General features: G+C 57.3%; 58 protein-coding genes and 2 pseudogenes (1 of these 60 cut by a window edge). 25 read left to right on the top strand and 35 right to left on the bottom strand.

What is annotated here, in order from left to right; genetic code table 11:
• From hpaR to WH50_RS17420, 3 genes are all read right to left on the bottom strand, one after another.
• Positions 1-193, bottom strand: the 5' end (the start) of a protein-coding gene (gene hpaR, locus WH50_RS17430; RefSeq protein ID WP_110188535.1) for a homoprotocatechuate degradation operon regulator HpaR. It extends 236 nt beyond the left edge of the window; only the first 193 of its 429 coding nucleotides appear in the window; the start codon lies at positions 191-193; its stop codon lies off the left edge, out of view.
• A 170-nt stretch (positions 194-363) separates the two neighbouring features.
• Entirely contained in the window at positions 364-1452 is a 1089-nt protein-coding gene (locus tag WH50_RS17425) for a TFIIB-type zinc ribbon-containing protein (RefSeq protein WP_110188533.1), read from the bottom strand.
• Between the two features lie 6 nt (positions 1453-1458).
• Positions 1459-2583, bottom strand: coding sequence for an SPFH domain-containing protein (locus WH50_RS17420; RefSeq protein WP_110188531.1), 1125 nt, complete (start codon positions 2581-2583; stop codon positions 1459-1461).
• Positions 2584-2769: 186 nt separating this feature from the next.
• On the opposite strand from WH50_RS17420, the gene WH50_RS17415 reads away from it, so the two are divergent.
• A complete protein-coding gene (locus WH50_RS17415) occupies positions 2770-3342 on the top strand; it encodes a hypothetical protein (protein ID WP_110188530.1) in 573 nt (190 codons plus the stop codon).
• 141 nt (positions 3343-3483) lie between these two features.
• Here the strand turns inward: WH50_RS17415 and WH50_RS17410 are convergent, their stop codons facing one another.
• A complete protein-coding gene (locus tag WH50_RS17410) occupies positions 3484-4392 on the bottom strand; it encodes a LysR family transcriptional regulator (protein WP_110188528.1) in 909 nt (302 codons plus the stop codon).
• Between the two features lie 119 nt (positions 4393-4511).
• On the opposite strand from WH50_RS17410, the gene WH50_RS17405 reads away from it, so the two are divergent.
• Complete coding sequence (locus WH50_RS17405) at positions 4512-5684, top strand: MFS transporter (RefSeq protein WP_110188526.1); 1173 nt, start codon at positions 4512-4514, stop codon at positions 5682-5684.
• A 126-nt stretch (positions 5685-5810) separates the two neighbouring features.
• Here the strand turns inward: WH50_RS17405 and WH50_RS17400 are convergent, their stop codons facing one another.
• Positions 5811-6479, bottom strand: coding sequence for a DsbA family protein (locus tag WH50_RS17400; protein ID WP_110188525.1), 669 nt, complete (start codon positions 6477-6479; stop codon positions 5811-5813).
• Positions 6480-6746: 267 nt separating this feature from the next.
• Between WH50_RS17400 and WH50_RS17395 the strand changes: the two genes are divergently transcribed.
• The 4 genes from WH50_RS17395 (at position 6747) to WH50_RS17380 (ending at position 11008) form a co-directional block, all read left to right on the top strand.
• A complete protein-coding gene (locus WH50_RS17395; protein WP_110188523.1) occupies positions 6747-7673 on the top strand; it encodes a cyclase family protein in 927 nt (308 codons plus the stop codon).
• A 353-nt stretch (positions 7674-8026) separates the two neighbouring features.
• Positions 8027-9157 (top strand): ABC transporter substrate-binding protein, encoded by a 1131-nt coding sequence (locus WH50_RS17390; RefSeq protein WP_110188522.1) that lies wholly within the window; start codon positions 8027-8029, stop codon positions 9155-9157.
• Positions 9147-10238: a FecCD family ABC transporter permease gene (locus WH50_RS17385; protein ID WP_110188520.1), complete on the top strand. Its 1092-nt coding sequence runs from the start codon at positions 9147-9149 to the stop codon at positions 10236-10238. Before WH50_RS17390 ends, WH50_RS17385 begins: the two co-directional genes overlap by 11 nt.
• A complete protein-coding gene (locus tag WH50_RS17380) occupies positions 10232-11008 on the top strand; it encodes an ABC transporter ATP-binding protein (RefSeq protein WP_104157156.1) in 777 nt (258 codons plus the stop codon). Before WH50_RS17385 ends, WH50_RS17380 begins: the two co-directional genes overlap by 7 nt.
• 84 nt (positions 11009-11092) lie before the next feature.
• On the opposite strand, the gene WH50_RS17375 is transcribed toward WH50_RS17380, so the two are convergent.
• Positions 11093-12298, bottom strand: a complete 1206-nt coding sequence (locus WH50_RS17375) for a PrpF domain-containing protein (RefSeq protein ID WP_207780368.1) — start codon at positions 12296-12298, stop codon at positions 11093-11095.
• 93 nt (positions 12299-12391) lie between these two features.
• Here WH50_RS17375 and WH50_RS17370 point away from each other — a divergent pair.
• Positions 12392-12508 (top strand): annotated as a pseudogene (locus WH50_RS17370) (IS5/IS1182 family transposase); the annotation flags it as partial.
• Here WH50_RS17370 and WH50_RS26380 read toward each other — a convergent pair.
• The gene (locus WH50_RS26380) at positions 12502-13023 is read right to left on the bottom strand and encodes a hypothetical protein (protein WP_165838458.1); all 522 of its coding nucleotides are present in this window, start codon (positions 13021-13023) and stop codon (positions 12502-12504) included. The pseudogene WH50_RS17370 and the gene WH50_RS26380 sit on opposite strands and share 7 nt — an antisense overlap.
• A 158-nt stretch (positions 13024-13181) precedes the next feature.
• On the opposite strand from WH50_RS26380, the gene WH50_RS17365 reads away from it, so the two are divergent.
• The 3 genes from WH50_RS17365 (at position 13182) to WH50_RS17355 (ending at position 14783) form a co-directional block, all read left to right on the top strand.
• A complete protein-coding gene (locus WH50_RS17365; RefSeq protein ID WP_110188519.1) occupies positions 13182-13520 on the top strand; it encodes a hypothetical protein in 339 nt (112 codons plus the stop codon).
• A gap of 148 nt (positions 13521-13668) precedes the next feature.
• A complete protein-coding gene (locus tag WH50_RS17360; protein ID WP_243410152.1) occupies positions 13669-14502 on the top strand; it encodes an alpha/beta fold hydrolase in 834 nt (277 codons plus the stop codon).
• A gap of 53 nt (positions 14503-14555) precedes the next feature.
• Positions 14556-14783, top strand: a complete 228-nt coding sequence (locus WH50_RS17355; RefSeq protein WP_133251359.1) for a hypothetical protein — start codon at positions 14556-14558, stop codon at positions 14781-14783.
• 39 nt (positions 14784-14822) lie between these two features.
• Here WH50_RS17355 and WH50_RS17350 read toward each other — a convergent pair whose 3' ends face one another.
• From WH50_RS17350 to WH50_RS17330, 5 genes are all read right to left on the bottom strand, one after another.
• Positions 14823-15524, bottom strand: a complete 702-nt coding sequence (locus tag WH50_RS17350; RefSeq protein WP_110188516.1) for an LrgB family protein — start codon at positions 15522-15524, stop codon at positions 14823-14825.
• Entirely contained in the window at positions 15521-15877 is a 357-nt protein-coding gene (locus tag WH50_RS17345) for a CidA/LrgA family protein (protein ID WP_110188514.1), read from the bottom strand. The genes WH50_RS17350 and WH50_RS17345 overlap by 4 nt, the downstream gene beginning before the upstream one ends.
• On the bottom strand, positions 15864-16436 hold the full coding sequence (locus tag WH50_RS17340) for a DUF934 domain-containing protein (protein ID WP_110188512.1): 573 nt from the start codon (positions 16434-16436) through the stop codon (positions 15864-15866). The genes WH50_RS17345 and WH50_RS17340 overlap by 14 nt, the downstream gene beginning before the upstream one ends.
• Positions 16433-18139, bottom strand: a complete 1707-nt coding sequence (locus WH50_RS17335) for a nitrite/sulfite reductase (RefSeq protein WP_110188511.1) — start codon at positions 18137-18139, stop codon at positions 16433-16435. The genes WH50_RS17340 and WH50_RS17335 overlap by 4 nt, the downstream gene beginning before the upstream one ends.
• A 90-nt stretch (positions 18140-18229) precedes the next feature.
• Positions 18230-19651 carry an aminotransferase-like domain-containing protein gene (locus tag WH50_RS17330; RefSeq protein ID WP_110188510.1) on the bottom strand — a complete coding sequence of 474 codons (1422 nt, stop codon included), beginning with the start codon at positions 19649-19651 and terminating at the stop codon, positions 18230-18232.
• A gap of 284 nt (positions 19652-19935) precedes the next feature.
• Here WH50_RS17330 and WH50_RS17325 point away from each other — a divergent pair, with 284 nt between their 5' ends.
• The 8 genes and pseudogenes from WH50_RS17325 to WH50_RS17290 form a co-directional block, all read left to right on the top strand.
• The gene (locus WH50_RS17325) at positions 19936-21384 is read left to right on the top strand and encodes a cytochrome ubiquinol oxidase subunit I (protein ID WP_104157188.1); all 1449 of its coding nucleotides are present in this window, start codon (positions 19936-19938) and stop codon (positions 21382-21384) included.
• Positions 21384-22391: a cytochrome d ubiquinol oxidase subunit II gene (gene cydB / locus WH50_RS17320; RefSeq protein WP_110188508.1), complete on the top strand. Its 1008-nt coding sequence runs from the start codon at positions 21384-21386 to the stop codon at positions 22389-22391. The genes WH50_RS17325 and cydB overlap by 1 nt, the downstream gene beginning before the upstream one ends.
• Before the next feature lie 350 nt (positions 22392-22741).
• Complete coding sequence (locus WH50_RS17315; protein WP_110188506.1) at positions 22742-23167, top strand: helix-turn-helix domain-containing protein; 426 nt, start codon at positions 22742-22744, stop codon at positions 23165-23167.
• A gap of 23 nt (positions 23168-23190) precedes the next feature.
• Positions 23191-24513 carry a type II toxin-antitoxin system HipA family toxin gene (locus WH50_RS17310; RefSeq protein WP_110188504.1) on the top strand — a complete coding sequence of 441 codons (1323 nt, stop codon included), beginning with the start codon at positions 23191-23193 and terminating at the stop codon, positions 24511-24513.
• Between the two features lie 46 nt (positions 24514-24559).
• Entirely contained in the window at positions 24560-24895 is a 336-nt protein-coding gene (locus tag WH50_RS17305) for a cupin domain-containing protein (protein ID WP_110188503.1), read from the top strand.
• A gap of 331 nt (positions 24896-25226) precedes the next feature.
• On the top strand, positions 25227-25856 hold the full coding sequence (locus tag WH50_RS17300) for an NAD(P)H-dependent oxidoreductase (protein WP_110188501.1): 630 nt from the start codon (positions 25227-25229) through the stop codon (positions 25854-25856).
• A gap of 2 nt (positions 25857-25858) precedes the next feature.
• On the top strand, positions 25859-27754 hold the full coding sequence (locus WH50_RS17295; RefSeq protein WP_110188541.1) for a monovalent cation:proton antiporter-2 (CPA2) family protein: 1896 nt from the start codon (positions 25859-25861) through the stop codon (positions 27752-27754).
• 415 nt (positions 27755-28169) lie between these two features.
• Positions 28170-28410 (top strand): annotated as a pseudogene (locus tag WH50_RS17290) (transposase); the annotation flags it as partial.
• 39 nt (positions 28411-28449) lie between these two features.
• Here the strand turns inward: WH50_RS17290 and WH50_RS17285 are convergent.
• Together WH50_RS17285 and WH50_RS26130 are read right to left on the bottom strand one after the other, a co-directional pair.
• Entirely contained in the window at positions 28450-29184 is a 735-nt protein-coding gene (locus WH50_RS17285; RefSeq protein ID WP_110188499.1) for a sulfotransferase family protein, read from the bottom strand.
• Positions 29185-29195: 11 nt separating this feature from the next.
• Complete coding sequence (locus WH50_RS26130; protein ID WP_133251358.1) at positions 29196-29495, bottom strand: DUF6916 family protein; 300 nt, start codon at positions 29493-29495, stop codon at positions 29196-29198.
• A gap of 226 nt (positions 29496-29721) precedes the next feature.
• Between WH50_RS26130 and WH50_RS17280 the strand changes: the two genes are divergently transcribed.
• The gene (locus WH50_RS17280; RefSeq protein WP_165838460.1) at positions 29722-30219 is read left to right on the top strand and encodes a GNAT family N-acetyltransferase; all 498 of its coding nucleotides are present in this window, start codon (positions 29722-29724) and stop codon (positions 30217-30219) included.
• Positions 30220-30418: 199 nt separating this feature from the next.
• Here WH50_RS17280 and WH50_RS17275 read toward each other — a convergent pair whose 3' ends face one another.
• The 3 genes from WH50_RS17275 to WH50_RS17265 are packed head-to-tail and all read right to left on the bottom strand — an operon-like array spanning position 30419 to position 32134.
• Entirely contained in the window at positions 30419-30994 is a 576-nt protein-coding gene (locus tag WH50_RS17275) for a phage tail protein (RefSeq protein ID WP_110188495.1), read from the bottom strand.
• A 40-nt stretch (positions 30995-31034) separates the two neighbouring features.
• Positions 31035-31574 (bottom strand): phage tail protein, encoded by a 540-nt coding sequence (locus WH50_RS17270; protein ID WP_110188493.1) that lies wholly within the window; start codon positions 31572-31574, stop codon positions 31035-31037.
• A gap of 38 nt (positions 31575-31612) precedes the next feature.
• A complete protein-coding gene (locus WH50_RS17265) occupies positions 31613-32134 on the bottom strand; it encodes a phage tail protein (RefSeq protein ID WP_110188491.1) in 522 nt (173 codons plus the stop codon).
• Positions 32135-32566: 432 nt separating this feature from the next.
• On the opposite strand from WH50_RS17265, the gene WH50_RS26670 reads away from it, so the two are divergent.
• On the top strand, positions 32567-32728 hold the full coding sequence (locus tag WH50_RS26670; protein ID WP_207780367.1) for a hypothetical protein: 162 nt from the start codon (positions 32567-32569) through the stop codon (positions 32726-32728).
• A 128-nt stretch (positions 32729-32856) separates the two neighbouring features.
• Positions 32857-33558, top strand: coding sequence for a transporter substrate-binding domain-containing protein (locus tag WH50_RS17255; protein ID WP_207780366.1), 702 nt, complete (start codon positions 32857-32859; stop codon positions 33556-33558).
• Between the two features lie 92 nt (positions 33559-33650).
• Here the strand turns inward: WH50_RS17255 and WH50_RS17250 are convergent, their stop codons facing one another.
• Positions 33651-34640, bottom strand: a complete 990-nt coding sequence (locus tag WH50_RS17250) for a TauD/TfdA family dioxygenase (protein ID WP_110188488.1) — start codon at positions 34638-34640, stop codon at positions 33651-33653.
• A 23-nt stretch (positions 34641-34663) separates the two neighbouring features.
• Positions 34664-35629 carry an aldo/keto reductase gene (locus WH50_RS17245; RefSeq protein ID WP_110188486.1) on the bottom strand — a complete coding sequence of 322 codons (966 nt, stop codon included), beginning with the start codon at positions 35627-35629 and terminating at the stop codon, positions 34664-34666.
• 44 nt (positions 35630-35673) lie between these two features.
• On the opposite strand from WH50_RS17245, the gene WH50_RS26665 reads away from it, so the two are divergent.
• On the top strand, positions 35674-35892 hold the full coding sequence (locus tag WH50_RS26665) for a hypothetical protein (RefSeq protein WP_207780365.1): 219 nt from the start codon (positions 35674-35676) through the stop codon (positions 35890-35892).
• Between the two features lie 17 nt (positions 35893-35909).
• Here WH50_RS26665 and mobA read toward each other — a convergent pair whose 3' ends face one another.
• On the bottom strand, positions 35910-36485 hold the full coding sequence (gene mobA / locus WH50_RS17235) for a molybdenum cofactor guanylyltransferase MobA (protein ID WP_110188485.1): 576 nt from the start codon (positions 36483-36485) through the stop codon (positions 35910-35912).
• Between the two features lie 125 nt (positions 36486-36610).
• Here mobA and WH50_RS17230 point away from each other — a divergent pair, with 125 nt between their 5' ends.
• Together WH50_RS17230 and WH50_RS17225 are read left to right on the top strand one after the other, a co-directional pair.
• A complete protein-coding gene (locus tag WH50_RS17230) occupies positions 36611-36904 on the top strand; it encodes an AbrB family transcriptional regulator (protein WP_133251357.1) in 294 nt (97 codons plus the stop codon).
• 180 nt (positions 36905-37084) lie between these two features.
• The gene (locus WH50_RS17225) at positions 37085-37900 is read left to right on the top strand and encodes an HpcH/HpaI aldolase/citrate lyase family protein (protein WP_110188481.1); all 816 of its coding nucleotides are present in this window, start codon (positions 37085-37087) and stop codon (positions 37898-37900) included.
• A 170-nt stretch (positions 37901-38070) separates the two neighbouring features.
• Here the strand turns inward: WH50_RS17225 and WH50_RS17220 are convergent, their stop codons facing one another.
• Together WH50_RS17220 and WH50_RS17215 are read right to left on the bottom strand one after the other, a co-directional pair.
• A complete protein-coding gene (locus tag WH50_RS17220) occupies positions 38071-39504 on the bottom strand; it encodes a CoA transferase (protein WP_110188479.1) in 1434 nt (477 codons plus the stop codon).
• A 266-nt stretch (positions 39505-39770) separates the two neighbouring features.
• Positions 39771-40436 (bottom strand): TetR/AcrR family transcriptional regulator, encoded by a 666-nt coding sequence (locus tag WH50_RS17215; RefSeq protein WP_110188477.1) that lies wholly within the window; start codon positions 40434-40436, stop codon positions 39771-39773.
• A 96-nt stretch (positions 40437-40532) separates the two neighbouring features.
• On the opposite strand from WH50_RS17215, the gene WH50_RS17210 reads away from it, so the two are divergent.
• Positions 40533-41198: an O-methyltransferase gene (locus tag WH50_RS17210; protein ID WP_110188475.1), complete on the top strand. Its 666-nt coding sequence runs from the start codon at positions 40533-40535 to the stop codon at positions 41196-41198.
• Positions 41199-41267: 69 nt separating this feature from the next.
• On the opposite strand, the gene WH50_RS17205 is transcribed toward WH50_RS17210, so the two are convergent.
• From WH50_RS17205 to WH50_RS17145, 13 genes are all read right to left on the bottom strand, one after another.
• Positions 41268-42869, bottom strand: coding sequence for an aldehyde dehydrogenase (NADP(+)) (locus tag WH50_RS17205; protein ID WP_110188474.1), 1602 nt, complete (start codon positions 42867-42869; stop codon positions 41268-41270).
• Positions 42870-42989: 120 nt separating this feature from the next.
• Positions 42990-43940 (bottom strand): amidohydrolase family protein, encoded by a 951-nt coding sequence (locus tag WH50_RS17200; protein ID WP_110188473.1) that lies wholly within the window; start codon positions 43938-43940, stop codon positions 42990-42992.
• A gap of 35 nt (positions 43941-43975) precedes the next feature.
• Positions 43976-44908 carry a YncE family protein gene (locus tag WH50_RS17195; protein WP_104155705.1) on the bottom strand — a complete coding sequence of 311 codons (933 nt, stop codon included), beginning with the start codon at positions 44906-44908 and terminating at the stop codon, positions 43976-43978.
• Between the two features lie 97 nt (positions 44909-45005).
• Complete coding sequence (locus WH50_RS17190) at positions 45006-46007, bottom strand: TRAP transporter substrate-binding protein (protein ID WP_110188471.1); 1002 nt, start codon at positions 46005-46007, stop codon at positions 45006-45008.
• Between the two features lie 114 nt (positions 46008-46121).
• Positions 46122-47402 carry a TRAP transporter large permease subunit gene (locus WH50_RS17185; protein WP_110188469.1) on the bottom strand — a complete coding sequence of 427 codons (1281 nt, stop codon included), beginning with the start codon at positions 47400-47402 and terminating at the stop codon, positions 46122-46124.
• Positions 47399-47911 (bottom strand): TRAP transporter small permease, encoded by a 513-nt coding sequence (locus WH50_RS17180; RefSeq protein WP_110188467.1) that lies wholly within the window; start codon positions 47909-47911, stop codon positions 47399-47401. Before WH50_RS17180 ends, WH50_RS17185 begins: the two co-directional genes overlap by 4 nt.
• A 60-nt stretch (positions 47912-47971) precedes the next feature.
• The gene (locus WH50_RS17175; protein WP_165838459.1) at positions 47972-48400 is read right to left on the bottom strand and encodes a type 2 periplasmic-binding domain-containing protein; all 429 of its coding nucleotides are present in this window, start codon (positions 48398-48400) and stop codon (positions 47972-47974) included.
• Between the two features lie 147 nt (positions 48401-48547).
• Entirely contained in the window at positions 48548-49543 is a 996-nt protein-coding gene (araD1, locus tag WH50_RS17170) for an AraD1 family protein (RefSeq protein ID WP_110188463.1), read from the bottom strand.
• A 10-nt stretch (positions 49544-49553) separates the two neighbouring features.
• Complete coding sequence (locus tag WH50_RS17165; protein ID WP_110188461.1) at positions 49554-50726, bottom strand: L-rhamnonate dehydratase; 1173 nt, start codon at positions 50724-50726, stop codon at positions 49554-49556.
• A gap of 83 nt (positions 50727-50809) precedes the next feature.
• On the bottom strand, positions 50810-51832 hold the full coding sequence (locus tag WH50_RS17160; protein WP_110188459.1) for a 4-hydroxythreonine-4-phosphate dehydrogenase PdxA: 1023 nt from the start codon (positions 51830-51832) through the stop codon (positions 50810-50812).
• Positions 51829-53130, bottom strand: a complete 1302-nt coding sequence (locus WH50_RS17155) for a TRAP transporter large permease (protein ID WP_110188457.1) — start codon at positions 53128-53130, stop codon at positions 51829-51831. The genes WH50_RS17160 and WH50_RS17155 overlap by 4 nt, the downstream gene beginning before the upstream one ends.
• Positions 53127-53744, bottom strand: coding sequence for a TRAP transporter small permease (locus WH50_RS17150; RefSeq protein ID WP_207780364.1), 618 nt, complete (start codon positions 53742-53744; stop codon positions 53127-53129). The genes WH50_RS17155 and WH50_RS17150 overlap by 4 nt, the downstream gene beginning before the upstream one ends.
• Before the next feature lie 2 nt (positions 53745-53746).
• On the bottom strand, positions 53747-54364 hold the full coding sequence (locus tag WH50_RS17145; protein WP_110188455.1) for a TRAP transporter substrate-binding protein: 618 nt from the start codon (positions 54362-54364) through the stop codon (positions 53747-53749).
• Between the last annotated feature and the right edge of the window lie 258 nt (positions 54365-54622).

Here is a 54622-nt window from a genome sequence, read left to right as displayed (position 1 = left end):
GGCTGGGGCTGAGAATGCAGCAGGTGCGCGCCAGTTGTTTGGCTTCCAGTTCCTCATGTTCAAACAGGGCGCGCAGGATGCGCCATTGCTGTTCGGTGATGTTGTTCTCCTGCAGAAACGGGCGGAAAAAAGACATGGCCGCTTCACGGGCTTTCAGCAACTTGAGAGGCAGGGAGTCATCAAACTTGCGCATAGAACTTGGCTCACAATTCGGTTTAGTTCACATCTTAATGAAACTGTAAGGATGTGGCGAGGCAAAATATCGACGCATCAGCCACAGACAGTACGGGCAGCCCCGGAAGACGGGAGCATACTGCTGTGGCTTGTCATGATCAGGAATGAATGCCGCTAATGTCATTAACATCACTGCGGCACAGCGTTGCTGTTCACCAGATAGGCAATAGCACCTGCAACAGCAAGGCCAGCGATAACCGTCAGGCCGATCTTGACCCAGCTCCACGGCCGCTCACCCTGAACCTCACCGGTCTGGGCGTTGACCAGCACCCGATAGACCTCATTACCAAAGCGATAGGCCGAGACCCAGACGGGCAACAGCAGATGTTTAAAGGTGCGGTCGTAGTAGCGACTGTCAACGTTATCGATACGCTGATGATCGCCCCCAATATCCCGACGAATGGTCTGACGGATGGCGTCGTCCATGATGTCTTTGGCATCGTCATAGGCCCGGCGCGCACTGATCTGATAGGTTTCTGTGCGATATCCCACCAGAAACTCATCGCGATAGTCGACCACTTCACTCAGCTCCCAGGGTTGCAGCGCATCCAGTTTGTCACGGGGTAAGCTGCGGCTGCCGGGTACCAGAATGTCATCGAAACTGTTGCTGACTTCACCGCGCACCGAATGCCAGCGGGTGCGGGTTTCTGAGCGCGTGACGGTGTTGCCTTTGCTGTCGGTGCTCTGCACCTGCACGGTGTAATCATCTCCGCGCTGGCCGGTATAACGGCTGTCGGTTTCACAGTCATAGGTCCAGAACGGCAGATAGACGCCCTCGAAACGATCATGACGGGTGGTCTGCCGCTTGAGCTTGTTCGGGGCAAACCACAGCCCTTTCAGCCAGCGGTTGAAGGCGGCCTGCGCCTCCTTGCGCGGGAGGCGAAACGGCAGCACCCCCTGCGGTTTGATCAGCTTGCGGGTTTGCTTTTGTTCCATCACCAGTGCGGTATCGCAGAACGGGCAGCGGCTGGATTGCTGGTCAGGTGCCAGCTGCGTCTCTGCGCCGCAGCCCTGACACTGCAGCACATACTGCTCAAGGGTATCGGTCTGCTGCTCCCGCGATTGCAGGTACAGGTCAAAGTCCTGTTCAGTCTGCGCCTGTTGCTGTGCCGTGGCATCGGCGATGGCCATGGTGTGATCACAGTAGGCGCAGGTCAGGGAGGTGGTGCCGGGCTGGTAGGTCAGCTTGGCACCACAGCCTTCACACTTGATATCCATGCCTCATCACACTCCCGGCAGAGGAGGTGGCATGCTGGCGAACAGCGGGGCCAGTTCAGCCACACTGCCTGCCTCGGCCCAGCTGGCCATGCCCTGACACCAGACCAGTGACGAGCGGGTCATTTCACCGCTGGTGATCTTGCCCTGCAGGGCTGATAGCGGGAAGGGGCCGGTTTGCTGGCCGTTGACGGCAACAAAATAAGGGTGTGCTTGTGGCAGGGGAGGCGGTGTTACCGGGGCCGACGGCTGCGCTGCGCCCTGCTGGGCAGAAGAGGGTTGCGCCATGGCCTGTCCAAGCTGGTTGGCCATGGCAAAGCCCATGCCCATACCGATACCTGCACTGGCGTCACCGCCCGGATTCCTGGCAGCCTGCTCCATGGCATTGGCGGCCTGAAACTGGGTGTACTGCTGCAGATTGCCGATGATGCCCATGGAAGAACGCTTATCCAGCGCGGTTTCCACCTCAGGGGGCAGGGAGATGTTCTCCACCAGAAACTGCTGCAGTTGCAGGCCATACTGCTCGAAGTCCGGGTTCATCCGTTCACGCATCAGCGCCGACAGCTCATCGTAGTTGGCCGCAAGATCAAGCACGGGGATGCGACTCTCTGCCACTGCGTCAGAGAAACGGGTGACCGCCAGCGTTTTCAGCTGTGAGTGAATATTGTCGAGGGTGAAATGGCCGTTGGTGCCGACGATTTCCATCAGCAGTTTTTCTGGCTCAGTCACCTTGATACTGAAGTTACCGAAAGCACGCAGGCGCAGCGGACCGAATTCAGGGTCACGCAGCATGATGGGGTTCTGGGTGCCCCATTTGTTGTCGGTAAAGGTGCGCAGGTTGATAAAGTAGACTTCGGCCTTGAACGGAGAATGGAAACCGTATTTCCAGCCACGCAGGGTACTGAGAATCGGCATGTTCTCCGCCTGCAGCTCATACATGCCCTGCTGGAAAATGTCCGCGATCTTGCCCTGATCAACGAAAATCGCCACCTGCTGCTGGCGGACGATCAGTTTGGCACCGTATTTGATCTCGTTTTCGTAACGCTCGAAGCGCCACACCAGAGTGTCATCGCTGTCGTCAGTCCACTCGACGATGTCGATAAACTCGCCAGTGATCTTATCCCAAAATCCCATGGTAAGACTCCTGCTCAGGCTGCCCGTATTGGTAGCAGGAAAGTGTATAGGAATTGGCAGGGATGTCAGCTGATGAGCAAGGTACGAAAAGCAATAGACGTGCGGTGGTGGTAAAGTCTCCTGCGCCGGGCCTATCTGTTTTACGGGCCCGAGTGAAGGGCATCTGATAGTTGACAAGGAGCGTGTATGCCGACCCCATCAGCACAGGAAACCGCCGCACAGCAGCTGACAGAGCCAGAACCTTTAGCGAAGCTGCTGCCCCATTTTCGCTTTGAGGAAGTGCACAGCCTTGTGATTGATGCGCCTGCCGCCGAGGTCATGCAGGCAGTGGTGGGGCAGAGTATGGACGATGACCGTCTGACGCAGACGCTGCTGAAAGTCAGAACGGCACTGGTGCGCAGATTGCCTCGTTATCGTCATGTCAGAGCCTTTGGCCTGCACAGTTTCACGCCCTTGCATCGGTCTGCCGACTGGTATTGCCTCGGGTTGGCGGGGCGGTTCTGGCGGCTGGATTTTGGCCTCGATACCATTACCACGCCTCAGGATTTCATGCTTTATCAGCGCAATGCCAGGCTGGTGCTGGCATTTCATGCTGAAGCAATCAATGACACCTCTACCTGTCTTACCACTGTCACGCGGATTCAAACCTTCGATGCCATGGCCACGCTGATGATGAGGCTCTACTGGCTGGCGATTCGCCCGGCCAGTGGTCTGATCAGAATGCGCATGTTGCGGCGGATCAAGCGTCAGGTTGAGTAGTTAAACGGGTAATTCTGCGCACAGCTCCAGGTGCGGTGGTGCAGATTCTTGGGGTTGGAGTGAATAGGCACAAGCAATGCTGGCCACCATTCACTCGCCTGCTTGAATTAACCGGGCCAGAAAGGGATTGTAGGGCACTGCTCAGTCAGCCGTACCGGCCATTTTCTCTACCAGATAATCAACGAATACCCGCACCCGGGCGGGCATGTTCTTGCCGCCGATAAAGACCGCGTGAATCACTTCGCGATCCTGCGGATTGAAGCCTTCCAGCAGCGGCACCAGTCGGCCACTGGCCAGCGCTTCCTTGATGTGGAAGTTGCCGACCCGGGTAATACCCATGCCTTGCAGCGCCAGTTCAACCAGCGTTTCGCCGTTATTGGCGGTGAGATTGCCTTTGACGGGCAACATGAACTCTTCGCCATCCTGCCGAAAGGGCCAGCCCGGCTCAAGGCGGCGGAAGCTGAAATCCAGACAGTTGAAATGTTGCAGATCGGCCGGGGTCTGCGGTATGCCGGCGTGGGCCAGATACTCCGGGGAGGCCACCACTGTGCGGCCCGTATCGCCCAGACGGCGGGCATTCAGGGTGCTGTCAGGGAGCTGTCCAAAGCGGATGGCGACGTCGGCCTCGCCTCCCTGCACATCGCTGATCAGATCACTGACTTCCACTTCGATGCGGATATCGGGATAGCGAGCAAGAAACTCGCCCAGCAACGGCACAATGGTCAGGCGGCTATGGGCCGTTGCCGTGCTGACTTTGATCAGCCCGCTGGGGCGGGCACGGTTGGCGATGGCCTCTTCGGTATTTTCCAGATCTGTGAGAATCCGGCGTGCTGCCAGCGCATAGGATTCGCCTTCACTGGTCAGGCGCAGTGCACGTGTAGTGCGAATAATCAGTTGTACGCCCAGCCGCTTCTCGATGCGGCTGACTATCCGGCTGACTGCCGACGGCGTCAGATCAAGCGCGCGGGCCGCGCCGCTCAGGCTGCCAGCGCAGGCAATGGCGAGAAAGGTTTCCAGCTCAGCCGTCTTGTCGGTTCTTCCTGTTTTCATTTTTGATTTATTCGCAAAAGTGAATGACCGCAATCATGGCTACTCAGGCTTTTGCCCGTCAACTATATTCCGTCCAAGCAAAAATATTGCGCACATGCACAAATTCAACGAGGTTCATCATGAAGATAAATCCGCCCTTACTGGCACTGGCCGTCGGTGCCTTCGGCATAGGGGTGACGGAGTTTTCCCCCATGGGTATGTTGCCGGTGATCGCCAACGATCTCGGTGTATCCATTCCGGTTGCTGGTCTGCTGATCAGCGCATACGCCTTCGGTGTGCTGGTCGGCGCGCCGATCATGACGCTGCTGTTTGCCAATATGTCCCGTCGCCGCCTGCTGTTGCTGTCTATGGCTATCTTTACGGTTGGTAATTTTATCTCGGCGCTGGCTGACAGTTACGCCGCGCTGATGGTCGGCCGTATCATCACGTCCTTCAACCATGGTGCGTTCTTCGGTGTCGGTGCCGTGGTTGCCACCAATATCGTGCCGCCGGACAAGCGCGCCGGTGCTGTGGCTGCCATGTTCTCCGGGCTGACCATCGCGACGGTGGGTGGTGTCCCTCTGGCGACCCTTATTGGTGAAACCATTGGTTGGCGTATTGCCTTCTTCGGTATCGCCGTGATTGGTGTCATTACCATGGTGGCGCTGCGGGTGTCCTTGCCACCGCTGGCCAACGAAGGCAAAGCCGATATGCGGGCCGAGCTTAAAGTGCTGGGCAAAGGCCCGGTGCTGGCGGCACTGCTGCTGACGGTGGTCAGCTCCAGCGCCATGTTTACCGTGTTTACCTATATCGCGCCGATTCTGCGAGAAGAGACGCAGGCATCTACCTTCTTTGTCACCTCCATGCTGGTGCTGTACGGGCTGGGTCTGACCGTGGGCAACATTCTGGGCGGTCGCTTCGCTGACAAGTCGCTGGACGGCACGCTGATCGCGTCCTTGCTGGCTGTTACTGTGCTGCTGGTGATCTTTGCCAGCACCATGCAGTCAGAGTGGATGGTCGCGCCGTTGATTTTCTTCTGGGGTGTGGCGAGCTTTGCGCTGGTGCCACCGTTGCAGTCGATGGTCGTACAGGAAGCCGCAGAGGCGCCCAATCTGGCCTCTGCCATGAATATCGGTGCCTTTAACCTGGGTAATGCCATTGGTGCGGCACTGGGTGGCGGGGTGATCAGTATGGGTCTTGGTTTGCCTGCTGTGTCACTGGCAGGTGCAGCAACGGCAGTGGTCGGGCTGATCATGCTGCTGTTGATTCGCCGTGGGCGCGGCAGTGCCACTGTCGTTGCCGAAGCCTGTTAACGGGACGCGATGACGGAATCCGTTCGTCAGCAACGGGTTCTGCAAACAAAAACGGCGCGATGGTAAAACATCGCGCCGTTTTTTCAGCTGTGCGGCCAGATCGCCGTTTTGACCGGCAGTGGATGTTTATGCCCTGAAGGCACTGGCAATCATCTCCAGCAACGCTTCTTTGTCCTGATACAGGGCGCCACCACTGATCACGCCGTACTGATCGCCTTTATTCACTACCAGCTGCGGTACGCCCTGAATACCCAGCTGCTGCATAAATTGCTGGGCTTGCCCGATACGGGCATCACGCTGAGCGACTACGGTGCTGTCCTGTAGTTTTTCCAGCCATTCCTGCCGGGACAGGCTGATGCCCTGTGTCTCTGCCACCTGCTGGCATATCGCGGCGACATTTTCCGCCTTGCTGGTATCCACTCCCTCTACATAGCGCGCCAGCTGCAGGGCATGTAGCACCTGTGCTTCCAGCGCCGGAGCCATAGCCGCAGCGGCGGTCATGGCCAGACTGGCGTAACCCGAATCAAAGCGAACATCTTTACCGTGCAGCACCTGCTGCAAATAGGCCTCGGTAAAACGCTGGCCAGTCATCTTCTCGATGCGCTGGTCGTTCTGCCAGGCATAGTCAGCAAAGTCGCGGCTCATGGGGCGTGCACCCTGACCAGAGAACAGGCCGGAAGGCATCAGCTGCAGTTGTTGCGGGTAGTGTTCAGCCAGAGCGGCGAGGGCAGGGGCACTGGCATAGCACCAGCCACAGAGAGGATCGAAGAAGTACAGCAGGCGCAGTTCGCTCACGTTGTGGTCCTATTTGAACAGCCAGACAGAGTGAAGAGGGTAGTGCCCAGTGTAAAGCAGCATTGCACAGGCAAATAGCGCAGATCAGTTAAGGGATTGTTGCGTATCCAGAGCGAATAAAATGGGAACTGGCCCGGTTGAGCGTAGCCTGTGCTTATAACCTCTCTCTTTTGGCTGATACTCGGGCGGTACGCTTTTGTGTAACGTGACTGAGCACGTATTCACGAGCTGTGTGTTGACACCAAGTAATCGCAAGAGGGAATTGCAATGAAGAAAGCCACACTGGCATTTGCTGTACTGTCTGCCGTCGGGCTGATCGGGACGGCTCAGGCAGAGCAGGAGCCCGGTCTCTGGGCGGTATATAACTCCGCGTTGAAGAATGCCCGCTATGTCGATCTCACCCATACCATCACGCCACACATTCCGGTGTGGGCCGGTTTCAGTGACTCCAGCTTTGCCCCGGCTAAAGCCGGCGTGGATATGGAGGGCTTTGCCAGCAAAGGGGAAGCCTACACCTATGCCAAACATGGTTTTGAGGCGACCGAATATGTCCTTAAAACCGATCAGCTCGGCACTCAACTCGACCCTCCCGCACACTGGGCACCTGAATACGCTGCCATTGATGAAATTCCGGCGTCTTATGCCGTGCGGCCGCTGGTGGTGATTTCCATTGTGGATCAGGTCAGCAAAGACCCCAATTACGCGCTGCAGGTGGCTGATATTGAAGCCTGGGAAAAACAGCATGGCACCATTCCTGCCGGGTCCGTGGTGTTTGTGCGTTCTGACTGGTCCAAACGCTGGCCTGACCCTGAGCTGGCCAAACTGACACAGTTCCCCGGTGTCTCACTGGCAGCGCTTAAGTTTCTGCACGAGCAGCGTCATATTCTGTTCCATGGCCACGAGCCACTGGATACCGACTCTACCCCCAACCTCGAAGGAGAGCACTGGCTGATGCATAACGGCTATGCGCAGGCTGAAGGCATCGCCAATCTGGATAAGGTGCCGGAGACGGGCGCACTGGTGGCTATTGGCTACCCGAAATTCGGTGGCGGGCTGGGTGGCTATGCACGGTATATCGCCATCTGCCCGGCGGACTGGCAATACGGCGTCAAAGCAGGGGAAGGGGACGTGCCTTTACCCAAATTTGATAAGCCGCTGCATTACGACGAGCAGCAGGGGATGCGTATCCGTTAACCTGCCTCTTTGACGTTACTTTTTCCGGGCCGGAGCAGCGATCTGCTCCGGCTTTTTTCTTTCTGTTAGTGCTCATTTCTCATTGATTTGACGGAACTTTTTATTCTTATTTTCCACCCGAAGGTCAAATTTCCTACTTCACAAACGTTTATATAAATACAAGTTGAAATGAGAAGCCTTAGCATTCATAGTTTGCCGTCCCTAATTCTTGCTCAGTGTGAATGGACGCCCGTCGGTGAAAAATGCAGCCATTTTTCCTGCGGCAACGCTGAGCAGATCACCGGCACAGGTTGAGCCGGGAACGATAGCAAAGAGTGAAGTCAGTGCTGCAAGGCACGTCTAAGGAGTCTTCAATGAAGTGGAATAAGGTTGCCGCCAAGGCATTGCTGGGTCTGGCTGTTCTGGCGAATGCCTCCTGGGCCAAAGAAGTCACAGTGACTGACGTCGCCGGTCGCAGTGTGGTGGTGGATGTGCCGGTCAACAAGGTAATTCTGGGCGAAGGCCGTCAGATTTATCTGGTCAGTGCCCTTGACCGTGATAACCCCTTCAAGCGCGTCGTTGGCTGGCGTGAAGACTTCTCTCAGGCCGACCCGGACAACTACGCCATCTACCTGAAAAAGTTCCCGCAGATGGCTTCAATCCCCACGTTTGGCGGCTTCAAGGACAGCAGCTTTGACGTCGAGCAGGCGGTTAGTCTCAATCCTGATGTGATGCTGCTGAACATCGAGGCAAAAAAAGCCACTGAAGATGCCAAGTACATCGAAAAGCTGGCCGCGGCGGGCATTCCTGTGGTGTACGTCGACTTCCGCGAGCATCCCTTCACCAACACTGAGCCGAGCATGCGTCTGATCGGTGAGCTGTTTGGCGAAGAACAGAAAGCCGATGACTTCATCAAATTCCGTGAAGAACAGATCGCCCGGGTCACCGATGTGATTGCCAAAGCCAATCCTGCGCGGCCTAAAGTGCTGATTGATCGCGCTGGTGGTTACTCTGACGACTGCTGCATGAGCTTCGGTGACGACAACTTCGGCAAGTTTGTTGAAATGGCCGGCGGCACCAACATCGCCAAGGGCATTATCCCCGGCACCTTCGGCACCCTTAACCCTGAGCAGATTATTGCTGCCAACCCCGATCAGGTGATCGTCACGGGGGGGATGTGGGATGCCTATGTGCCCGGTGGTAACTGGGTCGGTGTTGGCCCCGGCGCCAACCTGCAGGAAGCCCGACGCAAGCTGGAAAACCTGACTAAGCGCGTGGCGATGACTGGTATTCCTGCCGTCGAACACCAGCAGTTCCATGCCATCTGGCACCAGTTCTACAACAGCCCCTATCAGTTCGTAGCGATCCAGCAGATGGCCAAGTGGCTGCATCCTGATCTGTTTGCTGATCTGGATCCTGAAGCCACCTTCAGGGAACTGCACGAGAAGTTCCTGCCCGTGGATTATGTATCGGGCTACTGGGTGTCGCTGAAAGATGCCAAGTAATACTTCAGGGATTGCGGCTCAGGCCGCGAGTGAAGTCGGAGCGGGGCGTGGTCACTACCACGCTCTGGTCTGGCGCAGGCAGCTGATTCTGGCGGCTATGGCTATCGCGCTGCTGGCCTGCCTGTGTGTGGATCTGGCACTGGGGCCGTCAAACTATGCGCTGGCCGATGTCGTCAAAGCCTTCTATGCCCCGGAAGAGGTCTCTATCCAGATTCGCGTGGTGCTGTGGGAAATCCGCATGCCCATCGCGTTGATGGCGATTGTTGTCGGCGCCGCACTGTCGGTGGCTGGCGCGCAGATGCAGACCATCCTCAATAACCCGCTGGCCAGCCCTTTTACGCTAGGGATCTCGGCTGGCGCCAGCTTTGGTGCGGCACTGGCGCTGGCCTTTGGTGTGGCGTTGTTCCCGTTTGTCGGGGCGCTGGATTATCTGGTGCCGATCAACGCCTTTATCGTGGCGATGCTGACGGCCGGGCTGATTCATCTGGTCAGCATGCGTCGCGGCGTATCGGTACAGACCATCGTATTGCTGGGTATTGCGCTGGTGTTCTGCTTTAACGCCTTGCTGGCGCTGGTGCAGTTCTTCGCCTCGCAGCAGGCCATGGCGGCCGTGGTGTTCTGGACCATGGGCAGCCTGACCAAGGCGACCTGGCCCAAGTTCTGGATTACGCTGGCGATTCTGCTGGCAGTCATGCCGATTTTTGTCAAACGTGCCTGGGCCTTGACGGCCATGCGGCTGGGGGATGCCAAGGCGGAAAGCTTCGGGGTGAATATTTCCCGCATTCGTCTGGAAACCCTGTTGCTGGTGAGTCTGCTGGCAGCCATTCCGGTGTCCTTTGTCGGCACTATCGGCTTTGTCGGTCTGGTCGGCCCGCATATCGCGCGGATGCTGATCGGCGAAGACCAGCGCTTCTTTATGCCTGCCGCGGCGTTGTGCGGGGCGTTGCTGCTGTCAGCCAGTTCCATTGTTTCCAAGATGCTGATCCCCGGCACCATTTTCCCGATCGGCGTGGTGACCTCACTGGTCGGTATTCCGTTCTTCGTCTCGCTCATCCTCAGTAATCAGAAGCGACCATGGTAAGCATTCAGTTAGAAGAGATTGGTGCGAAGTACGGCCGCACCCAGATTCTCAGCGGTATCTCCACGCCGCAGTTCAATGCCGGTGAGGTAATCGCCCTGATCGGCCCCAATGCGGCAGGCAAGTCCACGCTGTTCCGGCGTATGGCAGGCCTGTTCGCCGGGCCGGGAACGGTGATCCTCGGGGCTGATATGAGCGCTGCGGCCATCTGCTATATGCCGCAGGATACGTCCTCCAGCGCCTTGCTCAGTGTCTATGAAGCGGTCGTACTGGCGCGAAAGCAGGGCAGTTCACTGCGCGTATCGCCGGAGGATCTGGCCATTGTTGACAGCACCATGGCCGCACTGGGCATCACGGAGCTGAGTGAGCGCAATGTGTCTGACCTGAGTGGCGGCCAGCGGCAACTGGTCGGCGTCGCCCAGACGCTGGTGCGTGAGCCGAAAGTGCTGCTGATGGATGAGCCGACGTCTGCCCTTGATCTGCACCGTCAGATCGAAGTGCTGGCGCTGGTGCGCGAGCTGGCACAGCAACGGGGGATGATCATCTTTATCGCGCTGCATGACCTGAATCATGTGCTGCGCTTCACCGACAAGGCCATGGTGGTCGCCGGTGGCGGTCTGGTGGCCTGCGGTACCGTTGAAGAGATCATCACGCCTGCCATGCTGCGCCGGGTGTATCAGGTGGAGGCGCGAATTGAGAGCTGCTCCCGTGGCCTGCGTCACGTCATCGTCGATGGGGTGGTGAGCGAGAAGGTTAAAATGGCGGTGGCCTGATCGGTCAGTAGTCATCAGTGCAAGGCAAACGGCCAGCATCGCGGAGGTGCTGGCCGTTTTTTTGTTCTGCCTTTCAGCCACAGTTCAGCGGGGCAGCTGACTGATCTCCGCCAGAGCCTGTTGCAGCGCAGGGGAAGCACCGTACAGCGGCATATACCCCTGCAACAGCACCTGCGCACTGCGCTGATATGCCGACTGCTGGATGTCGATGCCTTCAGGTGTGTGCCGGGCAATCACGCTGGCGCCCAGAATACCTGCGGGGTTCTCGATACCAATAAACTGTTCGGTGGCCTCGGCACTCAGCGATTTACCGGCGATGTCATGGGCCACGCTACCGGGGATCAGCGTCGCCGCGGCCAGACAGCAACCACCGGACACCGCCATGGAGTTATGGCCGGTTTGCGGGGTGAAGTAGCGCACGGCAATATCACCGCCGTCCCGCGGCGCGGCAACAATACAAACCTTGGGAATGGTTTCACTGGCTGCCAGTTCATCTGCGGTCAGCAGGCGGCCATCCTTGTGGCGCAGCTGCATCTTCAAACCGGCTGCCGTCCAGATCACTTTCAGACGGGTCATAAAATGCGGGTCAGCTTCCAGCGCCTGCATCGTCTCCGTGGCCGTCTTGCCCATATCTTCTGCACGAATAATCACCATGGGCACGGCGACATCGACACAGCTCACCCGGCAGCCATCAATCACGTCTGTGGCATTACCGGTGGGGAGCAGGGTGCCGGTTTTGGCACCGACAGGGTTGTGCAGAAACAGATCCACCGCCGGGTGCAATCCCATCACACCGGGTATTTCCGCGGTGCTGAACTGGCCATCACTATCGATCACCACCCGCGAGGTGGTGCTGACGCCGGTATTGGTATTGAAAATTTCCAGGGTATGGGCGCCTGCTGCACTGGCGTCGATCTGGCCAGTATGAATGGCCCAGATTTGCAGGGCCGATGACATATTGCCGCAGTTGACGCTCCAGTCGATACGACCGTGCTCAGCGGCCAGTTGTGCCAGCGTACTGACCAGCCGCAGACCCTGATCCGACTGCTCAAGGGTGGCAAAAAAGACCTTGTTGCTGGTGGCGGGGCCACGTCCAAGGCCGGTGATCTGCCGGTTGCCCGGCTGCTCGCCAATAAGGGGAACGCCCATCAGATGGCGCAGCAGTTCTTCCCGCAGTTCGGTCTGCCGCGGGGCAATATCTTCCCAGATCACCAGCCCGGTAGAGGTGCCACCACGCATATGGTGAACGGGAAACTCCCAGATGTTGTTGTGTTTTTTGGGGTAGAGCATGGCTCGGCCTCAGTCTCAGTAGTGGAAGTGTTTTAGTTATGGGTGGCTTTGTTGCGCAAATCGGAACGGGTTCCCCTGCAGTAGAATGAAGGCATGAACAAGCCTGCCTCCCCGAAGTACAAGACAACGAACTGGAAGTTCTACAACGCCGCGCTCAAAGCGCGTGGGTCATTGATGATCTGGCTGGACCGGGACATGACCTTTTATGCAACAAAGCCGTTATGTGTGCAAACGGCATATCCCAACTGCTGTAGTCGGCTCAGCACCATTGGCATAGCCAGAGTACCTAAAGGAATGAGTTGGCGTTTCTTCCCGTCCAGCGTGTTGATGTAGAGCTTTCCGGAATGAACCACCGGCCCCATCCCCCATTTTTTGCTGGCGTCATAGCTGAGACTGGCAATGGTACTTTTCTGATAGTGGAAATTCTGGGGGTGTGATGTGAGAAAGTCGGCATCATCAATACTGAACCATCGGGCTCTATCAATCTGCTGTTCAGAGAAAAGATCATAGCCATTCCCTGTTTTAGAGGCTCGGGCAACACTGGGTTGGTGCGCGGAGATCATGCCACCCAGCAGGCTGCCGTAGATGCCTTCTGCAGTGATGATGATCTCGAACGAGCGATTGAGTATCAGAAAGTAGTACTCCATTGCTGCAAAATGCAGATGGTCAGGCTCTGGCCTTCTGGCGTTATCCCGGGCGACGTCGATGGAGATGGCTATTTCCATTCCGTTATCCTTTTGTGCGGACTTCAGGGATGAGCAACCTATTGAACTAGTGTCAGGCTGAATAATTTACCTATTTCAGAAACCAGGCAAAACGCTCTTTTGTGCTATCGGCTCGATATTTTCAGCCCAGAGGCATATAAGCCAGAGAGAAGGCAGATATGGATTTGATCAAGGCAATCGACGTACTCCAATGGCAACTACCCGCTCATCTGGAGGGGGTAGATAACTTTAGCCAGCTTGCCTTTGAACATGGCTCCCTGCTGCAGCTGGTTCACTGCGCTCTGGCTGCCGGGTACTGGCAGCACGGTGAGTTTCTGCTGATTGATGATGCACCCGATGCCATCGGGCTGGATGTGTATGAAGCGGGTCATAAAATCATGCAGATCTTTATTGCCTCGGAAGCGTCCGACGGCCCTGTTCGCTACAGCCTTTTTCACCATACCGACTGGAATGCCTGCCGCAATGTCACGCTGAGTGAGGCAGTGTCTTTGCTTTAGCAGCGGGAGTCGCAACAACGAGCCGGATTTCGTTATGTTCCCTGATCTGCCGGTTGGCATGAACGGCTGGTGCTGTCTTGGTCGCTATTGTCCAGCCGTTGTTTTGCACCTATATGCTTGCCGAAGCCAACAATAAGGAGCCAACCGCGTGTCTCAACATGTGATACCCAGCAGTGCAACAGAGGTTCTGGATATCGACATCCTCTCAGCTGACGGCAACATTTCGGCGAGGTGTTGGAGCGTCGCCGATGCTGACTCGGCACTGGCACCCATTATTCTGCTGCATGACTCCCTTGGTAGCGTCGCGTTGTGGCGTGAGTTTCCGGCGCATCTGGCTGAGGCTACACAGCGTCGGGTTATCGCCTATGACCGCCTGGGCTTTGGCTTGTCAGACCGCTATCCCGGTGCCTTGCCGCTGGACTTTATTGAACGTGAAGTGACAACCAGCTTCGCTGCTGTTGTAAAGCATCTGCAGATCGAGCGCTTTATCGTGCTAGGCCACAGTGTGGGCGGCTGCATGGCCGTCAATATTGCCGCAGCCTGTGCAGAGCGTTGTGAGGGGTTGATCACGATTGCCACCATGACCTTTGTGGAGCAGCAGGTGCTGGATGGTATTCGCGATGCGCAGCAGCTGTTTGCCCAGCCGGGGCAACTGGAAAAGCTGGAGAGGTACCACGGCGGTAAGGCCCGCTGGGTGCTGGATTCCTGGATCAACACCTGGACGTCTGAGGATTTCGCCGACTGGAGTCTGGATCAGGTGCTCCCTCAGGTACGCTGCCCCACACTATCGATTCATGGCGAGAAGGATGAATACGGCAGCCTGCTGCATCCCGAGCGTATCGTCAGTCGTGTGGCCGCTGCAGCGACGCTGGTGGAGTTGCATGACTGCGGGCATGTCCCCCATCGGGAGAAGGAAGGCCCGGTACTGCGGGCTATTGGCCACTGGCTGGAACAAAACCAGACTTCCTCAGTGACCGGGTGATGGTGACAGTGGCAATCACTCAGCGGGCCCAGTAATCAACTAAAGATCAACACGTGAAAATTCCGGAAACTCCACGCGAAATGCAGCCCGAAACTGACGAAGTCAAAGTTACCGTTGGGTTCGAATGGGCTGGCAAGCATGTCGGTAAGCGCCATCGTATCGGTTTGATTCAGGGAGGTGGCGAGAAAATGACCTTATACGGTCAGCTGGACTCTGTAGGCGACAAAATCTGTATGCAGACTGCGGACTGGTCTATGCCTTCCTGTGCTTTGATTGTTTAGCAGGTTGTAGAAAATCGATCTGCGTTACCGAATACCGCGTCAACGCAACGTCCCCCATAACCCGTACAGTAACGCGGTCAGCACGCCGGTCAGGCTCATGCCCAGCGCGGCAAAGGCGCCTGTTTCTGCATCTTCCTTCAGTGCCTGTAACGTCCCGACTGCATGGGCGCTCATGCCCAGCATCAGCCCTCGTGCGGCTGGCAGAGTGACGCCACAGTAGGTCAGCAGGCCGGGGCCCGTCATGGCGCCCAGTACGCCGGTGATCATGACGAAGGTGGCGGTCAGGGAGGCGATACCGCCTGTCTGTGCCGAGAGCAGTATGGCCACCGGGGAGGTGACGGATTTGGGCGCCAGTGACATGGTCAGGGCGGTGTCTGCACCTAACAGCCGTGCCAGCGCAATGGTCAGGCCCAGCATCATCACGGTGCCGACGCTCAGGGTCAGCATGGTGGGCAGCAGCAGGCTGCGAATACGGGGCAAGCCATGATAAAGCGGTACTGCCAGCGCCACGGTGGCGGGGCCGAGTAGTAACCAGAGTAGGGCTGACTGCTGGTGATAGGTCGCATAGTCCACTTTGCACAGCCTGAGCAGAACGATGGTCAGCAAGGTGCCGACCAGTACCGGTTGCAGCATGATCCACTGGCTGCGACGGTACAGCCACATCGCCAGCAGGAACGCTGAAACGGTGACGGTCACCGAAAACAGCGGATGCTGGCTGAGTGATGTCAGGGCGTCGGTCATGGCTGCTTGCCCGCCCTGATCAGCCGCTGCATCAGCCAGCCGCAGACCGGTACGGTGATCAGTAGTGAACCGAGCAGGGCGGCGCTGATCGGCAGTAGGTTGTCTTGCAGGGTGTCAACGTTATCCATCAGGCCGACAGCAGGCGGGATCATCAGTAGCGGCAGATAGCTGAGCAGGGTTTTGGCAGCGGCTTCCAGCGGGCGAGTAAGCGACTCACCAGCCAGACAGAGAAAGCCCAGACAAAAAGCCAGCCCGAATATCGGGCCGGGGAGGGAAGGAAGCAGCAGGTTGCTGATCACCGTGCCGAGCAGCTGAAAGCCCAGCAGCCCCAGTAATCCGCTAACAACCGGCATGAGGGGCATCCTGCTCTGCATCGTTGTCGGCGTTATTCCGCCGCCTGAACAGGGGCACCGGCTGGCTGACCGAACGGCCATACAGCACGCTGATACCGTTCAGACCCGGCAGCGCCTCCGCCGCAGACTTGTCTTCACGTATGGCAAAGGCATCCATGCCGCAGTGGCGCATATGGCTGAGCTGATCGCGCAGCACATCACCCACGGCGCGCAGCTCGCCCTGCCAGCCAAGGCGGGTGCGCAGCATGTAGGCGTGGCTGTAAGCCCTGCCATCGCGAAAGGAAGGGAAGTCGAGTGCAATCAGCGGCAGTACGGCGAGCCAGGGTTGCAGCTGCTCCGGCTCGTCATCGGCTGCCAGCCAGAGGCCGTAGTCACTAATGGCCTTACCCTGCAGCACGCTGTCAGGCTGCAGCTCAAGCCAGTCACCCCGTGGCAGCAGCAGGTGCCGTTCACCCGCCCCGATGGCGCTTTCTGCCTCACTACGGTTGCGGATCAGCAGCCACGGATCGTCAGCCACCAACAGCGCCTTGCCCTGATGCAGGCGGATCAGATTCTTCATGGCGTGACCTCGCGTGCAGTTGCAGTGTCACCGGCCGGATGGCCGCTGGCATGGCCATAGACGCGCTCCTTGAATGGCGCCAGACCGAGGCGACGTACGGTATCCACGAACAGCTCGTCGCCCTCGCGATAGTCCACATAGGTGCTGACCAGCCTGTCGATAACATCGGGCACATCATCCGCACTGACTGCCGGGCCGATGATCTTACCGATGGCAGCGTCATTGCCCTGAGCACCGCCAATGGTGATTTGGTACCACTCGCCGCCATTCTTCTCCAGCCCGAGAATGCCGATGTTGCCAATGTGGTGATGGCCACAGGCGTTCATGCAGCCCGAGATATTGAGATTGATGTCGCCCAGATCATGCAGGTAATCGAGGTTGTCGAAACGCTGCTGAATGGCCTGTGCCACCGGAATGGAGCGGGTGAGAGCAAGCGCGCAATAGTCGCCGCCGGGGCAGGAGATAATGTCGGTCAGCAGCCCGGCATTGGGGCTGTCGAGGCCGACCTTGCCCAGCTCCAGCCAGAGTGCATAGAGGTCACTTTTGCGAATGTCCGGCAGGACCAGATTCTGTTCATGGGCGATACGGATCTCGCCAAAGCCGTACTGGTCGGCAAGGTCGGCCACCGCTTCCATCTGCCCGTCGGTGACATCACCCGGTGGTGAGGCAATACCGGGTTTGGTGGAAAGAATAACCGAGGCATAGCCCGCGCGCTGATGGGCTTTGACGTTACGGCTGACCCACAGCGAGAAATCACGGTCGCGGCTCAGCGCTGTGCCGTAGTGGATATCGGTTGCGGGCAGCTGCTGGTACGCCGGTGGCCGGAAGGTGGCAGCCACGCGCTGATATTCCGCGTCGGTCAGTTCAGCTGGGCCATCCTTGATATGTTGCCATTCGGCTTCCACCTCACGGGCAAAAGCCTCCATCCCCAGTGCCTTGACCAGAATCTTGATGCGCGCCTTGTACTTGTTGTCACGACGGCCATGGCGGTTATACACCCGCAGGATCGCCTCAACATAAGACAGCAGATGCTGCCAGGGCAGATCGTCACGAATCTGCTGGCTGAGCATCGGGGTACGGCCAAGACCACCGCCGACCATGATGCGCAGCTTCATGGCCTCGTGCTGATCGCGATACAGGTAGATACCGACATCATGCATCTGGATGGCGGCACGATCCTGCTCGGCGGCGTTGATGGCAATCTTGAATTTGCGCGGCAGGTAGAGGAATTCCGGGTTGACCGTCGACCACTGGCGCAGAATTTCTGCCAGCGGACGCGGGTCGAGATACTCATCAGCGGCGACCCCGGCAAAGGCCTCGGTGGTGATATTGCGTACGCAGTTGCCAGACGTCTGGATGGCATGCATATCGACTTCGGCCAGCCGCGCCAGAATATCGGCAACCTGATCCAGCTCGATCCAGTTGAACTGGATGTTCTGCCGGGTGGTGAAATGGCCATAGCCGCGGTCGTAATGACGGGCGATGGTAGCGAGGGCGCGCAGCTGCCGGGACGACAGGGTGCCATAGGGAATAGCCACGCGCAGCATATAGGCATGGCGCTGCAGATAGAGGCCGTTCTGCAGGCGCAGCGGCAAAAACTCTTCTTCGCTCAGCGCGCCGCTGCGAAAGCGGTCAATCTGGTCGCGAAACTGTTCGACCCGTTCGCTTACCAGCGCGCGGTCGTATTTATCGTATTGGTACATGGCTGCTCCCCTGTCCGCGGTAAGAACGTGTCTCCACTGTAGCGGTCAGAAAAAATGGGAGCAGTTACAGTTTTCCGAAAAATAATGAGATCAGTTGTGTTGGCCAGCGACCAGTCTGGCCACCGTCTGCAGCGCCTGACGGCGGTGCTGATTCCACGGATGGGCAAAGCTCAGGCGCAGATAGTGACGGTAAAGATCAGGCTGGGTGGTAAACATGGCACCCGGTGTGATGACCACGCCCTGTTGTCGCGCCGTGGCGTAGATCGCCATGGTGTCGGTGTGTTCCGGCAGGGCCAGCCACAGGCACAACCCGCCCTCGGGCAGGGTAAAACTGCAGCCGGGGAAGACGCTGCCAAGCAGTTCCGCCAGACCGTTGCGCTGATGACGGAGGCGCTGCAGATAGCGCCGCAGATGGCGGTCGTAATCACCGTTCTGGATGAAGTCCACCAGCCCCTGCTGAATAAACCGGCTGTTGGCCAGCGTGGTGATGCGCTTCAGGCGGCTAAATTCACCGTGGCGTTTGCGGTTGACGACCCAGCCCACCCGCAGGTCACGGGACAGGCTTTTGGAAAAGGAGCTGCAAAGAATGACGTTGTCCGGATCACGGGCAAACAGGGGAGCGGGAGGGCTGGCATTGAGGCCCATCTCGCCATAGATGTGGTCTTCGATCAGCACCATGCTGTGCTGGCGAGCCATGCGGATCAGCCGCAAGCGCTGATCGGCAGGCATGCAGCTGCCGGTGGGCGTGGCATAGGTGGGGGTAACGACCATGGCCTTTATCGGCCATTGCCTGAGCGCCTGCTCCAGACTGTCGAGATCAAGCCCGCTCAGCGGATCGCAGGGCAGTTCCAGCACCTGCAGGCCCAGCTGCTGCAGCACCTGCAGGCTGCCGAAAAAGCCGGGGCTTTCGACGGCCACCACATCTCCGGGCCGGGTACAGCTCATCAGTGCCAGTAGCAGGGCATGCTGGCAGCCGCTGGTGATCGTTACATCATCCTGATTCACATGGCAGCCCTGCTTGCGCAGGCGCTGCGCCAGAATATCGCGCAGGGCAGGCAGGCCGTCGGGCTCATCGTAATACTGGTGTTGCAGCCCTTTTTGCTGACGCAGTGCCCGGCCCACACAGCGATGCAGCGCTTCCAGCTCCAGCGGTGCTTCATCGACCTGGCCTTGTTCCGGCAGCAGATCGAACGCCGCACCCTGCATCATCACATCATTGATAACTTCCTCCAGGCTTAGCAGCCGTGGCTGGCTGACGGGCGTCCTGTGCAGCGGGGCGTCGGGCATGGCGGTCGGGCCGCTGACAAAGTAGCCGCGCTGCGGGCGCGCGGTAATCAGGCCTTCGGCTTCCAGCAGGGTATAGGCGTGTAGCACGGTGGAGCGTGACAGGTTGTGCTCACTCATGACCTCCCGCACTGAAGGCAGCCGGTCACCGGCCAGCCAGATGCCCCGTTGAATACTGTCTCTGAAGGTGTTGGCGAGATGCCGATAGCGGAAACTGTTACTGGCCATAAACGCTGCCCGGGCTGTACGTCGAAGGAATGCGGCTACTAAACCATAAACTGTTCCTATTAAAAATAGAAAATCAGTACCTGTTCTGATTTTTGCCAATTTCTTACCCTGATGACGTTTTCTGGTTTGCCATTGCGCAGCATGACAGCGTGGGCTGCTCAGCGCGTGCGGATGGCGTGACGTCAATCGGGCAGGAATATCATGACAACCTATCGCTTTACTCAGGCGGGTGGGGTACCTCCGGTGCAGGGGTTTATCGTTGTCCCCTGTGGGAGGCTGATCCCATGAGCAGCATCAGCGCGCTGGATCTGGCGCGGATTCAATTCGGTTTTACCGTCTCGTTCCATATCATTTTCCCCGCCATCACCATCGGGCTGGCGTCATTTCTGGCGATGCTGGAAGGGATGTGGCTTTGGAAGAAAGACAGCGTTTATCGCGATCTCTACCATTTCTGGTCGAAAATTTTTGCCGTCAACTTCGCCATGGGGGTGGTGTCCGGTCTGGTGATGGCCTATGAGTTCGGCACCAACTGGAGCTTTTTCTCCTCCTACGCAGGCAGTATCACCGGCCCGCTGCTGACCTATGAAGTGCTGACTGCCTTCTTCCTCGAAGCGGGATTCCTCGGGGTGATGCTGTTTGGCTGGCACAAGGTCAGCCCGCGCATGCACTTTTTCGCCACCCTGATGGTGGCCATCGGCACGCTGATCTCGGCGACCTGGATCCTGGCCTCCAACAGCTGGATGCAGACGCCGCAGGGCTATGCCGTGCTTGACGGGCGAGTAGTGCCGACCGACTGGCTGAAGGTGATCTTCAATCCGTCCTTTCCCTACCGTCTGGCGCACATGACGGCGGCCGCCTTTCTGTCGACGGCGCTGTTTGTTGGTGCTTCGGCGGCCTGGCATCTGCTGCGTGGCAATCGCAGTGAACCGGTCAGGACCATGCTCAGCATGGCCATGTGGATGCTGCTGTTTACCGCGCCGCTGCAGATACTGATTGGCGATGCCCATGGTCTCAATACGCTGGAGCATCAGCCCGCCAAACTGGCCGCCATCGAAGCCCACTGGGAAAATAAGCCCGGTGAAGACGTGCCCCTGATCCTGTTCGCCTGGCCGGATATGCAGCAGGAGAAAAATCATTTCGCCATCGAGGTACCCCATCTGGGCAGCCTGATCCTCACCCACAGCTGGAATGGTCAGATCCCGGCGCTGAAGGAGTTCCCCAAAGAGGATCGCCCCAATGCCACGGTGATTTTCTGGAGTTTCCGCATCATGGTTGTCCTCGGCATGCTGATGCTTGCGCTGGGGCTGTGGGCGCTGTGGCTGCGCCGGAAAGAGCGGCTGTACAGCAACCGGCTGTTTCTGCGCTTTGCCGTGCTGATGGGGCCAAGCGGCCTGATTGCTGTGCTGGCCGGGTGGTTTACCACTGAAATTGGCCGTCAGCCCTGGGTGGTCTATGGCCTGATGCGCACCGCGGATGCAGTCTCCAATCATTCCGCCATGGCGCTGACCACCACGCTGGTGCTGTTCGTCGTGATGTATCTGGCGGTCTTCGGCACCGGCATCGGTTATTTGCTCAAGCTGACCGCTCAGGGGCCCCACGAGCACGAGGGCGATACCCTTGATGAAGACCATGATCTGCTGCCTAACCAGCGCCCGGCGCGGCCGTTGTCGGCGGTGGATGAAGGGCTGAACGCACCCCATACCCCAACCAGCCAGCACGGAGGTCAACACTGATGGGCATTAATCTCCCGGTCATCTGGACCATCATCATTGCTGTTGGCGTGATGATCTATGTTGTGATGGATGGTTTCGATCTGGGCATCGGCATCCTCTTTCCCTTTGTCAGGCAGCGTGATGAACGTGATGTGATGGTCAACACCGTTGCGCCGGTGTGGGACGGTAACGAAACCTGGCTGATTCTCGGTGGTGCCGCGTTGATGGCGGCGTTTCCGCTGGCGTATGCGGTGATCCTGAGTGCGCTCTATTTACCGCTGATATTTATGCTGGCCGGGCTGATCTGGCGTGGCGTGGCCTTCGAGTTCCGCTTCAAGGCGGATGAGGCGCATCGCCCGTTCTGGGACAAAGCATTTACCTGGGGCTCCTACATTGCCACCTTCTTTCAGGGGGTGGCGCTGGGCAGCTATCTGCAGGGCATCCAGGTGGAGAACGGCGCCTACGCCGGTGGCGCACTGGACTGGCTGACGCCCTTCAGTGTGTTTACCGGGCTGGGGTTGCTGGTGACCTACGCCTTGCTGGGCGCCACCTGGCTGATTGTCAAAACCGAGCAGCGATTGCAGCAGCGTATGGTGCAGCTGGCACGCCCGCTGACGCTGGGGTTGCTGGGCTGTATCGCCATAGTAAGCGTGTGGACGCCGCTGATGTCGGAGCAGATTGCAGAGCGCTGGTTTTCCATGCCCAACCTCTGCTTCTTTGTCCCCGTGCCGTTGCTGACATTGCTCTGTGCCTGGGGGCTGTTGCGGGTGCTGCGCTGTCAGCCTGAAGTGGGGCCATTTGTGCTGGCACTGTGTCTGGTGTTCCTCGGCTACACCGGCTTTATCATCAGCATCTGGCCGAATGTGATTCCCCCCGGCATTACCATTCAGCAGGCGGCGGCGCCGGAGCAGAGCATGGGCTTTGCGTTAGTCGGAGCGCTGGTGATCCTGCCGGTGATCATGGCCTACAGCGCGTGGTCGTACTACGTGTTCCGCGGCAAGGTGAAGATCGGCGACGGCTATCACTGAGCCAGTCATCAGGCGAGAAATAGGCCATAAAACAGCAAGCCGGGTACGAAGGTGAATGCCTTCCTACCCGGCTTGTTGGTCTCTGGCCGATCAGTATTCAGTGAGGCAACAGCTGCCGCTTCCACCAGTGTTGACAAGACCGGCCAGGGTATCGGCAATAGTCATGTTTTGCAGTGAACGTCTTTGCTGATAACGCCAGCCTATGATCCGCTGTGAATTGTATACGAGATAAAAAAGAATCAAAACTGATCCTATATGATGTATTTTAGATTTAATATATCAAATATGATTCTTTATATAAAAAATATAAGACATCACTATTGATATTTAATGTGCCGATAAGCAGGATTATGCATCAGATTGGATACGTTAAAGGTATCGCCATGAACTTCGACGTGATAAGTGATCAGGACATTCTGACCACTCTGGGCAGCCGCCTTAAAGATACCCGCTTGCAGCAACGCCTGTCGCAGGATGAACTGGCCACCTTATCTGGGGTAGGGATTGCGACGGTGAAGCGGGTGGAAAGTGGCGATGGCATGAGCCTGACGACACTGATCGCACTGCTGCGCGCGCTGGGCAAGCTCCATCAGCTGGAGTCATTGCTGGCCGACGCCGGTATCAGCCCGCTGCAGGCGGCCACGGCAGGTAAACGCAGCAAGCCTGTTCAGCGTATCCGCCGTAAATCACCGCCCAGCCCGCCTGTCGCGGATAACACATCAACGCAGGTACAGGAACCCGCAGCAGGATGGGTATGGGGGGATGAAGATGCATAACAACACAGGGAAGGAGAACAACCATGACTGACGCAACAGCCGCCAGGGTCATGCTCTGGGGGACGCAGGTTGGTGCTGTGCTGTGGGACCCGCAGCGTGAAAGCGCCCTGTTTGAATACGATGACCGGTTTCTGGCTGCGCCGGTTGAGCTGGCGCCGCTGATGATGCCCAAACGCAAGGGCGTGTATTCCTTTAGCGGGCTACCGAAGGAAACCTTCAAAGGGTTGCCGGGCATGCTGGCTGATGCCTTGCCCGATAAGTTTGGTAACCTGCTGATTGATCAATGGCTGACGGCGACCGGCCGTGATCGGGCCAGTTTCGATCCGGTGCAGCGGCTGTGCTACATCGGTTCCCGCGGAATGGGCGCACTGGAATTCGAGCCGGTGTTGAGTAACCCGCAGGTGGCATCGGAAAAGCTGCTGTTTGATGAGCTGGTCAGTCTGGCTGAGCAGGCGCTGCATTCCAAAGGGGCGCTGGCAACCCGGCTGGAAGCAGGGCAGGAAGACAAGGCCGTGCAGCAGATCATTTCCGTCGGCACCTCAGCAGGTGGGGCGCGGGCCAAGGCCGTCATTGCCTACAACGCCGCGACGCAGGAGATTCGCTCCGGCCAGCTGCAGGCGCCAGCGGGGTTCAGCCATTACCTGCTCAAGCTGGATGTCTCCGGTAACAGCGATAAGGAAGGAGAAGACCCGCCTGCCTATGGCCGTATCGAGTATGCCTATTACCTGATGGCCCGCGCCGCCGGTATCGATATGAGCGAATGTCGGCTGCTGGAACATAACGGCCGCGCGCACTTTATGACCCAGCGTTTCGACCGTCTAGAGAACGGCAGCAAACTGCACATGCAAAGCCTCTGTGCCATCGGCCACTATGACTTCAACGCCGCCGGGGGCTATGCCTACGAACAGGCCATGGATGTCATACGCCGGGTAATCACCGACCCCGGTTTACAGCGTACGGCGCTGGTGCAGCAGTTCCGCCGGGCGGTGTTCAATGTGGTGGCCCGCAATCAGGATGATCACACCAAGAACATTGCTTTCCTGATGGATCGTCGTGGTGTCTGGCGCTTATCACCGGCTTTTGATGTGACCTATTCCTATAACCCCGAAGGTGCCTGGACGTCCCGCCATCAGATGACCATCAACCAGCAGCGCGACGGCTTCACGCTGGATGATCTGCTGGCACTGGGCGCCAAAGCCAATCTGAAAAAAGCCACAGCCAGGGCGGAAATCGACCAGATCGTGACCGTGGTCAGGCAACAGTGGCCATCATGTGCGGCGGCGGCTGGCGTCAGGGAGCAGGCTGCCCGTGCTATCGCGGCGCAGCATCGGCTGCATTTTGACTGACAACGTTGTAGGGGATCACAAAAGACCTCTCACAGGAGAACAGAAGATGGAGAGTAACTACCGGGCCGGGAACCTGTTCGCCGATGTCCCCACCGACCTCAGCAACGAAACCTTTGAGGATATCGTGCGTTATCAGGGGGTGGTGATCGAGCGCATTACCTCCCTCGGCCATCGCACATCAGAGGACAGCTGGTACGACCAGCCCCAGCACGAATGGGTGATGGTGGTGCAGGGCAGTGCCCGCCTGCTGTTTGCAGACGGAGTGGAGCTGGCTTTGCAGCCGGGGGACTACGTCAACATCCCCGCGCACTGCAAACATCGGGTCAGCTGGACCGACCCGGATCAGCCCACCCTGTGGCTGGCCGTTCACTATCCACGGTAGATCACGCCCCGTGTAAGCACCGTGAACGTTTGGCGCAGGCGAGGGTATTCATCCGTTGGAGTCCGCTGAATCACCCGCAGAGGGCGGGCCAGTAGCGAGGAAAACACCGAGCGCCATGAGCCAGACTCAGCGCTGATCAGCGTGCAGATGGGTGGCAGGCAATGTGTAGCATCGTGCAAGACGGAACGAGGGAAGGCGCTAAAGTGCTCTCTCTAAGAACGTGTTCCACCATCTAAGTACGTGTTCACGTTCCACCACCATGTTCATGGTCTGAAGAATAGAAATGACGGCCCGGCCACCGATGCCAGCCACCTTGCAGGGACTCTAATGTATGAGCAATAAAGTGCTGTTGTTGTTCGCTCACCCGTCGCAGCGACGGTCAGAGGTGAATTTGCCGATGTTCCGGGCGGCGCAGCAGGTTGAGGGGGTGAGCTGTGTGGATCTGTATGGCGAATACCCTACCTTCAGAATTGACGTCAAAAAGGAGCAGCAGCGGCTGCTTGATCATGACGTGCTGATCTTTCAGTTTCCCCTTTACTGGTACTCGACGCCCTCCATTCTCAAGGAATGGCAGGATCTGGTGCTGGAGCACGGCTTTGCTTATGGCGGCAAGGGCACGGCATTGCGCGGTAAAACCTTTCTCTGCGCGGTATCCGCGGGAGCGGCGCAAACGGCCTACCAGCAGGATGGCTACAACCACTTCACCCTGCGTGAACTGCTGCGCCCGCTGGAGCAGACCGCCCGCCTGACTGGTATGCACTATCTGGCCCCCTTTGCCCTGTTTGGCAGCCGTACTGCCGTCGAAGATCAGTGCCTGCCCGTGCATATCCAGCACTGGACCGGCTTCCTCAGGGCGCTGGTGAATAATCAGATCGACATTGCCCGTGCCGCGCAGCAGGAACATATCGGTGACGACTGGCCAGCGCTGTTGCTCAGCGCACCCGCACATCAGGTGGGATGATCATGACGGAATACTTCATACAGGCGTTTATCTATCTGCTGGCTGCGGTGATCGCCGTACCGCTGGCCAAGCGTTTCGGGCTGGGCTCGGTGCTGGGTTACCTGATTGCCGGAGTGGTGATTGGCCCGGTGACCGGGCTGGTGGGGGACGAAACCGCCACCATTCAGCACTTCGCCGAGTTTGGCGTGGTGATGATGTTGTTTCTGGTCGGCCTGGAGCTAGAGCCGCAGGTGTTGTGGCAGATGCGCAGCCGCTTACTGGGGCTGGGCGGCTTGCAGGTCGTGCTGACGGCTTTACTGATCATGGCGATACCGCTGGCGTTCGGGCTGTCGTGGAAAATGACCCTGACGGTCGGCCTGATTTTCTCTTTGTCCTCGACGGCCATCGTGCTGCAGACCTTCAGCGAGAAGGGGTTGTCGAAAACGGACGGGGCCAAGAGCGCGTTCTCCATCCTGCTGTTTCAGGACATCGCCGTTATTCCCATGCTGGCCTTTATCCCGATGCTGGCGATCACCGAGCTCGGCAGCGCCCACGATACCTTCACGCTGGTCGGCCATCTGCCTGGCTGGTTGTATGCAGTGGTGGTGATCGCCAGCATCGCCGGGCTGATTCTGGCCGGGCATTTTCTCAGCCGTCCGCTGTTTCGCTATATCGCTGAAACCGGCGTGCGTGAAATCTTTGTCGCCTGTGCCTTGCTGCTGGTGGTGGGCATCGCCACGCTGATGAGCCTGATTGGTCTGTCACCGGCACTGGGCACCTTCCTTGCCGGCGTTGTGCTGGCCAACAGCGAATTCCGCCACGAGCTGGAAACCAACATCGAGCCGTTCAAAGGGCTGCTGCTGGGGCTGTTCTTTATCACCGTCGGTGCCGGGGTCAATTTCTCAGTGCTGATTGATCACCTCGGCCTGATTGTCGGCATCACTCTGGGCGTGATCGCCGTCAAGGTGCTGGTGTTGTACGGGCTGGCCACGCTGTTCCGTGCCAAAGGCAGCGACCGCTGGCTGGTTGCGCTGAGTCTGGCACAGGCAGGGGAGTTCGGCTTCGTGCTGCTGAGTTTTACGGTGCAGCAGAACGTGCTGGAGGCATCACTGGCGCAGATGCTGCAAATGGTGGTGGCACTGTCGATGTTCCTCACGCCGGTGCTGTTCATCATCTTCGAGAAGGTGATCCTGCCGCGCTATGAGGTGAAGTCCAACAGCCGTGAAGCTGATCATATCGATGAACAGGGGCAGGTGATTATTGCCGGTATTGGCCGCTTCGGTCAGATCGTCAACCGCCTGCTGACGGCCAACGGCGTGAGTACGGTGGTGCTCGACCATGAGGCCAGCCAGGTCGACAACATGCGGGCACTGGGCATTAAGTCCTACTTCGGTGACGCCACCCGTTCTGATCTGCTGCATACCGCTGGTATCGACAGCGCGGCGCTGTTTGTGGTGGCCATCGACAACAGGGAAGAGGCGGTCAGTCTGGTGCGCTCCGTCAAGGCCAACTACCCGCAGGTCAAAGTGCTGGCACGTGCCTTCGACCGTGTGCACATGTACCAGCTGCGGCTGGCCGGTGCCGACTTTATCCGCGTGGAAACCTATCTGTCAGCACTGGAGCTGGGTGGTCAGGCTTTGATTGATCTGGGCTTCCATCCCTTTGAAGTGGAGAGCAAGAAGGGCAGCTTCCGCAAGATCGATGCTGCCGCCTCCGATGTGCTCTATGAGGAGTGGCGCTCAGTCAGCGAGGGCGAGCGCTTCGGCACCAACGCCTATCAGCTGTTCAAGGAGTTTGAAGAGAAGATCGCCACCGAAATGCGCGGTGATCGTGCAGATCGCCATGCTGACAGCGAGCGCTCATGGATGCCTCCGCCCAAGGGGTGCTACACCACTGAGCTGGATAAGACGCAGAGCTGACAGGCCGTTAACCGCTGGTTGCTTCTTTGCCAAAGCCCCTGATAGGGCTAATACCGATCAGTTAAGCGTTTTAACTTGCTGATCTGAAGGTAAGAGAATCTGGAATCCACCCACATGGGTTCCGGATTTATATGCACTTCAGTCAGGCAACGGCTTTTGTCGTCGACTGGCAAGTCTATGGTCATTCAGATTGTTGGCCTTGCGCTGATGGCAGTTGCTGGTTAGGGAGAAGAGCAGGGCGATCCATTGGCCCATCACGCATACCCTGTGCCCTGCTAACCTCTTTTCAACACCAGCCAGCAACCCTCTGACTAGGGCCTGTTGCTTTTTAATCTAACTAATTGATCTGTAAGAGTAAGCTCGTATTGTTACAGCTCTGATCCAACACCGATACGAGCTTGCAATGCCCTGATTACTGCTCAGTGATGAGCACTGGTCGAAGCAGCGGGAAATTCTGCTGCACAAGACCGTTTACAACAAGCGTGAGCTACGAATAACCATGGAGGGTTGCGGTACCGCATACGCACGGAATACCCTTGGAGAGACTTGCCCAAGGCGTTCGGGAATTGGCATAAGGTCTATAAACGCTTAATGCATGGTCCGCTGCAGGCAAATGGCTCATAGCCTTCAAGATGCTTGTGGCGGAGACTGACATTCATCGACGGCAGATATGCATATAGTCCGGATAAGTAATATTAGTCCTGCGTATTCAGCCAGCTTTGGCAGTTCCAGCCAGTCATCTCCTCAAGCCGTTTCACCTCTGGTCGGTATATTTCGATTAAGTATTCCCTGGCTTCCTGAGACATTGGAGACGTGTAAGGGATGTTATGCTTACGTTCAAAGTGTGGGGCTGGGACTTGCCGTATACCCAAAAAGTCGTAAAGCGAAGAAAGAACATCTGAATGGTTGTCTTTTAAGTCTTCATAGCGAATTAGGTGGATTTGTGCTTTGGAGAATAATTCGTAATACCTTGCAATCTGCTCTGAGTAAAAACCTCGGTCAGTATATGAGTAGTTACGGTGTTGTAATGGTAAAAACTCTGCGCAGCGATCCTTCTCTCTTGTAATTGCAGCATAGAAGTCAATGTTATCCTTGCCTCTGTGACACTCCATATTCCAATGAGAATAGGCCCTCTCTATAGGATTGCGTAATACAAAGGCGATTTTAATGTTGGGGTTGTGTTGAAATATTCTTGCGGGAGCAAGTTTCCAGTATAAATACACGGGGGTCGATTCAAAAAATATTCCTGCCCGGTCTTTAGGGAAAAATGACTGGAGATATGAGCTCGATCCCCACGCTTCTTCTTTATCAAAGTAGTGGAGTTCTTTTGCTCGAGGACATACAAGATCGGGGTGGCTTTTCAGATAATTGAATAAGGCAGTCGTCCCTGCTTTTTGGGCCCCACCTACAAGAAAATCTAGCTGAATCATTTAACTAGTCCTTAGTTAAATACTGCCTGATATACAATTCCAGTTTGTTCTTCTTTGATAGGAACAATAAATATGGATAGATCAGGCAGGTCTGGGTTGATCAGATGATAGGTACCTTGGGGTAGTATAGCTTTGCTGTTACTGGTAAACGTCAGTGAAAACGGTGTTCTTGGAAGGTCAGGGTGTGGTTTTCGTGCTGATACAGATGTAAGAGTACATTCGATGCCAGTGTTCTCAACCACGAAGGTGTTTCCAAGTACTTTATGGAAGTCTTCATGGCTCACGATGCTCAGATCAACAGGGATAGTCATACAGATTATTCCAACTAAGAAGGGTTAATGGTAATGGTTAGCAAAGTAAACGTCCGCATGCCACAACGCAACATGTTTTGTGCTGGATATGAGAGGTTATCTGATGAATGACAAGTTAATGTCGTGCGGTGATGGGTACTATCTGTAGTATGGTGCAAACTCTAATGCTGAAGTGCTATACGTGCTTGCCTTTGTTGATTGAATACTGTAAATGCAGAGAGTGGTTATGAATTATCTAGACGTCTTCGTAAATCAGAACATTAATTTTCGTCCGCGAACTGATAAAGATGCATCTTTCCTTGAAACGTTGTATCTCTCTGTTCGGTGGGAGGAAATGAAAGGTACGGGGTGGTCTGAGGATCAAATAATTATCTTCCTTACAGATCAGTTCAGGTTACAAACTATGCACTATGATAAATATTATTCAGATGCGGAGTTTTTGATTATTCAGTCTGGTGAGGAAAATGTTGGCAGGTTGTATCTCTATCGGTCTGATGATGAAATCAGAATTGTCGATGTCTCATTAATACCAGGTATACGTAATAAAGGTCTTGGTAGTGCATTACTGGATAAAGTATTTGCAGAAGGAATTGAAACACAAAAGAAAGTGTCTATCCATGTTGAAGTGTTTAATCCTGCTCAGAGGCTGTATTTGAGGAAAGGATTCAGACCGGTTGGTGAGCCGAAAGGCCCTTATCAGTTAATGGAGTGGTCTGCTAATTGAGGGGCAGTACTTGGCTTGATAAAACCATTGGCAACCCCAGTACAACTTGATTTTCGTTTGACATGGTTGATCTGCCGGAGCATGGGGTGCCCTTATAGAGTGAACTTCCTAAGTTCCCTGAGCTTAACTGGGCAAACGAAAGCAATAACCAATACCCTCATGGTCAGCAGGGCACTGGTTATTGATCCGGTAAGAGATACTAAGGCCTGGAAGGCCAGGCACCGTTGAAACAAATACACATGTTCAAAGGCAAATAGGGCTGGCGGTTCTCATGTGCTTGAGTTCCGCCAGTATTACCGATGGTTGCAGGGTTAATTACAGTATTAGGGAGGCCGTCCTTTTCGAGTGCAGTAAGCTGAGTGTATGTATAGGGGCCTGATCCTGACCTATAAGTGTAGGACGACAGATAACTGGAGGTACTCGGAGCGGATGATTTGTTAGTAAAGTCTCCCGGAACATTTTGACGGTGCAGTGTATGAGTGTGTGCAGGTAACTCATTTACGTTGACAGTGACCGAGTTGGACCCACCGTACTGCCCTAGTGTTATGTCTACAACGGCACCATTAGCAGTCATGTTAGGGTGTGCAATGGCTCTCTGGGTGAGGTTTGGTATTGCAAAGGTATTTCTACCATCCCCGCCAAAAACGGTATTGATAATCGCATAGAGCATTTGGTACTGACTGATATTAAGTAATGCACCGTCACAAAATGCCCAGTCTTGTGGTGCAAATTTAAAAGCAAAAGACCTGATCTCTCCTGTAAAACTGTCACTCATTTCGTCTCTCCTATAACGTTTGATATGAATTAGTTACTGATTATGGACGAGTTGGGTATATGCCTTGTAAAGAAATAATATAGTTAAGGCCGATATACGGCATCATATTGTTGTGTGCTGTACTTCCACCTGTTGTACCAATCGCTTGGGCATTGAATTCAACATCTTGCGTAGTTTGCCCCTGCTGTGGATTGGTATAGGCCAGATAATTGCTGCTTCCTGTATCCGCAAAGAAAAGGCTTGTGCCAGGAGTTTGGTTCGTTGCCGGTAATGAAGAGCAATACAGGTCATGAGTATGAGCCGGCATTTGCTCATCAGTCAGGCTTACACTTTGGCTACCACCCTTCTGCCCCATGAGTCTGTTAGTTAGGCCATTACCTTGGCCCTGTCCAATAGGAATGCTTCCATTCATGTCGGGCAAATTGAATGTGGTCACACCATTACCGCCATAGGTAGTAGAAATTAAGGAAAAAAGTACCTGATAGTTTGCAATAGCAAGTGACTGCCCATTACAGAATGCCCAGTTTAATGGTGCATAGTTACCTGCGAAGATACGAATCTCACCAACATATGGTTCCATGTTGTCATCCCTCTTTATGAAAAAGTAATCGCTTTTAGCTAAGGTCTGGGTGGGTAATAGCCGGATATACAGATACAAAAGTTAGTAACCACAAAGGGTTGCATATTGTTGTGCTCTTGACTGCCGCCGTAGGAGTTCAGAGAGGGCTGAATTTTGATCAGGGGCGTGCTGGCGACCCCATACAATTTGGCAGCGGGGCGACTACTGTCTTGAGGGACACCAGCATAGAAGGTATCTTTCGCTGCTGCATCGGTGCCTGTTTGATTGGTTACTTGAAAATAATGTGTGTGCTGTGGGATCTGATTTACTGTAAGTGTTACTGTCTCAACGCCACCTGGAGTGTTAGTAGCATTTGGCGCTGTATTACCTATCGGCGTCCTGCCTCGTAGATCAGGCAGCCCATAGGTTGAAACGCCGTCTCCGCCGTAACTGGTTCCCAACAAAGAGTACAGTGCGGCGTTTTGGGAGATCTGCATTATTGAGCCATCACACTTCGCCCAACTTGTCGGCGCGAAAGCGAACGAGAACATCCTGATTTCACCTAGATACGCTTCACTCATTGGAGTATCTCCTTGATAGCTTTAGAGGGGCGTTAACTGCGTATCAAGGTGTAGTAGAAAGAGTGCTTATATGTCCAGCTGTCATCAAATATTTTTTAGTAGTGTGAGATTAAATAGTAGAGTTGTTATTCTTTAGGAGGATAAGTCATTAAAGTTCTGTCGTTTGTGAAAGAAGGTAATGTATCAATTAAGTATTAATGGCTTTTTTGTTTTTGGGATGAATACATGGCTTTTTCAATATGACTGGGTGGTGAGTAAAATGCTATTTAATAGTAAATAACTTGATAGTGCCCAAGTCAGAATAATTGTGATTACGGGCTCTATACGTTCAAGTCACCGTTCTGGGCGCTGCCTACGTTGTTTCTGTCCCGCTCAACAACGGCTGCCGTTTCCATTGCGGTGATCAACTCCGTCGGTAATCTGGGAGGGTTCGTGGGCCCGAGTCTGATCGGCTATGTCAAAGGGCAGACCTCCAATACCACCATTGCTCTGATGTTTCTCAGTGCGCTGCTGGTAATCTCCTTCGTGATGACGCTGCTGATCAGGCTGCAAAATCGCGGTGAAGTTGCCGGGCTGACGGAAAAGCAGGCATAAAACGTGGTACGAGCCTGTGCATGTTCTCGCGAGTGCATGTACAGGCATTAGGGGCAGGGAATACCTGCTTTTTTCTCATCCGTATGAGTGCTCAGGCTGTGACTATACCGACAACAGTTTTGGACGAAATGGCCCCTACCGGCCGGCTGCGCGCAGCCATCAACTTCGGTAACCCAGTGCTGGCCAGACGGGATCACAACGGCAACCCCATCGGCATTTCTGTTGAGCTGGCCCGTATTCTGGCGGAAGAGCTCAGGGTGGATCTGGAGATGGTGTTTTATGATGCGGCGGGAAAGGTATTTGCCTCCCTGCATGACAATCAGTGGGATGTGGCCTTCATGGCGATTGAGCCGGTGCGGGAGAAGGAAATTGCCTTCACTAACCCGTACGTGGTGATCGAAGGTACCTATCTGGTCAGGCGGGAGTCTCCCTATACCGCGGTAGCGGAGCTGGACGCGCCTGATGTGAGCATCGCGGTGGGCAAGGGCGCTGCCTACGATCTGTTTCTGACGCGTTCGCTGACCGCAGCAACGCTTGTGCGGGCGGATACCTCAGCCGGGGCCGTAGATGCCTTTATCGGGCAGAAGCTGGATGCGGCTGCAGGTGTGCGCCAGCCCTTGCAGGAAGTCGCTGCCAGTGATGAGCAGTACCGTGTGCTGGAGGATTCATTCACATCGATCAGACAAGCCATGGCAGTATGCCGGGAACGTGCTGCCGCCGCCCGCTACCTGCACGATTTTATCGAGCGTCAGATCGCCTCCGGGTTTGTCCGCAGTGTGCTGGAAGAGCTGGGGCAAAGTGATGTAACTGTGCCCGGTAGCCACGCCTGACGGGACGTTCCAACAGGTTCAGTAACGCCGGACAGTCGCACGCTCTGCATTAAGACCGTGCGACTGTCCGGCAGAGCCTTACTCAGCTTTATTCAGCTTTTCCCCAGCGCCACCAGCACCTGTCGTTTGGTATCTCCGCTGTACGGACGGCGACCGTGCATGGCCATGTGATTATCAACCAGTGCCACATCGCCATTTTGCCAGGGCACATCGAAGGTGAAGTCAGCAGACAGATTGTTGATCAGCTCAAGATCCGCTGGTGACAGATGTGAGCCGTCACCGTAAGTAATGGCGCTGGCCGGATTCTCCCGCACGCCTTTCCAGCCCATATAGGCGGCAATCAGCTGGTTGTAAAACACCTGTTTGCCATTACTCAGGGTCAGCACGGCGGGTAAAACCGGCGTGGTCGCTCTGAGGCTGCCATCGTCCTGCCATTGCCAGCTGTAACCCAGCTCGGCCAGCTTGCGCTCTGCTTCGTCCTTGTTCTGACAGTTGAGGGTGCTTTTCCAGCTGCGCCCTTGCCCTGACTTTTCATCATTCTCGCCGGGCATCCGGGTGGTGTACTTCAGCCCTTTGCTTTCACAGGCGGCGGCCAGTTCAGGCGCGATAATCTTCAAGCGGCGGTACAGCATATCGGAGCGGCATACGGGCGTGGCGCCACCGGCATCGGCTGCCTGCAGACAGAAGAAAAACAGCTTGTCCGGGGAGATGGGCGTTTGTGCCATCTCGTGATGGAGAAAAATCTCCACGTCTTTGGGTGCCTCATTGGCGGTAAATACCCGCTCGGTGAAGTTGATGCGCACGGCGTTGGAGAGCGACTCCTTGTAGGTAAAGGTGCGGTAGCCAAACGCTGCCGAGAAGGCATCGAAGTCTTCTGCTGAGGTCAGGGGAAACCCTCTGAACAGCAGCACACCGCTTTCTGTCAGATGAGCCTGCAAGGCGGGCAGGTGCTGTGTGATCCAGTCAAGGCTGGCAGTCAGGCTGGTGATCCCGGCGGGGCAGGGAATCACCAGCGGAAAGGTCGAACCGCCGCAGTTGATCTGCCCGGCAAGTGCCTGCGTGGGCACGGAAACAGTGGACATGGTGCGCTCCTTATCCCATCAGATCAGTCGTAGATGGGATAGAAGGTGTTGAAGGCCGCCTCACAGAACTGCGCCGGGTCGTTAAAGCGACGGTGACAGTTGAGGGCTGAAATGGCCTGCATTTCCGCATCATCCAGAGCGAAGTCAAATAGCGCGAGGTTTTCCTTCAGGCGTTCGGGCTTGCTGGTTTTGGGAATGATAGAAGTGCCCCGCTGGATGCCCCAGCGCAGCACGACCTGTGCCGGGGTTTTGCCCAGCCGTACTGCCGCCTGTTTGACCGCGGGCTGCTCCAGCACGGAATCCTGCGCACCGGCCATATTCAGCTCCAGATAAGACAGTGCGCCCAGCGGTGAAAATGCGGTGACTTCCATCCCGTACAGCTTGGCCATACGGATGAGGTTTTCCTGAGTCAGGTAAGGGTGTGATTCGATCTGCAGCACGCTGGGCTTGATGCTGGAATAGGCCATCAGGTCATGCAGCAGGCCTGTGGTGTAGTTACAGATACCGATTTTTTTCACCAGCCCCTCGACCACCAGCTCTTCCATGGCCTTCCAGGTTTCGTGCAGGGGCACGGGGGCAAACTCAATACGTGGCTCGGCCGCTTCCGGCTCGAAGAACCAGGCCGGAGGATAGCGCTTTTCAAAAGGCACATAGGCCTGTGCGATGGGAAAGTGGATCAGGTAGAGGTCAAGGTAGTCCAGCTGCAGGTCTTGCAGGGTACGCATCAGCGCCGGGCGGACATGCTCTTTGGCATGGTAGGTGTTCCACAGTTTGGAGGTCACCCACAGGTCTTCGCGCTGACACAGGCCATCGGCCAGCGCACGGGCAATCCCTTCGCCAGTCTGCTGTTCGTTGCCATAGTCACAGGCGCTGTCGAGGTGGCGATAGCCAGCCTTGATGGCCTCATAAACGGTATCTGCACAGAGTTCGTTGGGGACTTTCCAGAGACCAAAGCCGACGGGAGGGATGGAGCGTTGGGCGTTTGACATAGTTATTGTCCTTATCGTCGGCAGGCAGAGGCCGGAGACGATGGATGAAAGATACGCTGCTTGTCTTATATAAGACAAAAGATGATGCAGGCAGGAGGAGAAACTGTCAACGTCCATCGTGTGCCGGGCAGAAGGATATGCTGCTGCGCATCGGCATGAGCCAGCAGCAATACCAGCGTATTGAGAGCGGTCAGGATGTCCGCTTGAGTACCTTGCTGTGCGTGCTGGCAGGGATGGTTCTTGAGCTACGTATCCCGTCGTGAACCGGCTGACCTTCACGTCATGAGGTCAGCTCCCCCAGTTGCTCCAGTGAATTGATATTGTCCAGACGGCTGTCGTCTTCCGGGATATCCAGCGGTTGCACGTCCAGCGTCAGCAGCACGCGCATCAAACTGCGCTGGCCTTCATTCCAGGCGGTTTGCAGTGCCGGGAAATAGCCTTTGGGAATGACAGAAAACATCGGTTGCCACTGGTTGCCCTGACGTAGCATGACGGCGGCAGAGGTGCGTCTGCCTGTCAGCATCAGTTCATTGATCAGGGTAGAGTCGACTCCCGGTGCATCACAGGGCAACAGTACGCAGCGGTCGTGGCGGGCGATGGCCATGCCCGCGATGACGCCCGCCAGCGGGCCGGGAAAGCCAGACTCGGCATCGCCGATAATCTGGTCGGAATAGCGCAGATATTCACGTCGGTTGCGGTTGCAGGAGATGATCAGATCATCGGTAAAGGGGCGAATCGTATCGTGGATGTGTCGAATCAGCGGTTTGCCCTGCCAGACCACCAGGCCTTTGTCGGCTCCTCCCATTCGGCTGCCTTGTCCACCGGCCAGCACAAGAAAAGAAAATGCATGCTTCATAGAGTGTCTGCCGCTAGTCAGTTGAGGAACGAGGCGAGAGAGTAGCAGCTTATAGTGGGCTCGCCTCAGCATGGAAAAGGAATCTCGTCTAGACTCCGTACATCATGGGTAATGAGGGTGAAACCATGGAAAATCCATCCCCCGAGCCGATTCCGCATGAGCATGTCATTAAATTGGTGAAAAACGGCTCCCGTCAGTCACTTATATTGCCAGAGAGCTTCAACTTCGACAGCGACGAAATCTTCGTCAGCCGTAATGAACAGACCGGCGATGTGATTCTCTCCAGCCATTCCGGTGATCGCACCATCGAGGCGCTGCTGCAACTGGTACGCAAGCTCGAACACGAGTCAGACAGTCAGCGCCGCAAGGGCAAAAATACCCCCACTATTAATACCAACACCGAGGAAAAGGACGCCTGAACCGCCGCGGCGGGTGGGTTGCTGGCGCTGTTGTACGTCCATTGGTCGGTAGCCACAGAGCAGGGGCTGGACGCCGTGAGCGTAGTGGGTCAGCATGGCGCTTTCCTGCCGCACCGGGATACGCTCCCGTTGCAGCAGACGCCATATTCCCTTGTCGATGCCCTTGCCGAAGGAGCCTGCATGACTGCTATCGTCCGCTCAGCGTTGTTTGTCCCCGGAAGCCGCCCCGAGCGCTTTGCCAAGGCACTGGCCACCGGTGCTGATGCCGTCATTGTTGATTTTGAAGACGCTGTTGAAGACCACCTGAAAGAGCAGGCCCGTCAGAATCTGTCTGACTTTCTTCAGCAGCAGCCGGATGCAAAAGTATGGGTGCGCATCAACGGCGCTGGTCACCCCGAACAGGCAGCCGATCTGGCATTCTGTGCCGCCCAGGCGGGGATTGCCGGGGTGCTGCTGCCCAAGGCTGAAACTGCAGAACAGGTTCAGACAGCGACGGCCATTGGCAAACCGGTGTGGGCGCTGATCGAAAATGCCAAAGGGTTGCTGGCGGTGCCAGCGATGGCTGCGTGCCCCGGCTTGCAGCGCCTGAGCTTTGGCGGGCTGGATCTCGGGCTGGACATTGGCATGGCCAACGGCACTCCGACTGCAGCCATGGTGTATGACCAGATTCGCCTGACGCTGCTGCTGCACTCCCGTGTCAATGGCTTACAGCCGCCTCTCGATACCGTCTATCCCGCTTTTGATGATGCCGAAGGGTTCACTGCCAACGTGCGCCATTGCCGGGATATGGGGCTGGTGGGTGGCCTGTGCATTCACCCTAAACAGGTCGCCGTAATGCATGAAGCCCTGAAACCTGCCGAAAGCGAGCTGGACTGGGCTCGCCGTGTGGTTGAAGCCTCAAAAAGCGGTGCCGCTGCCTATCAGGTCGATGGCCAGATGGTGGATGCGCCAGTACTTGGCCGGGCACGGCGGATACTGGCGATGGTGGGGGAATAACATCACTATTCTGTACGTCAGTATTCTGCGGAATGTCTTCTGAATATCGCTCTTATGCTTAGTGAGGTGAGAGCGCGTATTTCTCGTACTCTTTCACAGTGGATCGTGAGGAGCAGTTTCTATGCCGTCGTGGCGGTGTTCAGAGACTGGTTACTGGAGCGGATGGCGGGTTAACCAGCCACCCATGCTGCGTTCGCTGACCCCAGTGGCCCGGCCGGGTAATCCCAGCGCATGGTTAATGGCTCAGTGGCTGCAGAACTGACTGTCACAGGGTCGAAGCGGAGCGGCGCCTGCAGACGCCGGGCCGGGCCCCAGGAAGTCTGTTCGACATGATGCTGCAGATCATCCTGATGCTCGGGTGCCAGCGGTGGTCTGGTGTGGCAGTTGGTGCCGGCACATAGCAGCAGGCGGGCGGTGCGCGCCAGTGATGCCCGCGACTCACAGCCGACGCCGTGTTGCAGACGTTCAGTCAGTCCACGAATGGCCGCCGTGGCGAGCAGGTAGCCGGTAGCGTGATCCAGCGCCTGCACCGGCAGTGGCTGAGGGCGGTTCGCGCCTGACAGACGCATGCCTGCCTCAGCGATGCCGCTGCTCATCTGAACCAGACTGTCGAAACCCCGGCGCTTACTCCAGGGCCCCGTCCAGCCGTAGGCATCCAGACAGATGTCTACCAGTGCGGGGTTGAGTTCACGTCGTTTGCTGGCGCCCATGCCCAGTCTTTCCAGCGCTTCGGGTCGATAGCCGTGAATCAGTACGTCGGCCTCCGCCAGCAATTGCTCAAACCGATGACGATCATCGGGCTTGCGCACATCCAGCCGCGCACAACGCTTACCCAGCGTCACCTCCGGCGCAACGCTGACCTCATCCCAGTCTGGCGGATCAATACGCAGCACATCGGCACCGAAACCGGCAAGAAAGCGAGTGGCGATGGGGCCTGCCAGAATTCGTGTCAGATCCAGCACCTTTATCCCCGCGAACGGACGACTGGGGTCACCCATCTTGTCCGCCAGTGCTGAACGGGACGCCTGAGTGTGAGCATGAGTATGCAACGCCCGGTGCAGCACCGGCTCCTGCTGCACGGCGGTTCCCTGAGCGTGCATTGCCCAGTCATCGCTCGAACGCATCTGTGCCGCACATCCACCGGCCTGCACAATGGCGCTTTCCAGCTCGGCGCCGTACCAGCCCGCGACAACTGCTGCCACGGTGTCGCGTTCGGCTTCGCAGCCCAATACCTGTAAGGCGGCGTGGCGATGATGGGCGGCGTTGGTGTGGAGGCGAATCCAGCCATCCTTGCAAGGGTAGTCACCAGCAATAGCATCCCAGGCAGGGGGCAGTTGCCATCCTTGTGGACGCAGCGAGGTGGCAAACCACAGGGAAGCCAGACGCTGATCGATCTGTACCCGATGGCGCAGATCAAATCGGCGCTGGCTCCACTCCGCAATAGCCAGACCTGCTGCTGCGATGGACCCACTGGCCAGTTCGGTGACCGCAAAAGGGGAGGCAAGCTGACCTTCACCCACGAGCTGGACCTGCTCCATGAAGGCGTGATCGCCGCCTGCTGCCAGCCACATGTTCCGCAGGAAAAAGTGAAAGGGAGTCTGCATGGTGCAGTCCTTTTGATGGCTTGTTGTTGCACCTGAATTGATAAAGCCTGTTGGGGTTTAGCAGCAACAGGACGATGGTAGTATTTGGCCGTCAAACAGGGCGAACTTGGACGAAAGGATGAGAGATTCAGACAGTGATGATCAGCGTTTTTGCCGTTTGCCGTTTCCTGTGGGCTGAAAACGCGCTAGGTGATGTGCTTCTCAGGGCACGCGCGTCAGGGCTGGAGAAGATGCCGCGATCTACCAGACCTATGTGGTGGGGCGCTTCAGGCGACTGGTGCCGCAGCAATAGCAGCCTCCTGCTGGCAGCCAATACTGCGTAAATAAGCACAGAACATATCCGCCATAGCATCCGCATAGGTGATGATCTCCTCATCGGTACGGTGGCTCTCCGAGAAGTCTTTGGCGCTCGCACTCAGGGTGGATTTGATCAGCTCTGCGGCGATTGCTCGTGCCCTGTCGGTGGCTTCGGGTAGGGCTTCCAGCATGAAGGTGCTGACGATGTTTGCCCCGGCGGCTCTGGCTTGCTGGGCTTCCGGCGCATCACGGTAAAGCGGCGCGGCATCGCTCAGGGCGACCCGCATTTCTGCTTCCTCGCACTCCGAGCGGACAAAGGCATGTACCAGCGCCCGCAGACGCTGCAAGGGCGGTTGCTGCGTATCCTGCAGCAGGCTGCGCAGCAGTTCGCTGGTCTGCTGCCATTCATCGTGCTGCAGACGAAACAGGATGGCAGCCTTGTTGGGAAAATACTGATACAGCGAGCCGATGCTGACACCCGCCCGTTCCGCGACTCGTGCCGTGGTAAAACGCTGAGCACCTTCCTTCTGCAAAACCTGAATAGCAGCTTCGAGAATGGTGGCTACCAGCTCGTTGGAGCGGGCCTGTTTGGGCTGTTTACGTGAGGAAATCTGCGGGCTGCGGCGTGAGGGCATAGTGGGGGCGGCCAATGCGAATACTAAAATGTGAGTAATCAGTCGTATTCTAGTCAGGCACCGCGGCGCGCTCAAATCCCTGTTTGGAGCATGATAATGACGACTCTCACTACATCCCCTGTTGCAGCTTTGCTGACGCGCCTGTTTCGTCAGGCCGAGGCCAGCGCCGCTGAGCTTGAGCACCTTGTCACCGCCATTCCTGAAGCAGAGCAGGCGCGGCTGATGCAAAGCAAAACCGAATATCGTGACCTTTATGGCCAGCTCAGGGATTTCCCTCTGGCGGTATCGCCCGAAACCGGGCAGCTGCTGTACATGCTGGCACGCAGCTGCAACGCCCGCAGCATTGTCGAGTTTGGAACCTCCTTTGCCATTTCCACCCTGCATCTGGCTGCCGCCCTGCGTGACAACGGTGGCGGCAGGCTGATTACCTGCGAGTTTGAGCCTTCCAAGGTCGAACAGGCGCGGCGCAATCTGCAGGAAGGCGGTGTGCTGGATCTGGTGGACATTCGCGAAGGCGATGCCCTGCACACCCTGCGTCACGATCTGCCTGAGCAGATCGACCTGTTACTGCTGGACGGCGCCAAGGGGTTGTATCCCGACATTCTCGCCATGCTGGAAAGCAGGCTGCGCTCCGGTGCGCTGATCATCGCCGACAATGCAGACTACAGCCCTGACTATCTGGCACGGGTGCGCGATGTCGCCGCAGGCTACCTGTCGGTACCCTTTGCCGATGATGTCGAGCTGTCGATGCGCATTGGCTGATCGGATGGGGCGGCCATTGGCGTTCGGCAATGGCCGCCTATTGACGAGATGGTGAACAGGTTCTGAAGGTTAGTACCCACCGTTCACCATCCGCCGCAGTGCCAGCGGATTAGCCTGCTGCAGGGCCTCGGGCAGAGCGGTATCAGGGATATCCTGATAACACACCGGGCGCAGGAAGCGTTTGATCGCCGCTGAACCTACCGAGGTGGTTCGGCTGTCAGAGGTCGCCGGGAACGGCCCGCCGTGCACCATGGCATGGCAGACCTCGACGCCGGTAGGGTAGCCGTTAGCCAGAATGCGCCCGGCCTTGAGTTCGAGAATATCCAGCAAGGCTGACAGCAAGGCGGTATCAGCACCCTGTTGTAATTGCAGGGTAGCCGTTAGTTGCCCTTCAAGATGCTCAGCGATCCTGAGCATTTCTGCTTCATCCCGGCATTTGATCAGCAACGAGCTGGAGCCGAATACTTCCATCCCCAGCACATCCGGTTCAGCCAGAAAGGCTTCCGCTGTGGTGCTGAACAGTGCCGCCTGACACTGGTTAGGCCCTGTTGCTTCAAGACCACGGGCTAGGGTGTCGACCTGAGGCTGAGCCGCCAGCGTACTCACGCCCTCGCTATAGGCCCGGCAGATACCGGGGGTCAGCATGGTGGCGGGCGAACTGCTGGCCAGCGCCTGCTGGGCACCGTCGATAAAGCGCTGTAAGCCGTCGCCTTCGATGGCTACCACCAGTCCGGGATTGGTGCAGAACTGCCCGGCTCCCATCAGCAGAGAACCTGCGAAACCTTGCGCCAGACTGTCGGCGCGTTGCTGTAACGCAGCGGGTAACAGAAACACCGGGTTGATACTGCTCATCTCCGCATAGACTGGTATCGGCTCCTTGCGGTTGGCGGCGACTCGCATCAGCGCGGTGCCCCCTGCGCGGGAGCCGGTAAAGCCAACGGCCTTGATGGCAGGGTGGGCAACCAGCGCCGTGCCGACCTCCTGACCTGAGCCGTACAGCATGGAGAACACCCCTTCATGGAGATCACAAAGGCGGACCGCCTGACGGATCCCATGAGCGACCAGCTCGGCTGTGCCGGGGTGAGCGGAATGCGCCTTGACCACCACCGGTGCACCGGCTGCCAGTGCAGAGGCGGTATCGCCACCTGCGACGGAAAACGCCAGTGGAAAGTTACTGGCACCGAACACAGCGACCGGCCCAAGCGGCACCTGACGCTGACGCAAATCGGGGCGAGGCAGCGGCGTACGCTCCGGCAGTGCCGGATCGATACGGGCATCCAGCCAGTCGCCTGCGCGCACCACCTCGGCGAACAGGCGCAACTGCCCGACGGTACGACCCCGTTCGCCTTCAAGGCGGGCACGGGGCAAACCAGTCTCAGCCATGGCACGGACAATCAGCTCATCCCCGAGCGCCAGAATCTGCTCAGCGATCTGTTCGAGAAATGCGGCGCGCTGGGCAAGACCGGTGCGGCGGTAACTGGCAAAGGCCTGCGAGGCCAGCTGGCAGGCGTGATCGACATCGGCACTGTCACCCCCCCCGTAGGCAGGTTGCAGCGTTTCGGCCGTGGCCGGGTTGATGGCATGGATGGCAGCCCGTTGCCCGACCACCCGCCGGGCACCGATATACATGGCTCCGGTCAGGGTGTGCTGGGCTGATGATAGGGTCGTCATGGCGAAATTCCTCCGGCACTAGGCAGCAGATCAGGGGGAGCGCCAGTGGCGCTCCGGAAAGGTTCAGTTGAGGTGTGCACGTATGTGTTTGGCTATTCAGCCAGATGAGGTTCGGTCAGATCAGGCGCCGTCAGCAGGCATCAGGCGATACCAGTGGCAGGCGTTGCGCCAGAGAATGTCGTCCCGCGCCATTGGGGCCGTCAGGGCAATGGCTTCCTCAATCATTGCCAGCCAGTCGGCATAGCTGACCTGAATGCCCGCCACCGGGAAGTTGCTGGCATACAGGCAACGCTGCGGCCCGAACAGGCGGATGGCGTCACACAACAGCTGCAGGTTTTGTCGTCTGTCCCACGCCTGCAGCGGCGTACCCAGTTCCGACAGTTTGATGCAAACGTTCGGATTGGCGGCCAGCGCCGTCAGACCGGCGTGCCACTGCTCTAGGCCCTCCGGGCTGCGGTCCCACGGTAAGCCGGTGTGATTGAGGATCACCCTGAGGTCAGGGTAATCCTGCAGGGCCTGAGCAGCTTCCTGCAGATGCCAGGCGGGCACCCGCAAATCCCAGCTCAGGCCGCGCTCCTGCAACAGCTTTAACCCTGACAGCCAGTGAGCATCCTGCAGGCTGCCCGGCTGGTTCAGCACGCTTTCCCTGTGCTGGGGGCGGCTGGCGGTCACGGGTTTGGCTCGTACTCCGCGAAACAGCGGCGACTCGCACTGGGCATCAAGCACCGCAGCACAATGCTCCTGACCAAAAGGTGCCCAGCCGACATGCGCGCTGGGTAAGCCCTGCTGCGCAGCCAGCCCGGTGATCCAGCGGGTTTCTGCCAGCGTCTGCACGCGTTCCACCTCTGCCTCACAATGCACGCTGCCGATCAGGCGGTAGCCAGCGGGCACAGTGGCACGCAGCTCATCAGGCAGCACCGGGCGACAGATACTGCGGTAGTCGCCAAGGAAAAAGTGCGGATCATACTGGTCGCTCAGCCAGGGGTAGTGAATGTCTGCCAGCGCCCAGAAATGATGGTGGCAGTCGATCAGAGGTTGCTCGCCAGAATGGCTGATCGCAGACAAGGTCATAGACGTTGATTCCCCACGTTATGCACGACAAGCGTTCAGGACAGCCGCAGCAGGCACGACACATCGGGCTCTGCCAGAGTATCGAAGAAGCGCACGAACTGGCCGCTGTGCAGATCAAGAATGCCGATCTGATCGCCCTTGAACGAGACAAAAGCCAGCTCACCATTGGGGTGGAAACTGATGGCGATGGGGCGGTGCGGCAGGGTAATGGTGCCGAGGCTGTTGAGCTGCTCATCAAACACCGACAGGGAGCTTTCACCGTAGTTGGTGGTCAGCAGGCGGCCGGTCGGGTCGCGATATACCCGGTTCGGGTCTTCACCGGTACTTGCCGTACCAACAATCTGCAGGCTCTCGGTGTCGATGGCGACCAGCGTATTGTCCAGACGGTTGGTAACAAACAGCCGCGTCTCATCCACGGACAGGCAGTTACCTTCGGGCTTGCGGCCGGGGTACATAGGAACGGGGGCAAACAGCGGATCATGAGGTTTGATCTTGGTGACGGTATTGCTCAGCAGGTTGATGCCGTAAGCGGTTTCGCCATCGCGGCTGAGGGCGAACAGATGGGTCTTGTAACCACCGGAAGGCACTGCCCGGTCGGCAGCCACGGCGTTACGGGGCTGATCAAATATCAGCAGAGTGGAATGCCCTTCGCTCATGGCATACAGGCGATCCTGCTGATCCATGGCCAGCCCGTGAATCCGGTAAAACGGCCAGGTGCTCAAGGTATGAACATGTTCACCCTTGTGCAGATCAATAACGAAAACCGAACAGCCACCCTGATCACCGACGCAGTCAGCGCCGAGGATGCCGTAATGGCCGACGTAGGCAAATTCCTGTTTGCTGTCGACGACAAACTCGTGGGGATAGTTGGGCAGACGGATATGCTTCAGCGCCTTGCCGCTCTGCACGTCATAAAGACTGACGGTATGGGCACATTTCTGATTGAGCAGCAGAACATCGGTAGCCATGGTGATGACCTCGGCAAGAGGCCCGGCACTTCAGGTGCCGGGCAGTTAATCGGACAGGCAGTAACCGTTCAGAACGCGTTGACTATCTCTGCTTTTTTCAGCCTTTCTCGGCATTCAGCACGGCATTCAGCATCTCGTCGCCGTTATCCTTGATGTAGCTGTCCCAGGTGGGTTTGACGATGGCCTGAAAGGGCGCGGTATCGATATGCTCTTCCACTTCCAGCCCGGCGCTGCGCAGATCCTTGATGATCTGCTGCTCCTGCTGCTGGTTCAGCTCACGCTGATACTGACCGGCCTCCTGAGCGGACTGGACGATGGCCTGCTGGTAGGCCGGACTGAGCGATTTGAACTTGTCCTGATTCATGACCATGATCAGCGCGGTGTACGCCTGATTGGTCAGCGACAGGTATTTCTGCACTTCGTAGAACTTGCTCGACCAGACGATGCCGATGGGGTGGTCCTGAGCATCCACGGCTCCGGTTTCCAGGGCGGTGTACAGCTCGCCGATTGGCATGGGGATCGGGTTGGCGCCCAGTAATGAGAAGGCCTGAATCAGCGACTTGTTGGAGTTGGTGCGCATTTTTAGACCTTTGACATCATCCGGGGTACGGATCGGATGCTTGGAGTTGGTCATGGCGCGGAAGCCGACTTCCCAGTAAGCCAGCCCTTTCAGGCCGCTGTCGTCGAGCAGGGTCAGGGCATCCTGCCCGACCTTGCCATCCAGCACCTTATAGGCCTGATTGCGGTCACCGAAAATATAAGGCAGATCAAACACCGCCAGCTTGGGGGCCAGCCCGGCAAAGTTGGGGTTGCCGGACAGTTCCATGTCGATGGTTCCGGCTCGCACCCCGGAAATCATCGCCTGATCATTGCCCAGTACCCCGTTACCAAAGATCTTTACTTCCACTTCTCCCTGAGTGCGCTCCTTCACCAGCTCGGCAAATTTTTCCGCTGCTTTCTGCTGGGTATCTGTCACCGGCGCCGCATGAGCCAGTTTCAGCATGGTGGCAGCCTGGGCACTAATGCCCATGCCGAGGCCAATGGCCAGTGCCAGGCTACTTAAAGTCAGGGTGCGCAGGGCAGAGTGTTGTTGTTTCATAGTGATAGTCCTTTCTGGTTGTACTTGTTTTGGCAAAGGAGGAGAGATCAGTGACCGTGGTTTAGCCAGTGACCTCGGTTTAGTCATCGTGAACGGTTTGGTCATCGTTAATGTTCAATGGGCCAGCCATTTGGCGGGCACGGTCACCAGCTCCGGCACGATAACGAAGAGCAGCAGAATACCGACGTAAGCCAGCAGGAAGGGGGCGACACCACGCACCGCCTCCTCAAACCGGATACGACCGACGCCGCAGATAACGTTGAGCACATTGCCCACCGGCGGGGTGATCAGCCCGATGGAGCAGTTCAGTACCATCATGATGCCGAAGTACACCGGGTCGATGCCGGCCAGCTTCACCAGCGGCATGAGGATGGGCGTCAGCACCAGAATGGTGGGGGTCAGATCCATCACCATGCCGACCAGCAGCACCACGCCCATGATCGCCAGCATCAGCAGGCGCGGGCTGTCCGTCAGCGGACCAAGCACATCGGCGACCATCATCGGCAGCTGCGCCACACTGATCAGCCAGGAAGCGACCATGGCCGAGGCCACCAGAAACATCACCACGGCGGTATTGCGTGCCGCTTTGGTCAGCACCTCAAACATCTGCTTGGCGCTCAACTCACGATAGACCAGCGTCGAAATCAGGATGGCGTAGACCGCAGCGACCACGGCTGCTTCGGTGGGGGTGAAAATACCAGTCTTGATACCACCGATAATCACTACCGGCAGCAGCAGGGCCCAGACACTGTCTTTCAGGGCATTGATACGCTGACGATTGCTGGCTTTCGGAGCGATGGCAATGTCTTCGCGGCGGGTCAGCATCGACCAGATAAACACCAGAGTGATGCCCATCAGAAGACCCGGCACGATGCCAGCGAGGAACAGCTTGGTGATAGATATCCCCCCGGCGACGCCGATAATGATCAGCGGAATGGAGGGCGGAATGATCGGCGCAATAATGCCCCCTGCCGCCAGCAGACCGGCAGATCGCCCGACCGGGTAGTTGGCCTCGCGCATCATTGGCAGCAGGATACTGGCCAGTGCTGCGGCGTCGGCAACGGCAGAGCCTGACAGACTGGCCATGACGATGGCAGCGAAGATGGCGACAAAGCCCAGCCCGCCTTTCTTGTGGCCGACAAACATCATCGCCAGATTGACGATCCGTTTGGACAGCCCACCCTGCGCCATCACCTCACCGGCCACCAGAAAGAAGGGGATGGCCAGCAGGGTGAAGCTGTCGGCACCGTCCACCAGGTTCTGGGCCAGAATCTGGGTATTGAACAGGTCAAGGTGCAGCATCAGCACCACTGCGCTGACCAGCAGGGCAAAGGCGATAGGCAGGCCAAGGCCGATGGAGCCAAGCAGGGAGCCTAAAAACAGGGCGATAGTCATGGGCGCACCTCCCGGCAGCGTGCCTGGGTAAGCAGGGATTCAGGCAAAAACTGACCTATCAGGCGGCACAACAACTGCAGGCTCATCAGTACCCCTGCGACCAGACCGGCCAGATAGAACACACCAATGGGGATGTCGCTGATGGGAGACAGGTTGCGCCAGTTCAGCACGGTCTGCTTGTAGGCGCCGATCATCAGCATCAGGGTACATCCCAGCATCATCAGCAGGGCGGCGATGCGCACCAGCTTCTTCAGCGTCGCTGGCAGCATGTCAACCAGTGTGCCGACTTCCAGATGTTCATTTTTTTGCAGTGCGACAACGGCACCGAGAAAGGTCAGCCAGACGAAGATATAGCGCGACAGCTCGACCGTGATGGAAATACCACTGTTGAAGCCGTAGCGCAGGACGACATTGATGAAGACCAGAACGATCATCACCGTCAGACCGGCTGCCATCAGCAGATTAAGGAATTGTTCCAGGCGTAACGCCAGACGAGCGAAATACAGCATGATAGCTCCACACCTCTAATCCGGGGGCGATGGCTGCCTGCGGCCGCCATCGCCGGTTCATCATTGCTGACGGGAACTGGCCAGCGCCTGCTCAAAAGCGCTGACCACAGCCGGGTCCAGTCGCTCGGTATAGCGCTTGGTCAGGGGCTGCAGAGCGTCGCGCATGCGCTGACGTTTGCTGGCTGATACGTCGTTGATGGTCATGCTTTGCTTGAGTTCATCCAGCAGCTTGCTATTCAGCTCGCGGCTGGTCTGGCGCTCATAGACCGTGGCTTCATCGGCTGCTTCATGAATGGCCTGTCGCTGAGCATCGGTCAGCTGCTTCATGAAATTGTAGGAGGCCAGCAGTACCAGCGCATCATAGGCATGGGCGGTCTTCGACAGATATTTCTGCACCCAGTCGGCCATGGCGGCGGGGCTGTTGAATACCAGTACGCCCAGTGTCAGGGTACTGCGGGTAAGCGTGCGAAGTGTGGAGTGTGTTTTCATTATTGTGATCCTGTATTCGCTTGCGTAGAGGCCAGATGCGCACTTGCAGGGTGCGCGTCCCGCCTCAAAAACCATGTCACCTCTAGCAGGTCGTTGAAAATCTATCTCGATAACGTTTTTCAACAACCGGCTAAGAGCATGTCTCCGTCAGAGCATTTCGACACCGACGACATTGCCAGTCTGCTCAGCCTGCTGCAGAGGGTTGCGCAGTGGGCGACCAAAACTGGGCAGTTCAATCTCGAAACGATCACCCTGCTGTGTCCTGATGCCATCGGCGAAGCTCAGGGTGGCGGTGCCGAAAAAGTGCACATGAACATCGCCGGGCCGACAGAACTGGCGGTACTTGAAGTGGTGGTGCTCCAGATTGGCCAGCGAGTGGGCCATGTTGTCTTCGCCGGTGAGGAAGGGCTTGCGCCAGATGACCTCGCCGTTGCGGACAATACGGCTTTCGCCTTGCAGATGACGCGGTGCCTCACCCAGCCATAACTCCGGGCCGAAGCTGCAGGCACGTAGTTTGGAGTGCGCCAGCCACAGGTAGTTGCCCCGTTCGGTCACGTGGTCGGAAAACTCGTTACCCACGGCGAAGCCGATGCGGTAGGGCGTGCCGTTGTCACCGATGACATAGAGGCCCACCAGCTCTGGCTCTTCACCTGCATCGAGGGCAAAGCCGGGGCTGGGCAGAGGGTGCTCGGGGGCGATGACGATGTCGCCGTCGCCCTTGTAGAACCATTCAGGCTGAGCGCCAATCTGCCCTGCAGCGGGCTTGCCGCCTTCCACGCCCAGCTTGAACATCTTCATGGAATCGCTCAGCTCGGCATCGTCCTTGTCCAGTTTGGCATGCATGGCGTCACGGGTGTCTGCACTGCCCAGATGGGTCAGGCCGGTGCCGCTGACCAGACAGTGCGCGGCATCGGGATGGGTCAGCGGTGGCAGCAGCAGGCGCAGGTCGAGTAGCTGGTGGTAGTCCAGCAGTTCATGGCTGAGATGACGGTGGATCATGTCCTGCAGGCTGATACCTTCGGCAATGGCGGCACGGGCCAGCGCATAGGTCCCCCCGTCAAACTCCACCAGCCGAACCTGAATGGCGCTTTCCACCACCGCCGCGCGCAGACCACGGCTGTGCTTGAGTTGAATCAGGCGCATTGCTGGCTCCTTACTCGATGATGTTGAACTGGTCGAGGTACTTGTCGGACAGGGTCAGGCCCAGACCGGGCAGGTGTTCGTCCAGATCGATAAAGCCATTAACGGGCTCGGGGTCGCCTTCAAAGATGTAGTAGAACAGCTCGTTACCGACTTCGACGTCATGCACCGGGAAGTATTCGGACATCGGCGAGGCCAGGGTCGACATGGTCAGATGGTAGTTGTGCATCTGCCCGGCGTGGGGGATAACCGGCACGCTGTAGGCTTCGGCGAGGGCGTTGATCTTGTGGGCAGCGGTAATGCCGCCGACGCGGTTGGTGTCGTACTGGATGACTGAGACCGCGCCCTTGTCCAGCAGCTGCCGGAAACCGTAGGAGGTGAATTCGTGTTCACCGCCGGAAATGGGGATGTTGGTCAGCCTGTTCAGTTCGGCATAGCCGTCAATGTCATCGGCGATGACCGGCTCTTCCAGCCAGCGGGGTTCAAATTTTTCCAGCTTGGGCAGCATGCGCTTGGCGTACTCAAGGTTCCAGCCCATGTAGCATTCCAGCATCAGGTCCACATCGTCACCGATCACTTCACGCACCGCCGCGACGCTGTCGAGGTTTTTGCGCATGCCGACAGGGCCGTCCTTGGGGCCGTAGCCAAAGCGCATTTTCACCGCCTTGAAGCCCTGATCCATATAACGCTGAGCTTCGCGCTGCATTTCATCCAGATCAGTGCGGTATAGCTTGGAGGCATAGCAGGGGATTTTTTCCTTGGTGCGCCCCCCCAGCAGCTTGAACACCGGGCGGCCTGTGGCCTTGCCCATGATGTCCCAGAGGGCAATATCAATCGCGGAGATCGCGGCCATGGCCACGCCTTTGCGGCCCCATGCCAGCGTCGAGCGGTACATGCGCTGCCACAGGTATTCGTAGTCGAACGGGTCCTGATTGAGCACCAGCGGGGTGAGGTACTGATCAATGATGGCCTTGGCGATGCGTGGCGCCAGCGCGACGTTGCCGATGCCGACCACGCCTTCGTCTGTCTCTACTTCCACCACCGTCCAGCCGTGGAAACGGAAGGTGCCCATGGAATCACCACGGTCCCAGAGCTGGTCCATGGCGTTGGAGCAGAAGTGTGCCTGTGGCGGAACGGTCTTACCTTTCCATTCGAATACGCGGGCACGCACTTGGGTGATTTTCATCTTGGCTTTCTCCAGAAGTCGTTATTTTTGTTGCTGTGTCTTCACAAGGTTGGCTATTAACAAATCGGCTTTGCTGGCCGCTTTCAGCCGCGGGTCTGGGCGCGGTAACTGGCACCCATGCGGCAGGCAATGGCAAAGGCATTTTCCATGGCCTGCACACTGGCCTTGTTGCTACCGGCAATGTCATAGGCGGTGCCGTGGGCCGGGGTGGTAATAGGGACCGGCAGACCACCCTGTACGGTGACGCCTTTTTCAAAGCCGAGCAGCTTGATGGCGATCTGGCCCTGGTCGTGGTACATGGTGACGATGGCGTCATACTGGCCATCCCGGGCTTTGAGGAAGATCGTGTCAGCCGGGAACGGGCCGTTGATGGGCAGCCCTTCATCGTTCAGGGCTTTGACGGCCGGGGCGATGATGTCAATCTCCTCCCGCCCACAGACGCCGCCGTCACCGCCGTGAGGGTTGAAGGCTGCGACGGCCACCCGTGGCTGTGCTACACCTGCGGCGGCCAGTGACTGATAAATCAGGCGGGTGGCCTGCTTGATACGCTCAACGCTCAGATAGCTGGCAACGTCCTTGAGGGGAACGTGTGAGGAAATCCGTGACGTCCACAGACCGCCCAGGGTGTTGAACTCGCAGAAGAAGCCATCAACCTTGAGGTAGTCGGCGAAGTAGTGCAGTTCATCCTCGAAAGGCATACCGGCCTGCTTCATGGCGTGTTTGTTGAGCGGGGCAAAACAGATAGCGTCGATATGGCGCTGGCTGACGGCAGCCAGACACATATCCAGCACTTTCAGTACCGATGCGCCGCCGGAAGCGGCGGCGACACCCACCTGCACATCCTCGGGTTTGACGCTGTCGACAGCAACAAACAGCGGACGGTCGCTGTCCAGTGCCCGCGCCTGTTGCAGGCTTTCGATGGCGAGTGTTTCCACCTTCACGCCGGCAGTTTGCTGTCCGGCTTCCCACACCCAGGGGTCACCGATCAGAACGATATTGGCCTGCTGCAGGGTAGAGGGTTTGCTCAACAGCTTGGCGATCAGTTCAGGGCCAATGCCTGCAGGATCACCCAGCGTCAGGGCTACGGTCGGGCGCAAGTTACTCATTGGGTTACTCCTGTGGTGGGGTAGAGCATGTTGACCAGGGTCATGGGGATCGCCGGGACATAGGTCACCAGCATCAGCACGATAAACAGCACGCCAATCATCGGCAGGTTCACCCGGGCGGTTTTCCACATATCGGTACGGGCGATGGAGCAGGACGTAGCCAGCACCGACGCCACTGGTGGCGTTTGTTGTCCGATAGCCAGATTGAGGGTCAGGATCAGACCGAAATGAATGGGGTCGATGCCGAGCTGCTGGATCAGCGGCAGCACGATGGGCACCACCAGAATGATGGCGGCCGCGCCGTGCAGGAACATGCCCAGCACCAGCAACAGCACGTTCAGCAATGCCAGCACCAGTACCGGATCGGTCGTGATGGAGGTAATTTCCCGCGCCAGTTGCTGCGGCAACTGCATCTCGGTGAGGAAGGTGCCGAGAATGGCGGAGGTGGCGACCAGCAGCATAACCACGGCAGTCTGCACCACGCCGTCGATCACGGCGCGATACAACACCTGCAAATCCATTTCGCAATAGACCAGACCGCCGATCACCAGCGCCGCCAGTACCGCAACACCGGCGCCTTCGGTAGCGGTGACGATGCCGCCAAAGATACCGCCGAGAATGATCACTGGTAGCAGCAGCGCCCAGAATGCCTCGCGGAAGGCTTTGCCCAGCCGGGTCAGGGAGAAGGCTTCCTCACGGGGCAGGTTGTATTTGATGGCGAAGTAGTAGCAGGCCGCAGCCAGTCCGATACCGCCGAGAATGCCCGGCACCACGCCTGCAACGAACAGCTTGACCACCGAGGTATCGGCAATCGCGCCATACAGGATCATCGACAGCGACGGCGGAATGATGATGGCCAGCGATGCGGAAGCGGAGGTGATGGCGGCGGCAAACTCAGGGTTGTAGTTACGCCGTTTCATTTCCGGAATCAGAATCGAACCGGTGGCGGCCACATCAGCTACGGCAGAGCCGGAAATTTCGGCAAAGAACATCGAGACGCCGACATTCACCATGGCCAGACTGCCGCGCACAAAGCCCACTATGGCTGAGACCAGATTGATCAGTCGTTGCGACAGGCCGGTGGTGTTCATCAGTGCGCCAGCCAGAATAAACAGAGGGATAGCAATCAGCGGGAAGCTGGTAGCACCGCTGTACAGGGTCAGCGGGATATTGACCAGCGCATCCCAGCCCTGAGTCAGCCAGGTACCGGCGATGGCCACCACGCCGATAGCGACGGCAATGGGAACATTGATCAGCACTAGTACGAAGATTGCGGCAATAACCAGAAGCAGAGTCATGGACGTACCTCCCAGGCCTGATGCAGGGTCAGACCTTCTTCGGCCAGACGGATGGCCTCCTCGATGGCTTCATGCTCACTGTCGACGCCCTGACGCATCTTGTGCCAGGCATCCGGCATACTTAGCAGCTCACAGAGGATGAACAGACTGGCACTGACGGGAATCACCGACTGGGTAAAGCTCAGGTTGATCCACGGCAGGGAGACCAGATTGTCCCACGCCAGCACGTTGAGTACGTCATAGCCAAATTTAGCGATAATCGCAAAGAAGCCAATGACGATCAGTTCCGACAGGACGAACAGCAGTGAGCGCAGTGGCGCCGGTGCTTTGCTGACAATGCCGGGACAGCCCAGATGTGCGCGCTTCAGGGCTGCCAGACTGGCACCGTAGAAGCTCAGCCAGGCCAGCCCGATAGAGGCGACTTCGTCATACCAGGTGAAAGCGCTGCCCAGCATACGCAGCAGTACTGCCGCCAGCACGATGGCGGTCAGCCCCAGCAGCAGGGCGACAGTGAAGCCTTCCAGCAGGTACTCAAACTCCTGGCGCAGTAACTTCAGAGGCGACATGGCGACCCCGTGATGGCAGGAAGACGGAGAAGTGATGAGCGATGCCATGATCACTCACCCGCCAGCGCCATGACGCGGTCAACCAGTTGCTGTCCGCCGTCGACCTTTTCAATAAATTTGGCGTACACCGTTTTGCTTGCGGCAATAACGGCCTGCCGGTCCACCTGATTAATCTGGGTGCCAGCCTGAGTCATGTTGTCCTGCAGTGACTTGTCGAGGCTTTCACCTTTGGCGAAAGACCAGCTTTGTGCCTCGACAGCCACTTCCGTGATCGCGTTCTGTACCTCAGCGGGCAGTTTGTTCCAGCCATCTTCACTGACCGTCAGCAAGATGGGGGAATAGACGTGATTGGAGATCGACAGTTCCTGCAGCTTGGCACCGTTGATATTGCTCAGCGGGTTCTCCTGACCATCGACCATGCCGGTCTGCAAGGCGACAAACAGTTCGGAAGACGCCATGGGAGTCGGGTTGGCTCCCCAGGTGGAGAACATCAGGGTGCGCCATTCGCTCTGTGGGGTACGAATTTTCAGCCCTTGCAGGTCAGCGGGGGTATTAATCGGGCGGCTGTTGGGCGTGCCACTAATGGCGAACACGATTTTGTCTTCGGCGTGGCTGGCGATGCTGCTCAGAGAGAACAGCAGGGCGGTGGTGGCGAGTTTCTTAAGCATTGTCTCGTCCTTATTTTTGTTGTGTTTGGAGGTGGAGTGGCGGTGTCGTCGTTGCGCTTAACCGTCCGTTTGATGCTGTACTGCGATTGGCTCTTATTCCTCATCTGGTTTACTGGTACGTGCACCATACCAGTTGATTAGAGGTTAGTGGACAGGGGATTTATCGTCAAGGAAAAAAATGGCGTTTTTTTAAACACTGGAATGAGAGGTGTGATTGCGTGTCAGCAGGAAGATCACGGGCAGGATGGCAGGATGGCA

The sequence above is a fragment of the Pokkaliibacter plantistimulans genome, assembly GCF_003194385.1.
Classification (GTDB): Bacteria; Pseudomonadota; Gammaproteobacteria; order Pseudomonadales; family Balneatricaceae; genus Pokkaliibacter; species Pokkaliibacter plantistimulans.
Note: the sequence above shows the minus strand (reverse complement) of the source record. Positions and strands in the feature narration are given on the sequence as shown.

What these genes read in the sequence shown, in the direction of transcription:
- WH50_RS17265 (WP_110188491.1), bottom strand. Translation starts at nt 32,134, where the DNA reads ATGAGTGAAGCGTATCTAGGTGAAATCAGGATGTTCTCGTTCGCTTTC.
- WH50_RS17305 (WP_110188503.1), top strand. Translation starts at nt 24,560, where the DNA reads ATGGAGAGTAACTACCGGGCCGGGAACCTGTTCGCCGATGTCCCCACC.
- WH50_RS17245 (WP_110188486.1), bottom strand. Translation starts at nt 35,629, where the DNA reads ATGTCAAACGCCCAACGCTCCATCCCTCCCGTCGGCTTTGGTCTCTGG.
- WH50_RS17395 (WP_110188523.1), top strand. Translation starts at nt 6,747, where the DNA reads ATGAAGAAAGCCACACTGGCATTTGCTGTACTGTCTGCCGTCGGGCTG.
- WH50_RS17190 (WP_110188471.1), bottom strand. Translation starts at nt 46,007, where the DNA reads ATGAAACAACAACACTCTGCCCTGCGCACCCTGACTTTAAGTAGCCTG.
- WH50_RS17160 (WP_110188459.1), bottom strand. Translation starts at nt 51,832, where the DNA reads ATGAGTAACTTGCGCCCGACCGTAGCCCTGACGCTGGGTGATCCTGCA.
- WH50_RS17285 (WP_110188499.1), bottom strand. Translation starts at nt 29,184, where the DNA reads ATGATTCAGCTAGATTTTCTTGTAGGTGGGGCCCAAAAAGCAGGGACG.
- WH50_RS17315 (WP_110188506.1), top strand. Translation starts at nt 22,742, where the DNA reads ATGCATCAGATTGGATACGTTAAAGGTATCGCCATGAACTTCGACGTG.
- WH50_RS17335 (WP_110188511.1), bottom strand. Translation starts at nt 18,139, where the DNA reads ATGTACCAATACGATAAATACGACCGCGCGCTGGTAAGCGAACGGGTC.
- WH50_RS17230 (WP_133251357.1), top strand. Translation starts at nt 36,611, where the DNA reads ATGGAAAATCCATCCCCCGAGCCGATTCCGCATGAGCATGTCATTAAA.
- WH50_RS17270 (WP_110188493.1), bottom strand. Translation starts at nt 31,574, where the DNA reads ATGGAACCATATGTTGGTGAGATTCGTATCTTCGCAGGTAACTATGCA.
- araD1 (WP_110188463.1), bottom strand. Translation starts at nt 49,543, where the DNA reads ATGCGCCTGATTCAACTCAAGCACAGCCGTGGTCTGCGCGCGGCGGTG.
- WH50_RS17200 (WP_110188473.1), bottom strand. Translation starts at nt 43,940, where the DNA reads ATGACCTTGTCTGCGATCAGCCATTCTGGCGAGCAACCTCTGATCGAC.
- WH50_RS17410 (WP_110188528.1), bottom strand. Translation starts at nt 4,392, where the DNA reads ATGAAAACAGGAAGAACCGACAAGACGGCTGAGCTGGAAACCTTTCTC.
- WH50_RS17310 (WP_110188504.1), top strand. Translation starts at nt 23,191, where the DNA reads ATGACTGACGCAACAGCCGCCAGGGTCATGCTCTGGGGGACGCAGGTT.
- WH50_RS17255 (WP_207780366.1), top strand. Translation starts at nt 32,857, where the DNA reads ATGGCCCCTACCGGCCGGCTGCGCGCAGCCATCAACTTCGGTAACCCA.
- WH50_RS17375 (WP_207780368.1), bottom strand. Translation starts at nt 12,298, where the DNA reads ATGCTCTACCCCAAAAAACACAACAACATCTGGGAGTTTCCCGTTCAC.
- WH50_RS17275 (WP_110188495.1), bottom strand. Translation starts at nt 30,994, where the DNA reads ATGAGTGACAGTTTTACAGGAGAGATCAGGTCTTTTGCTTTTAAATTT.
- WH50_RS17250 (WP_110188488.1), bottom strand. Translation starts at nt 34,640, where the DNA reads ATGTCCACTGTTTCCGTGCCCACGCAGGCACTTGCCGGGCAGATCAAC.
- WH50_RS26380 (WP_165838458.1), bottom strand. Translation starts at nt 13,023, where the DNA reads ATGGAAATAGCCATCTCCATCGACGTCGCCCGGGATAACGCCAGAAGG.
- WH50_RS17150 (WP_207780364.1), bottom strand. Translation starts at nt 53,744, where the DNA reads ATGGCATCGCTCATCACTTCTCCGTCTTCCTGCCATCACGGGGTCGCC.
- WH50_RS17350 (WP_110188516.1), bottom strand. Translation starts at nt 15,524, where the DNA reads ATGACCGACGCCCTGACATCACTCAGCCAGCATCCGCTGTTTTCGGTG.
- WH50_RS26665 (WP_207780365.1), top strand. Translation starts at nt 35,674, where the DNA reads ATGAAAGATACGCTGCTTGTCTTATATAAGACAAAAGATGATGCAGGC.
- WH50_RS17325 (WP_104157188.1), top strand. Translation starts at nt 19,936, where the DNA reads ATGAGCAGCATCAGCGCGCTGGATCTGGCGCGGATTCAATTCGGTTTT.
- WH50_RS17225 (WP_110188481.1), top strand. Translation starts at nt 37,085, where the DNA reads ATGACTGCTATCGTCCGCTCAGCGTTGTTTGTCCCCGGAAGCCGCCCC.
- WH50_RS26130 (WP_133251358.1), bottom strand. Translation starts at nt 29,495, where the DNA reads ATGACTATCCCTGTTGATCTGAGCATCGTGAGCCATGAAGACTTCCAT.
- WH50_RS17340 (WP_110188512.1), bottom strand. Translation starts at nt 16,436, where the DNA reads ATGAAGAATCTGATCCGCCTGCATCAGGGCAAGGCGCTGTTGGTGGCT.
- WH50_RS17385 (WP_110188520.1), top strand. Translation starts at nt 9,147, where the DNA reads ATGCCAAGTAATACTTCAGGGATTGCGGCTCAGGCCGCGAGTGAAGTC.
- WH50_RS17345 (WP_110188514.1), bottom strand. Translation starts at nt 15,877, where the DNA reads ATGCCGGTTGTTAGCGGATTACTGGGGCTGCTGGGCTTTCAGCTGCTC.
- WH50_RS17405 (WP_110188526.1), top strand. Translation starts at nt 4,512, where the DNA reads ATGAAGATAAATCCGCCCTTACTGGCACTGGCCGTCGGTGCCTTCGGC.
- WH50_RS17420 (WP_110188531.1), bottom strand. Translation starts at nt 2,583, where the DNA reads ATGGGATTTTGGGATAAGATCACTGGCGAGTTTATCGACATCGTCGAG.
- WH50_RS17195 (WP_104155705.1), bottom strand. Translation starts at nt 44,908, where the DNA reads ATGGCTACCGATGTTCTGCTGCTCAATCAGAAATGTGCCCATACCGTC.
- WH50_RS17145 (WP_110188455.1), bottom strand. Translation starts at nt 54,364, where the DNA reads ATGCTTAAGAAACTCGCCACCACCGCCCTGCTGTTCTCTCTGAGCAGC.
- WH50_RS17185 (WP_110188469.1), bottom strand. Translation starts at nt 47,402, where the DNA reads ATGACTATCGCCCTGTTTTTAGGCTCCCTGCTTGGCTCCATCGGCCTT.
- WH50_RS17425 (WP_110188533.1), bottom strand. Translation starts at nt 1,452, where the DNA reads ATGGATATCAAGTGTGAAGGCTGTGGTGCCAAGCTGACCTACCAGCCC.
- WH50_RS17300 (WP_110188501.1), top strand. Translation starts at nt 25,227, where the DNA reads ATGAGCAATAAAGTGCTGTTGTTGTTCGCTCACCCGTCGCAGCGACGG.
- WH50_RS17365 (WP_110188519.1), top strand. Translation starts at nt 13,182, where the DNA reads ATGGATTTGATCAAGGCAATCGACGTACTCCAATGGCAACTACCCGCT.
- mobA (WP_110188485.1), bottom strand. Translation starts at nt 36,485, where the DNA reads ATGAAGCATGCATTTTCTTTTCTTGTGCTGGCCGGTGGACAAGGCAGC.
- WH50_RS17210 (WP_110188475.1), top strand. Translation starts at nt 40,533, where the DNA reads ATGACGACTCTCACTACATCCCCTGTTGCAGCTTTGCTGACGCGCCTG.
- WH50_RS17380 (WP_104157156.1), top strand. Translation starts at nt 10,232, where the DNA reads ATGGTAAGCATTCAGTTAGAAGAGATTGGTGCGAAGTACGGCCGCACC.
- WH50_RS17295 (WP_110188541.1), top strand. Translation starts at nt 25,859, where the DNA reads ATGACGGAATACTTCATACAGGCGTTTATCTATCTGCTGGCTGCGGTG.
- WH50_RS17165 (WP_110188461.1), bottom strand. Translation starts at nt 50,726, where the DNA reads ATGAAAATCACCCAAGTGCGTGCCCGCGTATTCGAATGGAAAGGTAAG.
- WH50_RS17205 (WP_110188474.1), bottom strand. Translation starts at nt 42,869, where the DNA reads ATGACGACCCTATCATCAGCCCAGCACACCCTGACCGGAGCCATGTAT.
- WH50_RS17215 (WP_110188477.1), bottom strand. Translation starts at nt 40,436, where the DNA reads ATGCCCTCACGCCGCAGCCCGCAGATTTCCTCACGTAAACAGCCCAAA.
- WH50_RS17220 (WP_110188479.1), bottom strand. Translation starts at nt 39,504, where the DNA reads ATGCAGACTCCCTTTCACTTTTTCCTGCGGAACATGTGGCTGGCAGCA.
- WH50_RS17280 (WP_165838460.1), top strand. Translation starts at nt 29,722, where the DNA reads ATGAATTATCTAGACGTCTTCGTAAATCAGAACATTAATTTTCGTCCG.
- WH50_RS17180 (WP_110188467.1), bottom strand. Translation starts at nt 47,911, where the DNA reads ATGCTGTATTTCGCTCGTCTGGCGTTACGCCTGGAACAATTCCTTAAT.
- cydB (WP_110188508.1), top strand. Translation starts at nt 21,384, where the DNA reads ATGGGCATTAATCTCCCGGTCATCTGGACCATCATCATTGCTGTTGGC.
- WH50_RS17415 (WP_110188530.1), top strand. Translation starts at nt 2,770, where the DNA reads ATGCCGACCCCATCAGCACAGGAAACCGCCGCACAGCAGCTGACAGAG.
- WH50_RS17390 (WP_110188522.1), top strand. Translation starts at nt 8,027, where the DNA reads ATGAAGTGGAATAAGGTTGCCGCCAAGGCATTGCTGGGTCTGGCTGTT.
- WH50_RS17330 (WP_110188510.1), bottom strand. Translation starts at nt 19,651, where the DNA reads ATGGCCAGTAACAGTTTCCGCTATCGGCATCTCGCCAACACCTTCAGA.
- WH50_RS17155 (WP_110188457.1), bottom strand. Translation starts at nt 53,130, where the DNA reads ATGACTCTGCTTCTGGTTATTGCCGCAATCTTCGTACTAGTGCTGATC.
- WH50_RS17175 (WP_165838459.1), bottom strand. Translation starts at nt 48,400, where the DNA reads ATGAAAACACACTCCACACTTCGCACGCTTACCCGCAGTACCCTGACA.